This window comes from Affinirhizobium helianthi (genome assembly GCF_042680945.1).
Taxonomy (GTDB): Bacteria; Pseudomonadota; Alphaproteobacteria; order Rhizobiales; family Rhizobiaceae; genus Neorhizobium; species Neorhizobium helianthi.
The window spans coordinates 115,344-171,286 of sequence record NZ_JBHUEQ010000027.1 but is presented as its reverse complement, the minus strand read 5'-3'; the positions used below and the strand labels follow the sequence as shown (position 1 = coordinate 171,286).

At 57.5% G+C, this 55,943-nt stretch carries 54 protein-coding genes, 1 tRNA gene and 1 pseudogene (2 of these 56 cut by a window edge); 26 read left to right on the top strand and 30 right to left on the bottom strand.

Annotated elements, in window-relative coordinates; translation table 11 throughout:
• From ACFSE1_RS16585 to lgt, 6 genes are all read right to left on the bottom strand, one after another.
• Positions 1-159 carry the beginning of a ribose-phosphate pyrophosphokinase gene (locus ACFSE1_RS16585; protein WP_377403710.1) on the bottom strand. It extends 774 nt beyond the left edge of the window, so only the first 159 of its 933 coding nucleotides appear in the window; its start codon is at positions 157-159; its stop codon lies off the left edge, out of view.
• Positions 160-292: 133 nt separating this feature from the next.
• A complete protein-coding gene (locus ACFSE1_RS16580; protein ID WP_377403707.1) occupies positions 293-1,030 on the bottom strand; it encodes a hypothetical protein in 738 nt (245 codons plus the stop codon).
• Positions 1,031-1,106: 76 nt separating this feature from the next.
• The gene (locus ACFSE1_RS16575; protein ID WP_377403704.1) at positions 1,107-2,258 is read right to left on the bottom strand and encodes a M24 family metallopeptidase; all 1,152 of its coding nucleotides are present in this window, start codon (positions 2,256-2,258) and stop codon (positions 1,107-1,109) included.
• Position 2,259: 1 nt separating this feature from the next.
• Positions 2,260-3,051 carry a peptidoglycan editing factor PgeF gene (gene pgeF, locus ACFSE1_RS16570; protein ID WP_377403701.1) on the bottom strand — a complete coding sequence of 264 codons (792 nt, stop codon included), beginning with the start codon at positions 3,049-3,051 and terminating at the stop codon, positions 2,260-2,262.
• Between the two features lie 154 nt (positions 3,052-3,205).
• A complete protein-coding gene (locus tag ACFSE1_RS16565; protein ID WP_377403698.1) occupies positions 3,206-4,306 on the bottom strand; it encodes a class I SAM-dependent methyltransferase in 1,101 nt (366 codons plus the stop codon).
• 20 nt (positions 4,307-4,326) lie between these two features.
• Complete coding sequence (gene lgt, locus ACFSE1_RS16560) at positions 4,327-5,169, bottom strand: prolipoprotein diacylglyceryl transferase (RefSeq protein WP_377403695.1); 843 nt, start codon at positions 5,167-5,169, stop codon at positions 4,327-4,329.
• A gap of 229 nt (positions 5,170-5,398) precedes the next feature.
• Between lgt and ACFSE1_RS16555 the strand changes: the two genes are divergently transcribed.
• From ACFSE1_RS16555 to ACFSE1_RS16540, 4 genes are all read left to right on the top strand, one after another.
• Positions 5,399-5,659, top strand: a complete 261-nt coding sequence (locus tag ACFSE1_RS16555; RefSeq protein ID WP_377403692.1) for an accessory factor UbiK family protein — start codon at positions 5,399-5,401, stop codon at positions 5,657-5,659.
• A 421-nt stretch (positions 5,660-6,080) separates the two neighbouring features.
• Positions 6,081-6,581 (top strand): type III secretion system chaperone family protein, encoded by a 501-nt coding sequence (locus ACFSE1_RS16550; protein WP_377403689.1) that lies wholly within the window; start codon positions 6,081-6,083, stop codon positions 6,579-6,581.
• Positions 6,581-7,399 (top strand): pyrroline-5-carboxylate reductase, encoded by an 819-nt coding sequence (proC, locus tag ACFSE1_RS16545; RefSeq protein ID WP_377403687.1) that lies wholly within the window; start codon positions 6,581-6,583, stop codon positions 7,397-7,399. The genes ACFSE1_RS16550 and proC overlap by 1 nt, the downstream gene beginning before the upstream one ends.
• 2 nt (positions 7,400-7,401) lie before the next feature.
• Positions 7,402-7,743 carry a tRNA-binding protein gene (locus ACFSE1_RS16540; protein WP_377403759.1) on the top strand — a complete coding sequence of 114 codons (342 nt, stop codon included), beginning with the start codon at positions 7,402-7,404 and terminating at the stop codon, positions 7,741-7,743.
• A 26-nt stretch (positions 7,744-7,769) separates the two neighbouring features.
• On the opposite strand, the gene ACFSE1_RS16535 is transcribed toward ACFSE1_RS16540, so the two are convergent.
• The 3 genes from ACFSE1_RS16535 to ACFSE1_RS16525 form a co-directional block, all read right to left on the bottom strand.
• On the bottom strand, positions 7,770-9,071 hold the full coding sequence (locus tag ACFSE1_RS16535; RefSeq protein WP_377403684.1) for an ATP-binding protein: 1,302 nt from the start codon (positions 9,069-9,071) through the stop codon (positions 7,770-7,772).
• A 157-nt stretch (positions 9,072-9,228) separates the two neighbouring features.
• On the bottom strand, positions 9,229-9,933 hold the full coding sequence (locus tag ACFSE1_RS16530; RefSeq protein WP_377403681.1) for a response regulator: 705 nt from the start codon (positions 9,931-9,933) through the stop codon (positions 9,229-9,231).
• A gap of 1 nt (position 9,934) precedes the next feature.
• Positions 9,935-10,468 carry a MarR family winged helix-turn-helix transcriptional regulator gene (locus ACFSE1_RS16525; RefSeq protein WP_377403678.1) on the bottom strand — a complete coding sequence of 178 codons (534 nt, stop codon included), beginning with the start codon at positions 10,466-10,468 and terminating at the stop codon, positions 9,935-9,937.
• Positions 10,469-10,741: 273 nt separating this feature from the next.
• Between ACFSE1_RS16525 and ACFSE1_RS16520 the strand changes: the two genes are divergently transcribed.
• Positions 10,742-10,933: a hypothetical protein gene (locus ACFSE1_RS16520; RefSeq protein ID WP_377403675.1), complete on the top strand. Its 192-nt coding sequence runs from the start codon at positions 10,742-10,744 to the stop codon at positions 10,931-10,933.
• Positions 10,934-11,004: 71 nt separating this feature from the next.
• Positions 11,005-11,652 (top strand): MBL fold metallo-hydrolase, encoded by a 648-nt coding sequence (locus ACFSE1_RS16515; protein ID WP_377403672.1) that lies wholly within the window; start codon positions 11,005-11,007, stop codon positions 11,650-11,652.
• Positions 11,653-11,890: 238 nt separating this feature from the next.
• On the opposite strand, the gene ACFSE1_RS16510 is transcribed toward ACFSE1_RS16515, so the two are convergent.
• The 3 genes from ACFSE1_RS16510 to ACFSE1_RS16500 all read right to left on the bottom strand — a co-directional run bounded on the left by ACFSE1_RS16510 (position 11,891) and on the right by ACFSE1_RS16500 (position 13,911).
• Positions 11,891-12,106, bottom strand: a complete 216-nt coding sequence (locus tag ACFSE1_RS16510) for a cold-shock protein (RefSeq protein WP_046633016.1) — start codon at positions 12,104-12,106, stop codon at positions 11,891-11,893.
• Positions 12,107-12,523: 417 nt separating this feature from the next.
• On the bottom strand, positions 12,524-13,423 hold the full coding sequence (locus ACFSE1_RS16505) for a DMT family transporter (protein ID WP_377403667.1): 900 nt from the start codon (positions 13,421-13,423) through the stop codon (positions 12,524-12,526).
• A 161-nt stretch (positions 13,424-13,584) separates the two neighbouring features.
• Complete coding sequence (locus ACFSE1_RS16500; protein ID WP_377403665.1) at positions 13,585-13,911, bottom strand: hypothetical protein; 327 nt, start codon at positions 13,909-13,911, stop codon at positions 13,585-13,587.
• Between the two features lie 312 nt (positions 13,912-14,223).
• On the opposite strand from ACFSE1_RS16500, the gene ACFSE1_RS16495 reads away from it, so the two are divergent.
• Complete coding sequence (locus tag ACFSE1_RS16495) at positions 14,224-15,426, top strand: pyridoxal phosphate-dependent aminotransferase (RefSeq protein WP_377403664.1); 1,203 nt, start codon at positions 14,224-14,226, stop codon at positions 15,424-15,426.
• Between the two features lie 64 nt (positions 15,427-15,490).
• On the opposite strand, the gene ACFSE1_RS16490 is transcribed toward ACFSE1_RS16495, so the two are convergent.
• Together ACFSE1_RS16490 and ACFSE1_RS16485 are read right to left on the bottom strand one after the other, a co-directional pair.
• Entirely contained in the window at positions 15,491-16,717 is a 1,227-nt protein-coding gene (locus tag ACFSE1_RS16490; protein ID WP_377403662.1) for a PQQ-dependent sugar dehydrogenase, read from the bottom strand.
• 208 nt (positions 16,718-16,925) lie between these two features.
• The gene (locus ACFSE1_RS16485) at positions 16,926-18,047 is read right to left on the bottom strand and encodes a calcium:cation antiporter (RefSeq protein ID WP_377403660.1); all 1,122 of its coding nucleotides are present in this window, start codon (positions 18,045-18,047) and stop codon (positions 16,926-16,928) included.
• Between the two features lie 159 nt (positions 18,048-18,206).
• Here ACFSE1_RS16485 and ACFSE1_RS16480 point away from each other — a divergent pair, with 159 nt between their 5' ends.
• A complete protein-coding gene (locus ACFSE1_RS16480; protein ID WP_377403658.1) occupies positions 18,207-18,455 on the top strand; it encodes a DUF2188 domain-containing protein in 249 nt (82 codons plus the stop codon).
• Positions 18,456-18,514: 59 nt separating this feature from the next.
• Here ACFSE1_RS16480 and ACFSE1_RS16475 read toward each other — a convergent pair whose 3' ends face one another.
• The 4 genes from ACFSE1_RS16475 to trxB form a co-directional block, all read right to left on the bottom strand.
• Positions 18,515-19,636, bottom strand: coding sequence for an alkene reductase (locus tag ACFSE1_RS16475; RefSeq protein ID WP_377403655.1), 1,122 nt, complete (start codon positions 19,634-19,636; stop codon positions 18,515-18,517).
• A gap of 38 nt (positions 19,637-19,674) precedes the next feature.
• Complete coding sequence (locus tag ACFSE1_RS16470) at positions 19,675-19,971, bottom strand: ArsR/SmtB family transcription factor (RefSeq protein ID WP_377403652.1); 297 nt, start codon at positions 19,969-19,971, stop codon at positions 19,675-19,677.
• A gap of 564 nt (positions 19,972-20,535) precedes the next feature.
• Complete coding sequence (locus ACFSE1_RS16465) at positions 20,536-21,438, bottom strand: LysR family transcriptional regulator VtlR (protein WP_377403649.1); 903 nt, start codon at positions 21,436-21,438, stop codon at positions 20,536-20,538.
• Positions 21,439-21,440: 2 nt separating this feature from the next.
• Entirely contained in the window at positions 21,441-22,415 is a 975-nt protein-coding gene (trxB, locus tag ACFSE1_RS16460) for a thioredoxin-disulfide reductase (protein WP_377403646.1), read from the bottom strand.
• 249 nt (positions 22,416-22,664) lie between these two features.
• On the opposite strand from trxB, the gene ACFSE1_RS16455 reads away from it, so the two are divergent.
• Complete coding sequence (locus tag ACFSE1_RS16455) at positions 22,665-23,132, top strand: Lrp/AsnC family transcriptional regulator (RefSeq protein WP_377403643.1); 468 nt, start codon at positions 22,665-22,667, stop codon at positions 23,130-23,132.
• A 21-nt stretch (positions 23,133-23,153) separates the two neighbouring features.
• On the opposite strand, the gene ACFSE1_RS16450 is transcribed toward ACFSE1_RS16455, so the two are convergent.
• Both ACFSE1_RS16450 and greA read right to left on the bottom strand, forming a co-directional pair.
• Positions 23,154-24,212 carry a glycosyltransferase family 4 protein gene (locus tag ACFSE1_RS16450; RefSeq protein ID WP_377403640.1) on the bottom strand — a complete coding sequence of 353 codons (1,059 nt, stop codon included), beginning with the start codon at positions 24,210-24,212 and terminating at the stop codon, positions 23,154-23,156.
• Positions 24,213-24,235: 23 nt separating this feature from the next.
• Positions 24,236-24,712 carry a transcription elongation factor GreA gene (gene greA / locus ACFSE1_RS16445; RefSeq protein ID WP_377403637.1) on the bottom strand — a complete coding sequence of 159 codons (477 nt, stop codon included), beginning with the start codon at positions 24,710-24,712 and terminating at the stop codon, positions 24,236-24,238.
• 240 nt (positions 24,713-24,952) lie between these two features.
• Here greA and ACFSE1_RS16440 point away from each other — a divergent pair, with 240 nt between their 5' ends.
• Both ACFSE1_RS16440 and ACFSE1_RS16435 read left to right on the top strand, forming a co-directional pair.
• On the top strand, positions 24,953-26,185 hold the full coding sequence (locus ACFSE1_RS16440) for a putative DNA modification/repair radical SAM protein (protein WP_377403634.1): 1,233 nt from the start codon (positions 24,953-24,955) through the stop codon (positions 26,183-26,185).
• Complete coding sequence (locus ACFSE1_RS16435) at positions 26,185-27,663, top strand: UdgX family uracil-DNA binding protein (protein ID WP_377403631.1); 1,479 nt, start codon at positions 26,185-26,187, stop codon at positions 27,661-27,663. The genes ACFSE1_RS16440 and ACFSE1_RS16435 overlap by 1 nt, the downstream gene beginning before the upstream one ends.
• A 12-nt stretch (positions 27,664-27,675) precedes the next feature.
• Here the strand turns inward: ACFSE1_RS16435 and ACFSE1_RS16430 are convergent, their stop codons facing one another.
• Together ACFSE1_RS16430 and carB are read right to left on the bottom strand one after the other, a co-directional pair.
• Positions 27,676-28,884, bottom strand: coding sequence for a T6SS phospholipase effector Tle1-like catalytic domain-containing protein (locus tag ACFSE1_RS16430; protein ID WP_377403628.1), 1,209 nt, complete (start codon positions 28,882-28,884; stop codon positions 27,676-27,678).
• A gap of 169 nt (positions 28,885-29,053) precedes the next feature.
• Entirely contained in the window at positions 29,054-32,536 is a 3,483-nt protein-coding gene (carB, locus tag ACFSE1_RS16425) for a carbamoyl-phosphate synthase large subunit (RefSeq protein ID WP_377403625.1), read from the bottom strand.
• Positions 32,537-32,808: 272 nt separating this feature from the next.
• Here carB and ypfJ point away from each other — a divergent pair, with 272 nt between their 5' ends.
• Complete coding sequence (gene ypfJ / locus ACFSE1_RS16420) at positions 32,809-33,711, top strand: KPN_02809 family neutral zinc metallopeptidase (protein WP_377403622.1); 903 nt, start codon at positions 32,809-32,811, stop codon at positions 33,709-33,711.
• Here the strand turns inward: ypfJ and ACFSE1_RS16415 are convergent.
• Entirely contained in the window at positions 33,699-34,550 is an 852-nt protein-coding gene (locus ACFSE1_RS16415; RefSeq protein WP_377403619.1) for a LytTR family DNA-binding domain-containing protein, read from the bottom strand. The genes ypfJ and ACFSE1_RS16415 overlap by 13 nt on opposite strands.
• Before the next feature lie 87 nt (positions 34,551-34,637).
• On the opposite strand from ACFSE1_RS16415, the gene ACFSE1_RS16410 reads away from it, so the two are divergent.
• Together ACFSE1_RS16410 and ACFSE1_RS16405 are read left to right on the top strand one after the other, a co-directional pair.
• The gene (locus ACFSE1_RS16410) at positions 34,638-35,165 is read left to right on the top strand and encodes a DUF2306 domain-containing protein (protein ID WP_377403616.1); all 528 of its coding nucleotides are present in this window, start codon (positions 34,638-34,640) and stop codon (positions 35,163-35,165) included.
• 112 nt (positions 35,166-35,277) lie between these two features.
• A complete protein-coding gene (locus ACFSE1_RS16405; RefSeq protein WP_377403613.1) occupies positions 35,278-36,666 on the top strand; it encodes an MATE family efflux transporter in 1,389 nt (462 codons plus the stop codon).
• 49 nt (positions 36,667-36,715) lie between these two features.
• Here ACFSE1_RS16405 and carA read toward each other — a convergent pair whose 3' ends face one another.
• The gene (carA, locus tag ACFSE1_RS16400) at positions 36,716-37,921 is read right to left on the bottom strand and encodes a glutamine-hydrolyzing carbamoyl-phosphate synthase small subunit (protein ID WP_377403610.1); all 1,206 of its coding nucleotides are present in this window, start codon (positions 37,919-37,921) and stop codon (positions 36,716-36,718) included.
• Positions 37,922-38,242: 321 nt separating this feature from the next.
• Between carA and ACFSE1_RS16395 the strand changes: the two genes are divergently transcribed.
• The 6 genes from ACFSE1_RS16395 to ACFSE1_RS16365 all read left to right on the top strand — a co-directional run bounded on the left by ACFSE1_RS16395 (position 38,243) and on the right by ACFSE1_RS16365 (position 45,938).
• Positions 38,243-38,695: a GatB/YqeY domain-containing protein gene (locus ACFSE1_RS16395; RefSeq protein ID WP_377403607.1), complete on the top strand. Its 453-nt coding sequence runs from the start codon at positions 38,243-38,245 to the stop codon at positions 38,693-38,695.
• Positions 38,696-39,170: 475 nt separating this feature from the next.
• Complete coding sequence (gene dnaG / locus ACFSE1_RS16390; protein ID WP_377403604.1) at positions 39,171-41,189, top strand: DNA primase; 2,019 nt, start codon at positions 39,171-39,173, stop codon at positions 41,187-41,189.
• Positions 41,190-41,591: 402 nt separating this feature from the next.
• Positions 41,592-43,640 (top strand): RNA polymerase sigma factor RpoD, encoded by a 2,049-nt coding sequence (gene rpoD / locus ACFSE1_RS16385; RefSeq protein ID WP_377403601.1) that lies wholly within the window; start codon positions 41,592-41,594, stop codon positions 43,638-43,640.
• Positions 43,641-43,960: 320 nt separating this feature from the next.
• A complete protein-coding gene (locus tag ACFSE1_RS16375) occupies positions 43,961-44,959 on the top strand; it encodes a DUF930 domain-containing protein (RefSeq protein ID WP_377403595.1) in 999 nt (332 codons plus the stop codon).
• Between the two features lie 114 nt (positions 44,960-45,073).
• Positions 45,074-45,496, top strand: coding sequence for a secondary thiamine-phosphate synthase enzyme YjbQ (locus ACFSE1_RS16370; RefSeq protein WP_377403592.1), 423 nt, complete (start codon positions 45,074-45,076; stop codon positions 45,494-45,496).
• Between the two features lie 112 nt (positions 45,497-45,608).
• A complete protein-coding gene (locus tag ACFSE1_RS16365) occupies positions 45,609-45,938 on the top strand; it encodes a hypothetical protein (protein WP_377403589.1) in 330 nt (109 codons plus the stop codon).
• 117 nt (positions 45,939-46,055) lie between these two features.
• Here ACFSE1_RS16365 and ACFSE1_RS16360 read toward each other — a convergent pair whose 3' ends face one another.
• Entirely contained in the window at positions 46,056-46,814 is a 759-nt protein-coding gene (locus ACFSE1_RS16360) for an SIMPL domain-containing protein (RefSeq protein WP_377403586.1), read from the bottom strand.
• A 191-nt stretch (positions 46,815-47,005) separates the two neighbouring features.
• Between ACFSE1_RS16360 and ACFSE1_RS16355 the strand changes: the two genes are divergently transcribed.
• A tRNA-Ile gene (locus tag ACFSE1_RS16355) sits at positions 47,006-47,081 on the top strand.
• A 189-nt stretch (positions 47,082-47,270) separates the two neighbouring features.
• Here ACFSE1_RS16355 and ACFSE1_RS16350 read toward each other — a convergent pair.
• A pseudogene (locus ACFSE1_RS16350) lies at positions 47,271-47,612 on the bottom strand (tyrosine-type recombinase/integrase); the annotation flags it as partial.
• 103 nt (positions 47,613-47,715) lie between these two features.
• On the opposite strand from ACFSE1_RS16350, the gene ACFSE1_RS16345 reads away from it, so the two are divergent.
• Positions 47,716-47,901, top strand: a complete 186-nt coding sequence (locus tag ACFSE1_RS16345) for a hypothetical protein (RefSeq protein WP_377403583.1) — start codon at positions 47,716-47,718, stop codon at positions 47,899-47,901.
• Positions 47,902-48,213: 312 nt separating this feature from the next.
• Here the strand turns inward: ACFSE1_RS16345 and ACFSE1_RS16340 are convergent, their stop codons facing one another.
• Positions 48,214-48,480 (bottom strand): helix-turn-helix transcriptional regulator, encoded by a 267-nt coding sequence (locus tag ACFSE1_RS16340; protein WP_044458832.1) that lies wholly within the window; start codon positions 48,478-48,480, stop codon positions 48,214-48,216.
• Positions 48,481-48,490: 10 nt separating this feature from the next.
• Positions 48,491-48,709, bottom strand: a complete 219-nt coding sequence (locus ACFSE1_RS16335) for a helix-turn-helix domain-containing protein (protein ID WP_237853731.1) — start codon at positions 48,707-48,709, stop codon at positions 48,491-48,493.
• A gap of 95 nt (positions 48,710-48,804) precedes the next feature.
• Here ACFSE1_RS16335 and ACFSE1_RS16330 point away from each other — a divergent pair, with 95 nt between their 5' ends.
• The 4 genes from ACFSE1_RS16330 (at position 48,805) to ACFSE1_RS16315 (ending at position 51,271) form a co-directional block, all read left to right on the top strand.
• A complete protein-coding gene (locus tag ACFSE1_RS16330; protein WP_036585387.1) occupies positions 48,805-49,215 on the top strand; it encodes a helix-turn-helix domain-containing protein in 411 nt (136 codons plus the stop codon).
• Positions 49,212-49,565 (top strand): hypothetical protein, encoded by a 354-nt coding sequence (locus ACFSE1_RS16325; RefSeq protein WP_377403578.1) that lies wholly within the window; start codon positions 49,212-49,214, stop codon positions 49,563-49,565. The genes ACFSE1_RS16330 and ACFSE1_RS16325 overlap by 4 nt, the downstream gene beginning before the upstream one ends.
• A gap of 78 nt (positions 49,566-49,643) precedes the next feature.
• Positions 49,644-50,966, top strand: a complete 1,323-nt coding sequence (locus ACFSE1_RS16320) for a type II toxin-antitoxin system HipA family toxin (protein ID WP_377403575.1) — start codon at positions 49,644-49,646, stop codon at positions 50,964-50,966.
• A gap of 17 nt (positions 50,967-50,983) precedes the next feature.
• Positions 50,984-51,271 carry a helix-turn-helix transcriptional regulator gene (locus ACFSE1_RS16315; protein ID WP_377403572.1) on the top strand — a complete coding sequence of 96 codons (288 nt, stop codon included), beginning with the start codon at positions 50,984-50,986 and terminating at the stop codon, positions 51,269-51,271.
• A gap of 58 nt (positions 51,272-51,329) precedes the next feature.
• On the opposite strand, the gene brxL is transcribed toward ACFSE1_RS16315, so the two are convergent.
• Positions 51,330-53,447 carry a BREX system Lon protease-like protein BrxL gene (brxL, locus tag ACFSE1_RS16310; protein ID WP_377403569.1) on the bottom strand — a complete coding sequence of 706 codons (2,118 nt, stop codon included), beginning with the start codon at positions 53,445-53,447 and terminating at the stop codon, positions 51,330-51,332.
• Positions 53,444-55,943 carry the 3' portion of a PglZ domain-containing protein gene (locus tag ACFSE1_RS16305; protein ID WP_377403566.1) on the bottom strand. Its footprint extends 29 nt past the window's final position, so 2,500 of the gene's 2,529 nt are visible here — the last part of the coding sequence; the start codon falls outside the window, past its right edge; it ends in the stop codon at positions 53,444-53,446. The genes brxL and ACFSE1_RS16305 overlap by 4 nt, the downstream gene beginning before the upstream one ends.

Sequence of the window (55,943 nt, the reverse complement as noted above, 5' to 3'; positions counted from 1 at the left end):
AACCACAAAGACATCTTCGCCGCGAACATTTTCCTGGATCTCTACAAAGATTTCCTGGTCCGCAAAGCGTCTTACGCTGGCTCTTCCGAGGGGTACATTAAGGTAGGAACAGATCGCGTCGGCCAGATGCCGGTTCGAATTGCCTGCGAAAACCTTCATTTGGGTCCGCCTATTTTGACGCTGGATGCGGGCCTTTTACCGACGCTAGTCTCGAATGCAATAGAGTTCCGCCCTGAGGGCCTGATTTTTCTGAAAGCTGTCTTCGTGGTGGTAAATATGCCTCAACTGAAGGTCATCCTGTTTTTCGGTTTCGCCACTCAAGATAGTCGGAAATCGTCTTCTGGCCAATGGTCTGCATCAATTCGGCCGGAACGGAGGCCCATGGGTCGCCACCGCGCGCAGGTGTGGATAACTGTCCCTGAATCCGGTTGAGGCGGCTTCCGGCCGGATCGAGCACATCCCAGACATAGACCACAGTGACCTTGGAGCCGTCTTCAAAGGCAGAAAGATAGCCCTTCAGAATGTGCGAGGCAGACACGTCGGTGGAGGATCTGATCGTCAGGCCGCCAGCCCGCGCGGAATTTCCGAGTTGGCGCGAAAGCGGCGTGACGGCTTCCACAGGTGCGCCGATGATGGGAAGAAAACGTATCGTATCGTTTCCGGAAACCGTTGCGGTCTCCACCGGCTGTTGTGCCGGGGTTGGCTGAGCGGCTGGCTGGCTTGCGGGTGGTGGTGAAAGGGGAGCGCTTGCGATGGGCGCATCGCGACCGGAGAGGGCTCTGTTTTGCGCCTCCATCCGGTTTTGTGCGCCGGTTCTGGCTGGCTGCGGTGGCGGAGGATAATAGGCGCGTCGGTTGAAGCTGCCGCCATCACTGCGGGCCAATTGCTGTGCTTCCTGCTGGGAGACGGGTGAGGAGGGGAAAAGCCCGCCACCCACATCCACCTTCGGCGTCAGTGCATCCGATGTATTGCAGGCAGAGAGACACAGGGCGGCCAGAGGTGCCCACAGCTGCATCTGGCATCTGTTCATGCTTTTCCCTCCGCCACTTCCACGCGAAGAGTAGGAGGCTGGCACTGCCTGTGTCAATGCGGAACAGCTTGCTCCACTACCTGACGATCAGATCCAGCGGATGACGCGAAAGGTTGCGCGGTGCAGCTTCGGTGGTCAGATAGGTCTGTCCCAGCGTCATCGCCGCACCGGAATCGCTGTCCATGATGATCATGTGGACGAAGAGCGACATATCGGGGAGGATTTCCTGCTCATTGCCCGCGTGGAACATCTGATGCTCCATCCAGGAGGGGGAGAACCGGGCACCCAGGGAATAGCCGCAGGCATTCAGACGGTGGCGCGTCAGCCCGCGTTCATCGATAATGCGGGCATGGGTGTCGAAGACGGTGCCAAAACGACTGCCCGGCTTCAGAACTTCCTCAATGGCGAGAAGTGTTTCGCGGCAGGCATTGTAAAGTTCCTGATGACGGGCCGAGACTTCGCCGATCAGCACCGTGCGCATCATGGCCGCATGATAATGCGCTGAGACACCGGCCCATTCCAGCGTCAGCTGATCCTGGGCGGCCAGCTTGCGCCGCCCCGCCTTGTAGCGACAAAGCAGGGCATCGGCGCCGGATCCGATGATGAATTCATTGGCGGGATAATCGCCGCCGCCGGCAAGGACAGCGCCCTGCATGGCGGCCAGTATGTCCGCTTCATCGGCTCCAGCGCGCGTCAGGTCCAGGGCGGCATCCAGCGCATCATCCGCCAATTCTGCGGCACGAACCACATGGGCGATTTCTGCCGGGCTTTTGCGAAGGCGCAAACGGCTGACGATGTAGGACGCATCGACCAGCGAGCCGAAGGAGGAGAGCTGGCTATCGAGAAGCCTTGCCACGTGCCCTGTCATGCCGTGGGTGTCATATTCGACGCCAATCGTCGCGCCGAGCAGATCCATATCGCTGAGCAGGTTTTTCAGATCCAGGGTCGGGTCCGCTTTCACTCTATCGACCCAGATGACGATGTTGTCGACGGTGGACGTATGCCGTGCCTGACGCAGGTCGGCAGACCGTGTCAGCAGCGCCAGAGTGCCATCGGCCTTCACCACCATGCACTGAAAGAAGCAATAGCCGAAGGTATCGTATCCGGTCAGCCAGTACATGCTTTCCTGCGCAAACAGCAGCATGGCGTCCAGCTTCTCCGCTTTCATGGCGTCCATCAGCCGTGCAAGACGATCAGCATACTCGCTTCGTTCGAAATGAAGGGCCATGTCATGTCTCCCGAATTGCGATGGCTGATATCTGTCGTCCGTAATCTGGCTCACCTGCATGCGTAGTGCGACGGTAGGAGAAAAACCTTGCGGCATCGGGATAGGTGTCGATGGCCAGGTTTTCCGCACGAATGCCGGCATCGATGAGGCGTCTGGTGGTCAGCGAGGGCAGATCGAACATGAAATGCTGCGGCTTTTCGGAGGGGGTGAAATAGCGCGCATAATCGCTGGATTCGCTGAGGAAGCGTGCCTGGAATTCCGGCCCGACCTCATAGCTTGCCGGTCCGATGGAGGGGCCAAGTGCCGCAACAATGTGATCTACCCGGGCGCCCAGGGAAACCATGGCCGCAATGGTATTTTCTGCGACACCATAGAGTGCACCCTTCCAGCCCGCATGGGCCGCGCCGATCACGCCGGCTTGCGGATCTGCAAACAGGATCGGCCCGCAATCGGCCGCCAGGACGCCAAGCACGAGCCCTGGCGTGGCTGTGACCATGGCATCTGCCTGCGGTCTTTCGCCAGCAAAGGTCTCATCCATGACAACAACCGTGGGGGAGTGGATCTGGTGAACCGTCGCCAGTCTTTCCAGCGGCTGATCGAACCAGGCTGCAACGCGTCTGCGATTTTCGCTCACATGGTCCCGGTCGTCATTTGAGCCAAGCCCGACATTCAGTCCGGCGTAAATGCCCTGCGAAACGCCGCCTTGCCGCGTGAAGAAACCGTGCTTGATGCGTTGGCCGCCCGCAGTGGCCAGCAGGGGGCTTTCGATTGGCGTCGGCAAAACGTTCTGCATGGAAATCCGCTATCTGAATCGGGAGGATCTGCGCCGCAACCCTCCGGTGCCGCGTGTTTCAGCCATCAGGCAGGAATGGACATCCATCTTCCGCCAAGGCCCTGTTGACCACGAATGTGGACCGGCCAATGGCGGCCTGTCAACCGTTCTGCGGTCAGGGTATTGGCCTAAACGGAGCAAGTGTCACTTTTGGCGAGGATACCGCCATGACCTTGAACAGCTCGCCCATCTTGCCTTCGCCAGCGCCTGCCAGACGGTCAGCCGCCAATGCTATGGCCCGCTGTTCCGCCTCCGCCTTGCCATTGGCAAGCGCCTGGGCACGTTGGGACAGACCGAGCCCATAAAGGAAATCGCCCTGATGCAGGCAGCCATTGATCTGCACACCGGATGCACGTGCCACGCGGGCGAGATCTTCAAAATCCACGTGGCTTGTCAGGTCGGCCTCGCCGGGATGGGCCAGCGGCGGATCATATTCATGGTGCAGAACGGCCTGTAGGGTGTCGCCAAAGCCGGTGACCATGTGGCCATAATCGATGATCAGCGCGGTGCCGCCAGATTGGCGAAGGCGCTCGCACAGTGCCTGCATCACGGCCTGCCGTGCTGGTGCGATCTCGTAGACCGTACCCTCCGGTTCGCCGCCGCTGTTGATTGGCAAAAGCGTGGGGTCAATGGTTGCCACGCCGATCCCGAAGGCGAGTTCGTCATTGGCGTCCAGTCCGACGAGGCGTTCGCGGAAACCCTTCGGGGTCTTGACGAACTGGCGGATGGGAATGGCGTCGAACAGCTCGTTGGCGGCAATAAGGGTGAAGCCGTGCGGGACTTCGTCGAAGCCGCGATGCCAGCTCACCTTTGCGGAAAAGGCCTCCAGCGTTACTCTTTGAACGCCGCGCAGTCGATCGCTGGTTTCCACCAGATGCACGCTCAGTGCTTCGAACAGTTCAGGCGCGATGCGGCGGATGACGCGGATCATATCCAGCATCATCGTGCCACGGCCGGGACCGATTTCCACCAGATGGACGGGCGTGGGGCTGCCATGCTGCTGCCAGGCGTGCACAAGAAACACGCCAACCATTTCGCCAAACAACTGGCTGATTTCGGGCGCGGTGACAAAATCTCCGGCCTGGCCGAAGGGCTCGCGGGTCCGGTAATAGCCATGCTCCGGATCCGCGAGGCACAGGGCAAAATAGTCCGTCACACTCAGCGGACCGTTCATTCGGATGAGGTTCTTGATCTTATCTGCAAGCGGCGTGGTCACGGATTTACCTCGTCCTCGCGTCAGGGTTTCGCTGCGGCTGCGCGAGCTCTTGCAATGGCCCACACGCCAATCAGGAACATCGGGATGGAAAGCAGCATGCCCATGGTGAGCCAGCCGAAGGCCAGGTAGCCCAGTTGAGCATCCGGCTCGCGGAAGAATTCCACGAAGATGCGGGAAAGCGCATAGCCGCAGACGAATGCGCCGGAAACAACGCCCGGCTGTCTCAGGGCCTTCATGTAATGCGTCATGATGCGCAGCACCAGAAACAGCACGAGTCCTTCGAGAGCTGCCTCATAGAGCTGGCTGGGGTGGCGGGCAAAGGGGCCGCCGGTGGGGAAGACCATGGCCCAGGGCACGTCTGTTACCCGGCCCCACAACTCGCCGTTCACGAAGTTGGCGATACGGCCGAAGAACAGGCCGAAGGGTGCGACGGCTGCCACCGTATCGAACAGGCTCCACACCGGAATGCCGTTGCGGCGCGCGAAAATGATCATCGCAAGGGTTGTGCCGATCAAGCCGCCATGGAAGGACATGCCGCCATTCCAGATCTGGATGGCGCGGATGGGGTTTTCGACGATCGCGCCGAAATCGTAGAAGAGGATGTAGCCGATACGACCGCCGAGAACTATGCCGGCCGCGACCCAGACGAGGAAATCGTCCAGCTTCATTGGCGACATTGGCGATTGCCCGCCCGGCCAAAGCTGCGCCTGCGCCACCATGCGCTTGGCATAGAACCAGCCCAGCATGATGCCGGCGACATAGGCGATGCCATACCAGTGCACCGACAGGGGCCCGATTGAAAAGGCAATCGGATCGATTGCCGGATATGGCAGGATGGCGAGGAGACCAGGTGCTGAATACAAAGTTGAATTTACCTCGGCCGGGAGTCCTATTTCTGGGGCGGAAGATGACTTTCCGTCTCTGCACGGTCAAGGCGAATCTCGTCAAACCTATGGTCATCCTCAGGGAAATGCAGGAATCTCTGATTTGCCAAGGCAAAATTCTTGCAAGCGGCGCGGCCAGCGCCTACCTCCTTTTGAGGAATGCAACGGATCGCCATCTTGTCCGGCGAACGAATTTGGAGAGCAAGCCATGACCACCGGCACGAACCGCATACTGGATGAATTCGCTCGCCTGATGACCGATGCGGCGGGTGCGGCGCAAAATGTGCGCAAGGAAGCCGAAACCGCTGTTCATGCGCAAATGGAACGCTTCCTCAATTCACTGGATGTGGTGAAGCGGGAGGAATTCGAGGCCGTGCGCGAAATGGCCATCAAGGCCCGCGACGAGAACGATGCGCTGAAGGCGCGTCTCGACGCACTGGAAGCAAAGCTGGCATCCCAGCAGGGCTGATCGCTCAAAATCATCGGAATCCCGAAAAGGCGCACCTCAATCAACCGGGGATGCGCCTTTTTAGTGGTTGACGCAGGGTTTGAACCTTAACCGCCGTTAACTTATTTCGTGCCTGTGGACACATCGGAAAAATGCAGGCGCCAGAGTCGGTTAATGCGAGTCGCTTAAGCCCTGCGGGAGATCGAAATCTGAGTCGTCCCCGCAAAATTGAGGGGAGGGGCTGGTGCTGTGAATCTGTGCCTATACACTGATTTTAAATGATGATTCGAAACGGCGCTCGCAAGGTTCAGACAGGGCAGCGAGCCTACCTTCAGAGCGCTGCGGGGATCATCGAGAGAGTGTGTTTCCGGTTTATTGTTTGCGTCGGTTGGTGCGTAACCCTGCACAGATCTCGCTTTCATTCCGGTTAAGAAGGTGCCGCATGAGCCTAGTAGAATTGCAGACGGAACGTCATTCAAACCCGGTCGACATGATCGAGTTCGTTGCCGCCTCGAATGACTGGACTTTCGAGCGGTCTGGCGAGGATGAAATCGCCATGACGGTGGAAGGTCATTGGACCGATTACCACGTCTCCTTTTCCTGGATGGAGGAGTTCGAAGCTCTGCATCTGGCCTGCGCCTTCGATCTGAAGGTGCCGGAGGTGAGGGCGAACGAAGTGATCCGGCTCCTGTCGCAAATCAATGGTCAGGTTCTCATGGGCCATTTCGACCTGTGGCGTCAGGAGGATGTGGTTATCTTCCGGCAGTCTCTTCTTCTGTCAGGCGGAGCCGAGCCGACGAACCAGCAGGTGGAAGTGCTGTTGTCCAACGCCCTGGAAACCTGCGAGACTTATTATCAGGCTTTCCAGTTCGTGGTGTGGTCCGGCCTTGATGCCAAATCCGCCATGGAAGCCGTGCTGTTCGAAACTGTTGGAGAGTGCTGATGGCTGTGGGTGCCGATCGTCCCGTCGTTCTGGTTGGTGCGGGCAATATGGGCGGCGCCATGCTGTTGGGCTGGCTGAAGAGTGGCCTTGCGGCCCAATCCATTCTGGTCATCGATCCGCAGCCCTCCGATGCAACGAAGGCGAGATTGGCTGAGGCGGGCGTGCGGCATGTGTCCGAAGCACCGGCCGGCTTGCGTGCGGGTATCCTGTTTCTGGCGGTCAAGCCGCAGGTGATGGATAAGGTTCTGTCACCGCTTCGATCCCTGATCGATGAGGAAAGTGTCGTGGTTTCGGTCGCGGCGGGCAAAACCCTGCGTTTCATGGAAAGCCATCTCGGTGAGGCTGGCATGGTTCGGGCCATGCCCAACACTCCTGCAATGGTGGGACGTGGTGTGACCGGCGCTTTTGCCAATGCGCGAGTTTCCGAAGCGCAGCGCCAGATCGTGACAGATCTCCTGAAAGTCAGCGGCCCGGTAGAGTGGGTGGCGACGGAGGCGGATATCGATTCCGTCACGGCTGTTTCCGGCAGTGGTCCGGCCTATGTGTTCTATCTGGTGGAGTGCATGGCGGAAGCGGGGCGCAAGCTTGGCCTGCCTGCCGATCTTGCCATGCGGCTTGCGCGGGAAACGGTTGCCGGTGCGGGCGAATTGTTGCACCAGTCCAGTGAAGATGCGGCGAAGCTTCGCCAGAATGTCACCTCTCCGGGGGGCACCACTGCGGCGGCTTTGTCCGTGCTTATGGCCGAAGATGCCATGCAGCCGCTCTTTGACAGGGCAATTGCTGCCGCGCGCCAACGCGCAGAGGAACTGGGAAGCTGAACCTGATGGCAGAGATCAGCTGGGACGATTTCGAAAAGGTCGATATCCGCGTCGGTACGATTGTCGAGGTGGAAGAATTTCCGGAAGCGCGCAAGCCTGCCTACAAGCTGCGGATTGATTTTGGTCCCGAGATCGGGATCAAGCGGTCCTCGGCGCAAATCACCGTCCATTATACGCCTGAAACGCTGCTCGGCAGGCAGGTTCTGGGCGTGGTGAATTTCCCGCCGCGTCAGATCGGGCCAGTGCGTTCCGAAGTGCTGACACTGGGATTTGCCGATGAGAACGGAGCCATTGTGCTGGCCAGCGTTGAGCGCGGCGTGCCAAACGGGCAAAAGATGATGTAAACCTCGTGACCGCGTGCCCTGTTTATTCAGGCAGGCACGCGCACGACGGCACGCAATCCTCCCATAGGACTATCGGTCAGCGTGACATTCCCGCCGTGGCCTCTTGCGATGTCACGGGCGATGGCAAGGCCGAGGCCGGTGCCGGAGGCATTGAGATTGCGCGCCTCATCCAGCCGATAGAAGGGCTTGAACACATCCTCTCTGGATTTTTCGGGAATTCCCGGTCCATCGTCGTCGAAGGTCAGCGTCAACCAGCGGGCACTGTGGCGTGCATCAATGGTCAATGTGTTGGCATAGCGCTGGGCGTTTGAAGCAAGATTGCCGACAAGGCGCATGAAGGCATTGGGCCTGACCGAGAGAAGATCTTCGCCTTCGATCCGGTAGCTCATCTGCTTTCCGTGAAGACTGAAATCGGCTTTGATTTTTTCCAGAAGCTCGCTGAGGCGCAGTTCGCCGAAATCCTCTTCGGCCTCACCGCGTGCGAAGGTTAGGTAGCCTTCCAGCATGCTCTGCATGTCCTCAACGTCTTCGCTCATCCCCTGAAGGTCAGGGTTATTGCCAGCCAGGGCCAGTTGCAGCTTGAAGCGGGTGAGGATGGTGCGAAGATCGTGACTGATGCCTGCCAGCATCGCTGTGCGTTGTTCGATCTGCCGTTCGATACGTTCTCGCATCTGGATGAATGCAATGCCTGCACGGCGAATTTCATCCGCTCCGCGAGGGGTGAAATCCGCATCGCCGCCGCGTTGGCCCTTGCCGAAACTCTCTGCCGCATCGGCAAGCGCCAGGATCGGGCGGATCTGCCCGCGCAGGAAGAGGACGGAAATGGCGATCAGAAGCAGCGAAGTGCCGAACATCCACACGAGGAAGATGTGGGTGTTGGAGGCATAGGTCTGGTTGCGGATGGCGAAAACGCGCAGCACCTTGTTGTCCAATAGAATGCGGATCTCCACCAATCGGCTGTCACCGACCGTATCGATCCAATAGGGCAGGCGGATTTGCCGGTTGATCTGATCCGCCAATATATCGTCCAGAATAGAGAAGAAGGGCTTCGATCTCGGCGGCGGCAATTGCGCATCCGGCAGCACCGAAATGTTCAGCGAAAGCTGGTCGCGTGCAATGCGGGTGATCTGGCTGTAATCCCCGTCGGCAGGAGGATAGGTGCGGATAACCTCGATGATGGCGGCTATGTCACGGGTGACGGCTTCCGAAAGCCGCTCGGTGACATTGCGCCAGTGACGCTCCATGAAGACGGCGGATACGACAGTCTGCAACAGCAGCATCGGAATGATGACGATCAGGACCGAGCGGGTGTAGAGGCCGGTTGGCATACGCCGTTTCAGCCATCGCGCCAGGATTGCCCAGCCGGGAGGCCGGGACTTGTGAATGTTCTTGGGTATTCTACCGCGCAGGCGTTGCGCTGTTTGTGCAGCCTTTGCCGCAGCGTCTCTGATGCTATCCCAATGGCGGGTGAGAGGTGAGCGCGCCTTAGTCAATGCTCAACCGATAGCCAATGCCGCGCACGGTCTGAAGATAAACGGGATTGGCTGGATCCTCCTCGATCTTGCGGCGCAGGCGATTGATCTGCACGTCGATTGTCCGTTCGCCCACTTCTGCATCATCTCCAATCAGCTCATGCCGCGGAATTGTATCGCCAGCGCGCAAGGCGAAGAGAAGCATGATCTCCTGCTCGCGGTCCGTCAGGCGGATCGTTTCCGCAGCCTTGCGCAATTCCTTGCGCGCAATGGAGAATGTGAAGGGGCCGAACATCACCTGATCGATCTTCGGCGTATCGGCATTGGCATTGCGCCGCAGGATGTTGTTGATGCGCAGAACCAGTTCGCGTGGATCGAAGGGCTTTGGCAGATAGTCGTCTGCGCCAGCCTCCAGGCCCTCGATCCGGGATTCGGCTTCGGCACGCGCTGTCAGCAAAATGATGGGGATCGACCGTTTTTCGCGCAGGGCCTGCGTGAGAGAAAGGCCGGTTTCACCGGGCATCATCACATCCAGAATGATCAGATCGAAATCCAGACCCTCCAACTTGCGCCGTGCCTCGGCTGCATCGCCTGCCACGGTTACGCGAAAGCCCTGTTCCATCAGGTAGCGGTGCAGGAGCGCGCGAATGCGCGTGTCATCATCCACCACAAGCAGGTGGGCAGCATCATCGGAAAGGGACACAGTACCATTACCCATTTCAATCGACCTCGGTTTCGACCGCTTCCAATCCTTCTTCGCGTCCGCGCATGGCCTTCAGGAAGGAAACTACCCCCTCTCTCTGGTCCGGGGTCAGTTCTTCCATTGCCTTCGATATGCGGCGGGACTGCGGCTGCGAGAGTGCCAGAGCAAGTTCGCGCCCGGCGAGCGTGGGGTAAAGCCTGCGCTGGCGACGATCCTTGGCCCCTGCCATCTGGCGAATATAGCCGCTATCGATCAATTGCTTGAGAACGCGTGCAAGGCTCTGCTTGGTAATCTGTAGTGTTTCGAGAAGATCCGTCACCATCATGCCGGGCTGGCGGCAGACGAAATAGACGACACGGTGATGCGCGCGGCCCATGCCGATCTTCGACAATATTGCATCCGGGTCGGATACGAAATCGCGATACGCAAAGAAGAAGAGTTCAATGGTGGCGAAATCGATCTCCGCTTCATCCACCGCAGGCATGGGTGGGTGCGCCTTGGGGGCTGTTTTGCCAGACGAGACCGGTGGCACCTGTCGTGATCCTCTCATGCAATCATCTGCGAGGCGCGCCTTCAACATGTGGCGCGGCGCAAAGCAACCGCTTCGCTCACCTTCTGATAAAGCGCGAAGCTTCAGAACAATCAACCGGATTGTGTGCCGCAAGCAGGGTCCATCCCCATTCAAGAGCAATGCTGTGTCGAAATAATACAACCACTTGGCGCGCTGTGGGCAAATTGCAACACCCGGGTGGCGGGCTGCTGTGACAACAGGAACCTTTGCTGGCAAGGCATCGTTACGGGGATCAAGAAAAGGAGAAAAATCATGACCATCATCACAAGCGATTTCGGTCACGAGACCGAGGGCAATCGGCGCATAGGTTCAACCGCTCATCCTTTGCGAGCCGTCATGATTACGGTGTTTGCAGCCAAGCTTGCCGTGGCCGCCGTACTGATTGGCTTTGCGGCCTTCGCTCCAACCGTATCGGCTGAAACCAGCTATTTTGTAAGCCGCTGATCTTTTTGATGCAGCCCTGTCGCATCCCCGCTATATCCTGAACCAGCCTATTTGCTAACAAGGATATTTTCATGGGGCAGTTGCAGGCCGGGATTGTTCCCGTTACTCCATTTCAACAAAATTGCACGATCCTGTTTGATGCAGATACGAAGGATGCGGTCGTTGTCGATCCGGGTGGCGATGTTGCGCGCATTGCCGAGGTTGTAGCGGAACAGGGCCTTACGGTTCGCGAAATCTGGATTACTCACGGGCATATCGATCATGCTGGTGGTGCCGACGAATTGCGCGAAAAGCTCGGTGTGCCGGTCATTGGTCCGCACAAGGATGATGCCTTCCTGCTCGATCAGCTGGAAAGCCGCGGTGCTGCATTCGGCTACCAGATTCCGGCGCGTCGGCTTGTGCCGGATCGCTGGTTGGAAGAGGGAGATGTGGTGACGCTGGGCGAGCATACGTTCGAGATTTTCCACTGCCCCGGCCATGCACCTGGCCATGTCATCTACGTCAATCGTGCGATGAATTTCGCGATCCTGGGCGACGTGCTGTTCAACGGATCCATAGGACGCACCGATCTGCCCGGCGGCAATCATGAGCAATTGCTTGCCTCAATCCGGGACAAGGTGCTGCCGCTGGGGGATGACGTCGGTTTTCTGTGCGGGCATGGTCCGGGAAGCCGGGTCGGCGACGAGCGGCGCACAAATCCGTTTCTTCAAGGCATTTGATGAACGCATGTCCGGTAAAACGGCGCCTGCTGTTTTGCGTCCGGACTGCGTAAGCGCGAAAACCCGTACTGTGTGAACGCGAAAGCAAAGAGCATGTCTGGCAATCTCATATTGACCGGGCATGCACCGGAGCCTCGGAAGATGCTGGGTCTCGTTTCGCCAAGCGGGCTTTGGTCCAGGCAAAAAAAACCCGGCAGTGATGCCGGGCTTCAACTCGAAAAGAAAACCGAAGCGGTTCTCAGCCCGAAATCTGCAGGTTTACTGCCTTCGGGCCCTTGCCGCGACGATCCGGTTCCGTGTCGAAGCTGACTTTCTGGTTTTCAGAGAGACCGGACAGGCCGGAAGCCTGTACAGCGGAGATGTGGACGAAGATATCGGCGCCGCCGTTATCCGGCTTGATAAAACCAAAGCCTTTGTCCGTATTGAAGAATTTTACAGTGCCAGTCTCGGCCATGCATCAGGTCCTTTTTCCTCTGTCCGTGTTCAGCGGCGGACAGCATTACGATAGTGCCCACAAGGGGCTTTGGCGGCAGGCATTTCGAAGTTGGAGGAAAGTGGCCTGTATTACCGCGTGAGAAGAGGAATAGGTGTTGAACAACCTGTCCCACATCTCCCGCCCGGAAGTTTTGGCGCTTCCGAAACGCTTCATTATAGCTCTTCCCATGCTCGTAACTGCCCGAACGGCGACAGAGTGCTGTGTTTATCGTCCGTTGGCAAGAAAAACTTTTCCGCAACCTATTCACTGTGGTTGAACTAATGTGTCTCAACCCGGAAATGCGGGGTTTTTGGCCTCAACCTGAGGGAGAATTATGTTGTTGTTTACTCTTTCTGCGGAAGGAGTCGTGCCAATTTGGAGCATGCGGCGGCAGAATCAGGCCTGCTGAAGCGCCAGTTGCCGGCGCTTGAGGATCTCCGGGACAATCTCCACGACAAGCATCGCGATGAATATCAGGCCACAACCAAGATAACCCATGGGCGGCAGTTTCTCGCCGAGGAACATTGCGCCGAAGAAGGAGCCGAACAGAGCTTCCGACGAAAGGAAGATCGCCGCCTGCGGAGCCGTGGTGTAGCGCTGCCCGATGACTTGAAGGACGAATGCCAATCCGGATGAAACCAGCCCGACATAGAGGATTTCCACCAAGGACTGGTGAATGGCTGTTATCGAAATCGGCTCGACGAATATGCCGCATGCCATTGCAAGAACGGCGCAGGTGGCAAATTGCGTGGCTGAAAGGGCGAGAGGGCGGGCGGACCGGCTGACGAAATGGCCAGCAAGCACGATCTGCATGGCCCAGAACACGGCACAGAAAATGCTCCACGCGTCTCCGGTCGAGATCTGGGTTACATTGCCGCCAGCAAGAAGGAAGATGCCCGCGAGCGCGAGAAGGGCAACCGGCCAGACAATCCAGTGCGGCGAGCGGCGGAAGAGCAGGATGGAGATGACCGGAACGAAGATGACGTAGAGGCCGGTCAGAAAGCTTGAATTGGTCACCGTCGTTGTCTGCAGGCCGATTTGCTGCGTGATGGCGCCGCCAAAAAGGGCGAGACCGACCAGGAAGAAAGAGGCGAACTCGGCCTTGACCGCAGGCTTGCCCATTCTCTTGTGCTCGATCAGCGCGAAAGGCAGAACGGCTATGGCGGCAATGGCAAAACGAATGCCGACGAACCAGAAGGGGCCGATCGTATCCATCGCCGTTGCCTGCGCGACAAAGCCGCCGCCCCAGATGGCGGCTGCAAGAAGAAGAACGAGATTGGCTTGTACGCGGGTCATGGGCGGCCTGAAGATTTGGCCCGGCACTATCACACAAACCCGATCACCCCGCCGATAAGGCGAGGAGAGTTCAGTGGAGCAATGTGATGCCGGAATTTAAGCAATGCTTGGGCTTTAGCAGTGGCTTAAATCCCGTTCAAGTGGCATTATTGTACGGCTGTTTAACAAGCTCTGCTTTTTGCAGGCTTTACGGCGGCGTCCTGCGGCGGCATGCGGAAGCTCACGCGCCAGAAGCCTGCGGCGGCCACCGAGCAGAGGGCGATGAAGCCGCCATAGATCAATCGGGTGTGGCTATCGGCCGGTTCCGCCAGAAGAAGTTGCGGCGTCACCATCTGCGAAATACCCGGAAGCTCGGAGGCGGATGCTGTTCCCACGATTGCAAAAGTCGTCAGGATCACAGCGAAGAAAACGGTGCCGGCCACCAGGAAGCTGGCGCTTCTCTGCCGGTTCCGGATTTTGACGGTGCTCTGTTCGTCATCCAGAAACATCTTCCACAACTCCTTCCAAGCCCTTTCGATGCTTGCAGAAAAGCCTTTGAAAGCGACGCCATGGAGACGGGATTACGGCAGTCGCCAGCATTTATTGTGGCAAAATCAAGGCAAGGGTTAACAGGCGGGAAACCATGATCGGGTGGCGGGGTCCCGTCTGCGGATTGCCCGGCAAGGGGCGTGTTCTGGCGATACCTGTTTTGTCGCGTTTTTTGCCGTTTGTGCTTGAAACAGCCAGCCAGTTTCTTCATAGAAAGTCCTGGCAAAACCGCTCTGGCTTGCCGTTCTCAACAGCCTTAGGATCTACTCATCATGGCCTTCCTTGCCGATGCACTTTCCCGCGTGAAGCCGTCCGCCACCATTGCCGTTTCGCAAAAGGCCCGCGAACTTAAAGCCAAAGGCCGCGATGTGATTGGTCTTGGTGCTGGTGAGCCTGATTTCGATACGCCGGACAATGTGAAGCAAGCTGCCATCGACGCGATCAATCGCGGCGAGACCAAGTACACGCCGGTTGCCGGCATTCCGCAGCTGCGCGAAGCCATCGCTGCCAAGTTCAAGCGCGAGAATGGCCTGGATTACACCGCCGCCCAGACGATCGTGGGCACGGGTGGAAAGCAGATTCTTTTCAATGCCTTCATGGCGACGCTCAATCCGGGCGATGAAGTGATCATTCCGGCACCTTACTGGGTTTCCTATCCGGAAATGGTCTCGCTTTGCGGCGGTACTCCGGTATTCGTTTCCGCCTCGCAGGAAAATAACTTCAAGCTGCAGGCCGCCGATCTGGAGAAGGCCATCACGCCGAAGACGAAGTGGTTCATTTTCAACTCTCCGTCCAACCCATCCGGCGCTGCCTATAGCCATGACGAGTTGAAGGCCCTGACCGATGTGCTGGTCAAGCATCCGCATGTCTGGGTACTGACGGACGACATGTATGAGCACCTGACCTTCGGTGACTTCAAGTTTGTCACGCCGGTTCAGGTCGAGCCGAAGCTCTACGACCGTACCCTGACGATGAACGGTGTTTCCAAGGCCTATGCCATGACTGGCTGGCGCATTGGCTATGCTGCAGGTCCACTGGAACTGATCAAGGCCATGGACATGATTCAGGGTCAGCAGACATCCGGCGCTTCCTCCATCGCGCAATGGGCGGCTGTTGAGGCATTGAACGGTCCGCAGGATTTCGTTGCCAAGAACAAGAAGATCTTCGAAGGCCGTCGTGACCTCGTTGTATCCATGTTGAACCAGGCCAAGGGCATTTCCTGCCCGAACCCGGAGGGCGCATTCTATGTTTACCCCTCCTGCGCCGGTTTGATTGGCAAGACCGCGCCGTCCGGCAAGGTCATCGAAACGGATGAGGATTTCGTCACGGAGCTTCTGGAAACGGAAGGCGTGGCTGTGGTTCACGGTTCGGCCTTCGGCCTCGGACCTAACTTCCGCATTTCCTATGCGACATCGGAAGACCAGCTGGAAGAGGCATGCCGCCGCATCCAGCGCTTCTGCAATAACTGCAAGTAAGCGGCTGGCTTTTGTGATTGTGAGGGGCTCGCCAGCAATGGCGGGCCCTTTTCCTTTAGGGTCTTTATGCCTTTGTCAGCTTGATAATACTGGATTGGCCGCCGCCGCGCTGTTCTGTCACCGCGTAGACAGCGCCATCCGGACCCACCTTCACATCACGAATTCGCGCCTCCAGAGGCACGCGTTCTTCGTATTTCACCTTGTCGCCATCCATGTGCAGCACAACGACGCCTTGGCTCACGAGGCCGCCGACAAGGAAAGCTCCTTTCCACTCGGGGATGGCATCTGCATTGTAGAATGCCATGCCGGAGGGGGCGATAACGGGATCCCAGTAGTAAAGGGGCTGCTCTGTATTGGCCATTTGGGTGATGCCCTTGCCGACAGGATTGCCGCTATACTCCACGCCGTAGGTGACTTCCGGCCAGCCATAGTTCTTGCCAGCCTCTGGACGGTTCAATTCGTCGCCGCCACGTGGACCATGTTCGACGGTCCACAAGCGGCCTTTATCGTCTACGGTTGCCGATTGCAGGTTTCTGTGGCCGAGCGACCAGATTTCCGGCAGTGCATCCTTCTGCTTGGCGAAGGGGTTTCCGTCGAAGGGCTTGCCCGCCTGCGTGATGCGGAAAATCTTGCCAAGGCCGCTGGATAGTTCCTGGGCTTGAACGCGCGGTTCCGCATCGGAACGCTCGCCAACCGTGACATAAAGCTCACCCTTTGCGCCGAAGGCCAGTCGTGAGCCGAAATGCTTGTTGCCGTCATAGCTCGGTGTCTGCCGGAAGATGACCTTGACGTTTTCCAGCTTGCCGCCGCCCTTGTCATCCGGCACCAGTTTTGCAGAAGCCACCGACGTGCCATTCCCGTCTTCCCTTTGTTCAGAGAAGGAGAAGAAGATCATGCCGGATGTGCCGTAATCCGGTGCGAGTGCCACATCCAGCAAGCCGCCCTGACCAACAGCCAGAACCTTCGGCACGCCATCGAGAGCCGGTCCGGGCTTTCCCTCGGCGGAAAGAATATGCATCTTGCCCTGCTTGGCGGTTACCAGCATGCGACCATCAGGCAGGAATTCCATCGCCCATAGATGGGGTAGGCCGTCCGCAATCACTTGCTTCTTCACGCTGACCGGCTGAGCTGGCTGCGGTGCTCGGGTTTGCCCGGCAAAGGCGGGCTTCTGATCGGGAGCATTGGCGGGTCTTGTTTCTGCCGGTTTGCCTTGCGCCATGGCGGCAAAGGGCAGGGCTGCCGCACTGGCAGAAAGAAGGGTACCGGCAATCAGTCGTCTGACAGTCTTCATCAGGATCTCCCATAGGTGTCCGCAACGCACGAAAGCAAAGCCTCATAATCCATCGTGCGCTGCGCCAGCATTAACCTAGGCATGCTTGCCGCCCTTGGCTTCACACGCATTGTTCAAGTTTGCTTTACCGGCGCGTGTGCCGTTCATGTTCTGGTTCACCGCCTTGGCAAAGTGAATCCGCTCTTCCGGTCAACCATCGGTTATGGCTCTACAATCCCAGAATGGTCAGCATGATGAAGGTGGAGAAAAGCACGAAATGCGTCATGCCCTCGATGGCGTTTGTTTCCCCATCATTCAGGTTGATGGCGGCGGCAATGAGCGTGATGATAACCATCACCGTTTGCACCGGTGTCATCGCCATGATGAAGGGCTGGCCACTGTAGAGGGCAATGCCTTCCATAACGGGCACCGTGAGGATGACAGTGGAAAGCGAGGCGCCCATGGCAATGTTGACGGTGGCCTGCATCCGGTTTCGCAGCGCGGCGCGCAAGGCGGTCAGGATTTCCGGAGCAGCGGAAATTGCCGCTACGATGACGGCCATCAGCGCCGGTGGAGCCCCGCTGCCCTGCAGGCCGAGGTTCAGGAAGGCGGACATGAATTCTGCCAGAACCCCGATGATGACCACACCGGCCAGAATGATGCCAATTGCCAGAGCCGCAGAAGCCTGCGGCTCTTCCTGTGCCGATTGGCCGGAACCCGTTGCTGGTGGTGCGCCAGCGGCAGAGGCTGGCTTGTTGCGCGGATAGCTGTAGCTGAAGAAATAGCTGTGTGCGCCCACCTGCATGCGCAGGAACAGGGCATAGAGTGCAATCATCGCGCAGATGGTGAAGGCCGAATAATAGTGCCACCGGTCGGCGGGAACGAATTCCGGCACGATCATGGAAATGCCCATGGCGGTCAGGATCATGACGCCATAGGTCTTGCCGGAATTGTCGTTATATTCCTGCTCGCCGTGGCGCAGGCCGCCCAGCAGCGCCGCCAGGCCAAGTATGCCGTTGATGTCCAGCATCACCGCCGCATAGATCGTGTCTCGCACCAGAGTGGGCGATTCCGAATTGTTCATCAGGATTGCCAGGATCAGCACTTCCACCGCCACGGCCGAGAGCGTGAGGATCATTGTGCCGTAGGGATCGCCAACTTTCTGCGCGAGGATTTCTGCCGCATGGGCGACGCGGGTGGAGACGAGAACGATGACCGCAATCAGGGCGATTGCGGCCAGGATGGCCGCGAGCTTTCCCATTTCCAGAACGGAATGTTCGAGGAAGAAGCCAGCGATTGTAATAATGGCAGCAAGGACCAGAAACTTTTCTCGCTTCAAAAGTGATGGCATCCTGAACAGGGCTCCTGTTGAAGAGAGCTATCTATCGCGCTCTGTTTGCGCATCAAGCGGTGCCCGTCATCCTCGTTTCGGTTGCGTGGGAACCGAGTGCTGCTTTCTGCAATTTCCATGGGTGAACAAGCCAAACCGGCAAAACGCAGGAGGAAATCTATGGCCAAGGTTGTTTATCAGGTTGTTGAGCACGATGGCGGCTGGGCCTATCGGCTGGGCGATGTCTACTCCGAAACCTTCGCTTCGCATGCCGATGCCTTGCAGGCAGCCCGCATTGTTGCGGCGGAGCAGCAGGTTGGGGGAGATCCCGAGGAGATCAGCTGGCAGGACGAGAACGGCGTCTGGCACGTCGAATATAGCGATGGTGGCGATCGGCCTGAAGCGGAAGTGGAAGATACCGCGCGTTGATATCCGGACGCACAGCAAGAAGGCCCGCCTTGGGGGCGGGCCTTCCAGGCTTATGCTGATTACTCAGCCGCTGCCAGCGTGGGATAGTCCGTATAGCCTTCCGCGCCGCCGCCATAGAGCGTGCTGGGGTTCACCTCGTTCCAGGCTGCGCCATCCTTGATGCGGCGTACCAGATCCGGGTTTGCAATGAACGGCTTGCCGAAGGACACAAGATCCGCCTGGCCGGTTTCCACGGCCTTGGCTGCGCTTTCAGCCGTATAGCCGTTATTGACCATCCAGGCACCCTTGCCGCCAGCATTCACATAGGCCGCCTTGAAGGCAGCGTAATCGAAATGCGCGCCCTCATACTGGTGGTCACGCGGGCCGCCTGTTGCGCCTTCGATCACATGAATGAAGGCAAGATTGCGCTTTGCCAGCTCTGTCACAACGTAGTTGAATACGGCCTGAGGATCGGAATCGCTCACGTCATTGGCAGGCGTGGTGGGCGACAGGCGAATGCCGGTCTTGCCCGCTCCGATTTCCTTCGCCACGGCATCCACCACTTCGAGCGTCAGACGGGCACGGTTCTCAATGGAGCCGCCATAGGCATCGCTGCGCTTGTTGGCGCCATCCTTCATGAACTGGTCGAGCAGATACCCGTTGGCCGCATGGATTTCCACACCATCGAAGCCAGCATCTACGGCATTGCGCGCCGCCTTGCGGAAATCTTCGACAATGCCCGGAAGCTCTGCCAGTTCGAGTGCACGCGGCTCCGAGGTGTCGGCAAAAGCGCCGGTGCCGTCTTCGTTCAGAATGTAGGTCTTCGATTTTGCCACCAGTGCAGAAGGGGCAACGGGGGCTGCGCCATTCGGCTGCAGGGAGACATGCGAAACGCGGCCCACATGCCAGAGCTGGGCGACAATCTTGCCGCCACGCTGGTGCACGGCGTCGGTCACCTTCTTCCAGCCTGCCAGCGCTTCTGGCGTATAAAGACCGGGTACGTCCGCATAGCCCTGGCCCTGATGGGTGATGGCCGTGCCTTCCGATACGATCAGGCCAGCGCTTGCGCGCTGCTCATAATAGACCACGTTCAGATCGTTCGGCACTGCCTTGGGAGAGCGGTTGCGTGTCAATGGTGCCATGACGATGCGATTGCTGAGTGTGAGATCGCCAAAGGTAACGCTATCGAATAGATTAGGCATTGTTTCCTCATGTTTGCACGAGTTAGGGGGAGGGGAACTCACAGAGAGTTCTTGAGATGATCGATGAAGCGGCCAATTGCCTCCTCATCGCGATGGTAAAATGTCCACTGACCAACCTTGCGGGTTTTCACCAGTCCCGCCTTTTCAAGGGTGGAAAGATGCGCAGAGACGGTCGACTGCGAAAGGCCGCAGCGCTTCTCGAACTGGTTTGCGCAGATGCCCATTTCCAGCGGATGGGCTTGTGAGGAGAAATTCTCCTCCGGGTGGCGCATCCATTCCAGAAACTCGACGCGCACCGGATGGGAAAGCGCCTTCAAGATCTCATGTCTATCCATTGTGCCTCCTTCCGGGTCTATCGATACATCGCTCTGTACCGATATATAAATCGCCATAACGCGATTTTAAGGGGCAGGTGTAAAAAAAAAGGGCCCGCGAAACGGGCCCGGAAAACGAAGGTTTCAAAACCTCCAGAGGGGAACAGCTGACAGGCAGAGGAATTGTCCAGTGCCAGCCGTGTCTCAATATGGGAGGCTGTGCCAAAATAGGCAAGTGAAGTCGGGACCTGCTTGTATGAGTTTTTCTGAACATCAAAAACAGCTGGTAAAAAAAGAGGGCCGCCGGATCGCTCCAGGGCCCTATAAAGTGTGAAGGTCAAATAACCTCCAGAGGGGAACAGCTGCTGCGGTGGAACTGGGAGGAAAGCCACCATGTGCATCAGCTGAGTGCGATATGGTGCTTTATTGTGCAGCGAACAATGCTTTTTTGTGCAGGGCAGCCATGTTTTTTCGCATTGGTGGGTTTGAAAGCGCATGAAAAATGGCGCTGCCTGAGGGGCAACGCCATGTAATTGTTCAACAAAAAGCCGTTCTTTGGACTTTCGCATTGCGCCGGCAGAGGCGTCAGAAATTCCAGTTTCTTGCCTTGGCCACAATAAAATCTCTGAAGACTTTCAATTTGGCTGCGTTCTTCATCTCGTCCGGATAGCAGAAATAGGTGTCGAAGGACGGGATGTCGGCGTTGATGGCGAGCTGAATCAGCCCCGGATCGCGGCCGACGATATAATCCGGCAGAACTGCAATGCCGATGCCCAGAAGGCAGGCGCGCTTGATCGATGTCTGGCTGTTGATCTGCAAGTGCGGAAGCCGCGGATTGTCGGAAGAACGACCTGCATATTCCAGCCAGTTGACATCCAGCAGGTAATTGGGTGCAGGTTCACCGAAGGTGATGATGCGGTGACTGTCCAGATCCTCGATCGTCTGCGGCTCGCCGAAGCGATTGATGTAGGACGGTGCCGCATAGACGTGCATATGCACGGTGAAGAGCTTGCGCTGGATGAGATCCGACTGCTGCGGCTGCCGCAGGCGAATGGCGCAATCGGCGTGGCGCATGTTCACATCCAGCTCCTCGTTGTCGAGGATGAGCTGAATCGACATTTCCGGATACAGTTGCAGGAACTCTTGCACCTTGTCCGTCAGCCAACCCTGGCCAAGGCCAACGGTGGTGGTGACGCGCAATTTGCCGCTCGGTTTTTCCGTGGTTTCCGTCAGCTGAACCTTCACGGTTTCCAGCTTCAGAAGCACATCATGCGCTGTGCGATACAGCAACTCACCCTGCTCGGTGAGGATCAGGCCGCGTGCATGGCGATGGAACAGCTTGACGCCGACATCCTGCTCCAGCGCGCTGACCTGACGGCTGATCGCGGACTGGGAGAGGTGAAGCTTATCTGCCGCATGCGTGAAAGATCCTGCCTCTGCCGCTGCGTGGAAGATGCGCAGTTTGTCCCAGTCCAGTGGTACGCCCATGATTACTCCGCGGCCTGCGCCATTGGTTGAATGCCTGCGAGAAAACGCTCAGCCTCAAGAGCCGCCATGCAGCCCATGCCTGCGGCCGTAATGGCCTGCCGGAAGGTATCGTCCGTCACGTCTCCGGCGGCAAAAACGCCAGGGACATCTGTTGCGGTCGAATCTGGCGCGGTCCAGAGATAGCCGTTCGGTTTCAGCTTCAGCTGATCCTTGAACAATTCAACAGCAGGCGCATGGCCAATTGCGACAAAGACACCGTCAATGGCCTGCTCACTGATCTCGCCCGTTTTCGTGTTGCGCAGGCGCACGCCGGAAACGGAAGGGGGCATTGGCGGCTTTGCCGCTTCGCCGGTGATCTCGGCGATTTCCGTATTCCACATCACATTGACATTGGGGCGCTGGAACAGGCGTTCCTGGAGTATTTTCTCGGAACGGAAGCTGTCGCGCCGGTGCACGACCGTGACCGATTTGGCGATGTTGGAGAGATAGAGCGCTTCCTCGACGGCAGAATTGCCGCCGCCGACAACGATGACATCCTTGTTGCGATAGAAGAAACCATCGCAGGTGGCGCAGGCTGAAACGCCGAAGCCCTGGAAGTGCTGTTCGCTTTCGATGCCGAGCCATTTCGCCTTGGCGCCCGTGGCAATCACCAGCGTATCCGCCGTCCAGACCTGGCCGGAATCGGTGTGTATCGTGAAGGGGCGGCTGCCCAGTTTCACTTCCGTGACGAGGTCGTTGACGATTTCCGTGCCGACATGCTGCGCCTGTTTCAGCATCTGCTCCATGAGCCACGGCCCTTGAATGGGATCTGCAAAGCCGGGGTAATTCTCGACATCGGTGGTGATCATCAACTGCCCACCTTGCTCCATGCCAGCAATCAGCACTGGCTTCAGCATGGCGCGGGCGGCGTAGATGGCGGCTGTGTAGCCAGCGGGGCCTGAGCCGATTATAAGGACCTGCGTGTGACGGGCAGACATGATAGTGATCCTTCAGGAATTTCAGCTGTGATGGCCGCGTCGGGCCATCGGCAATGCATATGTTGCCAAATCTTGCCTTCATTTATGATTGAACCATGCATCAATTCAAGGGCAGCCTTGCGTCAGCGTCACGTCTTGCGCCTTTACGCACAATATAAGTAAAGGGTGAGGCCGGTTTTCCGGTGAATTCCTTGCGTTCGCTGGCGCATTGTCTAAAAGGCAAACCAAACGACAGAACGGGAGTTTCGCGTGCTGCGAGTCGAACTCGATGCTACCGACATCAAGATCCTGCGCGAATTGCAGCGGGATGGCCGTATGACCAATGTGGAACTGGCCGAGCGGGTCGGTATTTCCGCACCGCCGTGCCTGCGCCGTGTGCGCAAGCTGGAAGAGCTTGGCGTGATCGAGGGTTACGCCGCCATCCTCAATGGCCCCAAGCTGGGCTATGATCTTGTGGCCTTTTGTCTGGTTGGATTGAAGCACCAGTCGGAAGCCAATCTCAAGGCATTTGCCTCCCTGGCTGAAAGCTGGCCGATCGTGCGTGAGGCCTGGATGGTCTCCGGCGATAGCGATTTCCTGCTTCGATGCACGGCCGAAAACCTCACCAAGTTTCAGGACTTTGTGATCGAAGTTCTGGCGGCCAATGAGCATGTGGATACGGTCCGAACCATGCTGACAATCCGTCAGGTGAAAAAGCTCGGTCTCGTTGAGATTTGAGGAGAAGGGGATGTTTCCCCTTCAATCGGCTTTTAAAAGTCTGGCGTAAACCTGGCCGATCGCCGTTGCCTCTCGTTCAATAGAGAAGTTTTGGCGGGCGTGGGTGAGGGCGGATGTAGCCGAAGCGCTCAAAAGCCCATCATCCTGGAGATAGGGTTCAGCCGCTTCGACAAACCGATCCACGGAATCGCGACCGACAATTCGGCCTGTCTGACCATCGACGATAAGCTCCGGAAACGCGCCGACATCGGACGCGATGACCGGCACGCCGGTTGCCATGGCTTCCAGCGGGGTGAGGCCGAAGCCCTCCCAGCGTTGCGGCGCGATGAAAAGATCAAGCGCACGATACCATTCTGGAATGTTCGTATGTTCGCCGACAAACAGGATGCGCTCGGAAAGACCGGCGGCCTTTACCTTGGCCTTCAATTCCTCTTCGAAAGCGGCATGTTTTGCCGTAGCCCGGCCTGCAATCACGGCCTTCCAAAGCGGATGGGCGGGCAGGAGCCGCAGCATCGTATCGACAAAAATATCAGTACCTTTTTGATGGCGCACGCGGCCAAAGCAGCCAATATAGTTGAAGGCGGGATCAAGCCCCACTTTCTGTTTCGCTTCCTGCCTGTTCAAGGGTGGAGAAAAACGCTCAAGGTCAATCCCGTGCAGAATGACCGTGCTCTCGCGCTCAAGATAGCTTGCGGTTTTTGCAGAGACGGCAATCACGTGATCCATTCGGGAGATCAGCCACTTCGTCCAACCCGTGTGCTGCCGTTGCGAGGCGGATGTGAACAGAAGTTTCAGCGGCATGCGCAGCACGTCGCGAAGAATGATGCCGGGCAACATCTCAATGTTGCGTCGAGCATGCCAGACCCGATGGCTTTGGCCCTCCGGCGCTTTCCACAGCTGAGGCACATCAAGCCATCCCATGAAGGGCAGGGATGCAGGGAGCCCAGGCCCGAGGGTTGTAACCCTCTGGCCCAGGCGGTTTTGAACAGGGACAAGCTGAATGACGGTAGAGGTCACGCCGGAAAGGCGACGCTTGAAATGCGGCGCGATTACCGAGACCTGAGAGAGACGCGAAGGCACAGTGACCCCTCAACCAATCGTGGTTAGCCCCAGGTGATGGACAGGATTTCGTAGGCCTTCGAGCCGCCAGGTGCGTTGACTTCAATCGAGTCACCAGCTTCCTTGCCAATCAGGGCGCGGGCGATGGGGGAGGAAATGGAGATCTTTCCACCCTTCACATCGGCTTCCTGATCGCCAACGATCTGGTACACCTTTTCTTCTTCGGTATCTTCATCCACCAGTTTGACGGTGGCGCCGAACTTGATTTTCGAGCCCGACATTTTCGACAGGTCGATCACTTCTGCACGTGCCGTGAGATCTTCCAGCTCGGTAATGCGGCCCTCATTGTGGCTCTGCGCTTCCTTGGCAGCATGGTACTCGGCATTTTCCGAAAGGTCGCCATGGGCGCGCGCTTCCGCAATGGCCTCGATGATGCGGGGACGTTCCTCCTGCTGACGCCAGCGCAGTTCCTCCTGCAATTGGGCGAAACCGGATTGCGTCATCGGTACCTTTTCAACCATTTTTCCTTTTCCTCAGTATCATGCCTGCTTGCTGCGGACACAAAAAGAAACAGGTCCCGGAGCGAAACTCCGGAACCATGTGAAAATTCTCGCTTCGGCGATCATAGCAGAGTCGTCGAGCGGATTTCCAGAAAATTCGAGATAGGGCTTCGGGCGGTTTTGCACAGCGTAGCGATAAAAGCTTTCTCTTATTTCCGCCGTTCTTGACAATCAGGCTGAGAACATATAGTGAACAATGCAATGAAAAAGTCGATGAAAGAACGTCTGGCCATTCTCTCAGATGCTGCAAAATATGATGCATCCTGCGCATCGAGCGGCACAACGAGGCGGGATTCGACGTCGAGCGGAGGGCTCGGTTCCACGGAAGGTTCTGGCATCTGCCATGCTTACGCGCCGGATGGCCGCTGCATTTCGCTGCTGAAAATACTGCTGACGAATTTCTGCATTTACGACTGCGCCTATTGCATCAACCGTTCCTCCTCCAATGTGGAGAGGGCACGGTTTACGCCGGAGGAGGTGATTTGGCTGACAATGGAGTTCTACCGCCGGAACTACATTGAAGGTCTTTTCCTCTCCTCCGGCATCATTCGCTCATCCGATCACACCATGGAGGAGATGGTGAAAATTGCGCGTGATTTGCGCACGGTTCACGGGTTTCGCGGTTACATTCATTTGAAAACCATCCCGGAAGCTTCGCCAGCGTTGATCGAGCAGGCAGGTCTTTATGCTGATCGTCTGTCTATCAATATTGAGCTTCCGACTGATTTGGGTATCAGCCAGTTCGCGCCTGAAAAGCGGCCCGACGGCATTCGCCGCGCTATGGGCGATCTGCGACTGAAAATTGAAGATGCCTCCGAACCCACCCTGAAGACAAAACGCAGAAAACGCTTCGTGCCAGCGGGTCAGAGCACGCAGATGATTGTGGGTGCTGATGGTGCCAATGACGCGACTATTCTTGGCACGAGTGCGCGTCTTTACGGCAGCTATGGTTTGAAGCGCGTCTATTATTCGGCCTTTAGCCCCATTCCGGATTCGTCTTCAAAACTGCCTCTAATCAAGCCGCCACTGATCCGCGAGCATCGTCTTTATCAGGCGGATTGGCTCTATCGATTTTATGGATTCGATATCGGGGAAATCACCTCTGTGGCGTCTGACGGTAATCTCGATCTTGAGCTTGATCCGAAGCTTGCCTGGGCGCTGGCGAACCGAGACGGTTTTCCCGTCAATATCAACCGGGCTTCCAAGGAGATGTTGTTGCGGGTGCCGGGACTGGGTACGAAAACGGTTAAATCCATCCTGTCATCGCGTCGTTTCCGCCGTCTGCGATTGGAAGATTTAGGACGGCTTGGCGTTTCTCTCCGCAAGGTCCAGCCATTTATCGAAGCCGAAGGCTGGACGCCGAAACGCATACTGGAGCGTTCTGATCTGCGGCAAATGTTTTCTCCGCAACCTGAACAATTGACACTTTTCTGATGCTGACGATCAAGCTTCAGGGGCGCGGCGAATTGGAAGAGTGGCGCAGTGCGGCCCGCTCGCTTCTTATGGCCGACATTGCCCCCTCGGAGATCAGTTGGAATGTCGAGACTGATAGCAATCCTGTGCTTGGATTTGGCGAGGATGCTCTTCCCGCGCCCAAGCCTGGTATTCAGCCCATTCACGTTCCGCAAGCCTTTGTCGATTTGGCACAAACCGTTCTTTGCCATAGTGATCCAATGCGGTTCGCGCTCCTGTATCGGCTGTTATGGCGTATCCGCAGCGAGCGTCAGTTGCTGGGCGTGATTTCCGATCCCGACGTGATTGAAGCGCGTCAATTGGAAAAATCCGTGCGGCGAGACAGCCATAAAATGAAGGCCTTCGTTCGCTTCAAGGAAGTGCCTTCCCGCGATCCTCTGGGTCAGCGCCGCGCCTTCATCTCATGGTTTGAGCCAGATCATTTCATCGTGGCTCGGATGGCGCCTTTCTTCAAGCGGCGCTTCTTCGACATGGATTGGGTGATTGCTACACCGAAGGGCTCTGCCGCCTGGGATGGAGAGGAGCTGACCCTTTCCGATGAGCCAGCCGAAAAGCCTGATATTCGGGATGATGCCGATGATCTGTGGCGTATCTATTATGCCAATATTTTCAATCCGGCACGCCTGAAGATCAAGGCAATGACGGCGGAAATGCCGAAGAAGTATTGGAAGAACTTACCCGAGGCAGAACTCATCCCGGATTTGATCGCCAATGCCGAAGCCAAGGTGCGGGAGATGGCGGCGCGTGCAGCATCGCAGCCGCCAGCGTTTCACCAGCGATTGCAGGAAAGAATGGCGCTGGGGCAGGAGCCGGATTCTATCTTCGAAGCGGGCAGCCTTGCTGCCCTTCGCCATGAAGCGCGAAACTGCACGCGATGCGATTTGCATTGCAAGGCAACGCAGACCGTATTCGGCGAAGGGCCAGCCGATGCTTCCGTTATGTTCGTTGGTGAGCAGCCGGGGGATCATGAGGATCTGGCCGGGCGACCCTTTATCGGGCCTGCAGGCAGAGTCTTCAATCAGGTATTGGGCGAGGTTGGGCTTGATCGTGAGGCATTCTATCTCACCAACGCGGTCAAGCACTTCAAATACGAGCCACGCGGCAAGAAGCGCATCCACCAGAAGCCGAACCAGGCGGAGATCCAGCAATGCCGCTGGTGGCTGACCCGCGAGATTGAGCTTGTGAAGCCGAAACTGGTGGTCGCCATGGGTGCGACGGCCTATTATGCACTCACTGATGGACGCGAAAAGCTGGAGCATGTTCGGGGCCGGTTGCTGCCCATGAGCAGCGGATGCATGCTGTTCGTCACTGTCCATCCCTCTTACCTCTTGCGGCTTCCGGATGATGCCACCAAGAGCCGGGAGTTGGCGCGGTTTATCGATGATATGAGCAAGGTTAGGCTCTGGATGGAGTCCTTCTGTCGGTCACCGCAGCGATAGATTTGTCGGTTGTTAAGACGTGAAATTGGGGTCTGGCGGAAGGTTTGCCGGTGAATAGGCATCGGCCTGCAATCGAACCTTCACGGATTCGTGGATCAAAGCATCCGATGCGATCAGTCTCCGGTCGTAGCGGGGAATGTACCAACCGCCAGTCTTGCCGCCGGATCGCCATGAGGTTTTCGGGATGGCGCGGGGAAGCCATTCGGCGATTGGCCAGAACGTGTTCATGGAATCATGCAGCGGTGCGAGCTGGTTTGGCGAGACATATTTGCCGCCTTTTTCGCCCATGACGAGATTGGCAATTGCCCTCTCCGAATAAATCAGTCCGGTGGGGCGTGTTTCGTTGACCATCCAGCACAGCGGAATCTTGATCTGGCCGCTTTCGACTTCGGGGTACCCGCCGCCCACATCACCGTGAACGCCTGCAAACCACACTTCTTTGACATTTTGCTTGTGAACTTCCTTGGGACGGAATGGCCCACCCCAGTAGGGCTGGTCGATTGCCCAGAGTTCCGGCTGAAACATGGTGCGCTGCTCATCAATGGCGACGGCATGGCGAACCACTTCGACACTGGGATTGCGATGCGTGAAGGGATGCGTTTTGAACTGTGGGCCGAACTTTCCCGGTTCGATAACGGAGGCCACTGTGTCAAACAGGCCGAGAAGCTTGATGGGCGGCCGGTCGTTGCGAAGTGTCCGCTCGTAAAGTCTCATGCTGCGAAATGCGGACGGTGCTTCGCCATGCACATCATCCGATTGCAGCATCTGCTCTTTGTCTGGAATACCTTTGTAGGTGCGATAGGCGTAGTCGAGAAGGTTCAGATGGATTTTCTTCGTCAGCCCGAAAGCGTGGATGAAGCCTGCGAGAACGCGGGCTGTGTAGGCACCGCGGCTGAAGCCGAATATGTAGATTCGATCACGGTCATGGTGTTTGCCATCCGCTGCCTTGGGGCCGGCATCATAGGTTTCCACCAGCATGCGATAGGCTTCCTTGACATTCTGATCCAGCCCCCATCCGGTGGCGAGCCCCCAGACCTCTGCCGCCTGCCGTTGCAGTTTCGACCATGCGTTAGGTGAGCCGAACGTGCCGACACCAGGATCGTAATAGACCACTTGATGTTCCGATCGCTCAAGGCAGCCGAAGAGGCGCAAGATATTGGTGCGGTCGGCCGAAATCTCGTTGGACGTACCATCGAACAGAATGACGATATTCTTAGCCATGGCCGCGCTCCAGTCAGAAGGTTGCGGGCAGGCTGACTGTTTCGCCCCAGTGTTTCAAGCTGCAAGATTTAGGGATGCCACGCAGCATGATGTTGATGTGCGGGAGACCATAAAAAAATGGCGGCACCTCGGGCGCCGCCATTTGCTTTTTGTCCGTTAAACTTCGGAATTAGAAGTAGCTTTGCAGCGGCTGAACTTCCAGCTGGCCCTTCTTCAGAGCTTCGATGGCCTGAGCAGCGGCCATGGCACCGGCCATGGTGGTGTAGTAGGGCAGCTTCTGCATCAGCGCGGCCCGACGCAGCGACTTGGAGTCCGAGATCGCCTTGTTGCCATCGGTCGTATTGATGACCAGCTGAACCTGACGGTTGCGGATGGCATCTTCAATATGCGGACGACCTTCCAGAACCTTGTTCACCTTGATGGCATTAATGCCGTTCTCAGCCAGGTAGCGCTGCGTGCCACCGGTTGCGAGCACCTTGAAGCCGATTTCGACCAGCAGCTTGATGGCGGGCAGAACGCGCGTCTTGTCCTCGTCACGGACGGACACGAAGACAGCGCCATCACGCGGCAATTCGACACCGGCGCCGAGCTGGCTCTTTGCGAAGGCAACCGCAAAGTTGCGGTCAAGGCCGATGACTTCGCCGGTCGAGCGCATTTCCGGGCCAAGCAGCGTATCGACGCCGGGGAAACGAGCGAACGGGAAGACGGCTTCCTTCACTGCAATATGCTTGAGGTTCCGCGGATCAGGCTTGCTGCCATAGGCGGAAATGGCCGCATCCAGCTTTTCGCCAGCCATGATGCGGGCTGCAATCTTGGCAATCGGCGCGCCGATGGTCTTGGCAACGAAGGGCACGGTGCGCGAGGCGCGCGGGTTTACTTCGAGAACGTAGATGGTGCCATCCTTGATGGCGTACTGAACGTTCATCAAGCCGCCGACATTCAGGGCCTTGGCCAGCGCCGTTGTCTGGCGCTCCAGCTCGTCCACGATTTCCTTCGAGAGTGAGCGGACTGGCAGCGAGCAGGCGCTATCACCGGAATGGATGCCGGCTTCTTCGATGTGTTCCATGATGCCGGAGACGAAGACGCTTTCGCCGTCGCACAGTGCATCGACATCCACCTCGATCGCGTTGGTCAGGTAGCTATCGAACAGAAGCGGGTTCTTGCCGAGCAGCGTGTTGATCTGGCCGGTCTTGTCGTTCGGGTAACGCTGCTTGATATCTTCCGGAACCAGTTCCGGCACGGTATCGAGCAGGTAGCTCTGCAGCATTCCCTCGTTGTGGATGATCTGCATGGCACGGCCACCCAGGACGTAGGATGGGCGCACGACCAGCGGGAAGCCGATTTCGGATGCAACCAGCCGAGCCTGTTCGACAGAGTAGGCGATGCCATTGTTCGGCTGCGCCAGATCGAGCTTCATCAGAAGCTTCTGGAAACGATCACGGTCTTCCGCAAGGTCGATAGCGTCAGGTGCCGTGCCAAGGATCGGAATTCCGTTCTTTTCCAGCGCTTCCGCCAGCTTCAGCGGGGTCTGGCCGCCGAACTGGACGATGACGCCGACGACCTCACCCTTCTCCTGCTCAGCGCGGAGAATTTCGATCACGTCTTCAGCCGTCAGCGGCTCGAAGTAGAGGCGGTCGGAAGTGTCGTAATCCGTTGAAACCGTTTCCGGGTTGCAGTTGATCATGATCGCTTCGAACCCAGCATCCTTCAGAGCGAAAGCGGCATGGCAGCAGCAATAATCGAACTCAATGCCCTGGCCGATACGGTTCGGGCCACCGCCGAGGATGACGACCTTTTTGCGGTCTGACACTTCCGCTTCGGAACGCGCAGCGCCAACGAAGGGCGTCTCATAGGTCGAGTACATATAGGCTGTTGGCGAGGCGAACTCGGCCGCGCAGGTATCGATGCGCTTGAAGACCGGGCGCACATTCAGGCTGTTGCGCAGCATGGCAACATCCTTCGGCTTGCCGTTGGTCAGCGAAGCCAGACGGGCATCGGAGAAGCCCATGGATTTCAGCATGCGCAGGTTTTCGGCATCGGTGGGCAGGCCGTGCTCGCGCACGCGGGCTTCCATATCCACAATCGCCTTGAACTGAGCGATGAACCACGGATCGATCTTGCAGGCTTCGTGAACTTCCGCTTCGCTGAGGCCAAGACGCAGTGCCTGGACCACCATGCGCAGACGGTCTGGCGTCGGCGTGCCGATGGCCGCGCGGATGGCATTCTTGTCGTCACCCTGGCCGAGGCCCGGGATTTCGATCTCGTCGAGACCCGTCAGGCCGGTTTCCAGGCCGCGAAGGGCTTTTTGCAGCGATTCGGCAAAGGTGCGGCCAATTGCCATGACTTCACCGACAGACTTCATGGCTGTGGTGAGTGTCGGTTCCGCGCCGGGGAACTTTTCGAAGGCGAAACGCGGGATCTTCGTGACGACGTAATCGATGGAAGGCTCAAAGGAGGCCGGGGTTGCGCCGCCGGTGATGTCGTTTTCCAGTTCATCCAGCGTGTAGCCGATGGCGAGCTTTGCCGCGACTTTTGCAATCGGGAAGCCGGTTGCCTTGGAGGCCAGCGCCGAGGAGCGCGAAACGCGCGGGTTCATTTCGATGACGACGAGGCGGCCATCCTTGGGATTGACCGCGAACTGCACGTTGGAGCCGCCGGTTTCCACACCGATCTCGCGCAGAACCGCCAGCGAGGCGTTGCGCATGATCTGGTATTCCTTGTCCGTCAGCGTCAGGGCAGGGGCAACGGTGATGGAATCGCCCGTATGAACGCCCATAGGATCGATGTTTTCGATGGAGCAGATGATGATGCAGTTATCCGCGCGGTCGCGGATCACTTCCATCTCATATTCCTTCCACCCCAGAACCGATTCTTCGATCAGCACTTCGGTGGTTGGCGAGGCATCGAGGCCGCCATTGACGATGTCGAAGAATTCCGAGCGGTTATAGGCAATGCCGCCGCCGGTGCCGCCCAGCGTGAAGGACGGGCGGATGATGGCCGGAAGGCCCACATGGTCGAGCGCCTGGGCGGCAATCGCCATGGCATGCGCCATGTAGCGCTGCTTGCGATCGGTCTCGCCCAGGTTCCATTTGTTTTCCAGCGCGTCGAGGGCCTTGTCCAACGCGTCGCCGGACAGCGTCTCGCGCAGCTTCGCACGCTCTGCTTCGTGTGCCTTGCGGTCCTGTTCCTTGATCTCGGTCGCATTGGCCAGCATGGAGCGTGGCGTTTCAAGTCCGATCTTCGCCATGGCTTCACGGAAGAGCGCACGGTCTTCCGCCTTGTCGATGGCTTCCGGTTTCGCGCCGATCATTTCCACGTTGTAGCGGTCAAGCACGCCCATGCGCTTCAAGGAAAGCGCCGTGTTCAAGGCCGTCTGGCCGCCCATGGTGGGCAACAACGCATCCGGGCGCTCCTTGGCGATGATCTTTGCCACAACTTCGGGCGTGATCGGCTCTACATAGGTTGCATCTGCCAGGCCCGGATCGGTCATGATCGTTGCCGGATTGGAATTCACCAGAATGACGCGGTAGCCTTCTTCCTTGAGCGCCTTGCAGGCCTGCGTGCCGGAATAGTCGAATTCGCAGGCCTGACCGATGACGATCGGTCCTGCTCCAATGATCAGAATGGACTTAATATCTTGGCGCTTCGGCATCGGCTCAATTCCATAAACAGCTTGCGCGAAAAACCGGCCACGGTGAGGCATCACCGGCCGGGCGCAATGGATGGGTCTTTTCAGGCTAGAAGCGGCTTATAGGGAATAGTTGCCGCGGAAGGAACCCCAAATCTTGTGAAATTTTGACTGCGGGGATGTGATCCCCAGATGCGTATGGCAACATCATGGACAGAGCTTGTCGCCGCCGTCTAAAGGAACCGTGAGGCAAGGTCCGGCGTTGCGGGCAATATCACTACAGGGAGGGGACGGCCATGAGATGGCGCGGTCGCGAACAGTCGGACAATATTGAAGATCGTCGCGGCAGCAGGGGCGGCTTCAGGTCGGGTCCCGGCTTTCGTATTCCTGTCGGCCGCCGGGGCGGGGGCGGCATCGGCATAGGCGGGCTCATCGTCATCGGGATCATCTGCTTCATGCTTGGCATCAATCCGCTGACCTTGCTATCCGGCGGCGATATTGGTTTCGAAGATGGGGCCGGAACCCGGCAACAGGGACAGGTTTCCGGGCGGGACGACGAGATGAGGGCCTTCGTCGCCACCGTGCTTCGCGAGACAGAGACAACCTGGACCCGGATATTTCAACAGAATGGCGGCCAATATCAGGAGCCAAGGCTCGTGCTGTTTTCCGGTCGTGTCGATTCGGCCTGTGGTTTGGCCTCGGCTGCGACAGGCCCCTTCTATTGTCCCGGTGACCGCAAGGTGTATCTCGACACGAATTTCTTCCAGCAGCTTTCCGGGCAGTTGGGAGCCTCCGGCGATTTTGCCGAAGCCTATGTGATCGCGCACGAGGTGGGCCATCATGTGCAGAACCTGATCGGGGTTCTGCCGCGCTTCAACCAGATGCGGCAGAGCATGAGCGAGGCGGATGCCAACCGCATGTCCGTTCGCGTGGAACTGCAGGCGGATTGTTTCGCCGGTGTCTGGGGCAAGTACACGGACCAGAAGGGCATTCTGGAACACGGCGATCTGGAGGAAGCGCTGAACGCCGCCCAGCAGATCGGTGACGATACCTTGCAAAAGCGCTCGCAAGGCTATGTCGTGCCGGACAGTTTCAACCACGGCACATCCGCACAACGTGTCAAATGGTTCCGCACCGGCTTCACCACCGGCAATATGCAGGCCTGCGACACTTTCTCGCCGAGCTATCAGCAGCTTTGAGGATTTCGACGGTTCGATACAAATTGCCGTACCTGAGCCTCGTTCGCGCGGCTCACCGGAAGCTCCGAACCGCCTTTCGTCAGCAGAAATAGTCTTCCGCGCTGTCTTTCAAGCCGTTCTATATGCAGTGCTGCCACCCAGTGGGAGCGGTGAATCTGAATGCCGTCCGTGCCGCCAATCTCTTTGAGAGCATCGGAAAGGCGCAGCAGAATGAGTTCGCGCCCGCGCGCGGTGATGACCTCGATATAGTGATCCTGTGCGGATATCCGCAGGAGCGCTCCGCGGTTTTGTGGATTGAGGCGTGAGAGCAGCGCAGGCGGCGGCGCTGTTTGATGCGTTTCTGGAGAAGGAGCGCTTGCTGTTGATGGCGGCACGGCCGGATCGGAGAAGGGGGATTGCGGTTCTGACTGATCCGCTTGCGTCAGATAGGTCAGGGTGCAGAGAAGCAGGCAAAGCGGCAGAGACATCGCAGCCTGCTGGCCCACTTCCGAAAGTGTGACGGGCCCTCCCATAAAGCCCGCTTCCAGCAGGGTCACACCAAAACCAATCGGAGCAGCAGCCGCGGCTGAGCCCAGGAGCATGCGTGTGAGCCGGGAAGCGACGATCTCGCCCAGCAGCCAATCCGCGCAGGCGGCGAAAACCACCGCCGTCGAAAATGCCATTGTATGAAGCGCCAGCCAGAAGGAGAGGCGTTGCAAAACCGGCATGGTAGCTCCGGTTCCCATGGCGCCGGTGATCGTAAACAGCAATGCTACGACGGCAATCAAAAGCCAGAAGCGATAGGAGCGGAAAAAGCCCTGCATTTCACGAAGCGTGTTCTGCAAATGAGCGCCACTCACGAAAACATCCTTCCGCTCACGTCTATCCCGTTGGCCCTTCAACCCTTGTGCCGCACAAGCTGGGAAAACTCAATTGGGGCCTTATTCATGACACTTGAACCGTTGATCCAGGCATCCGCCGCTGTCCAGTTTCACGTCCTTACGGTTGTGCCCGCGGCGGTGTTGGGTGCCTACCTTCTGCTCTCACCGAAAAAGGGCAAACCCGCGCACCGCTTGCTTGGGAAAATCTGGCTCACCCTGATGGTTCTGACATCCTTCTCATCCTTCTTCATTCACGCACTGGATCTCTGGAATGGCTTTAGTCCCATCCATCTGCTTTCCATTCTCACACTTGCAGGCTGCTTCGGTGCTTACCGTGCAGCAAGGCTTGGAAACATCCGGTTGCATCGATGGATCGTCGGCTACCTTTATATCGGCGGTATTGTCATAGCAGGCGGCTTTACGCTCATGCCCCATCGCATCATGAACCGGGTTCTGCTGTCGGAACCGGGGGACGCCATAGTGTTGGTGAGCCTTTTGTCAGGAATTGTGCTTGTCGCACTTGCATGCCTTACCCTCCGAAAGAGGAAGGCACGTGCCGGATACATCACCAAAGCTGATGGGATGTCGCAATAAAGCTTCTGATTGCGTTCGCACGCTTGCTCAAGCCCTGGGTATCCATTAGTGATTTGCAAGGCCGTCTGCCCCTTCTCAGAGCAGCGGCCTTTTGTATTTTCGGAGCATTGCCATGGCTACAGTTTCATCGTCGTCGTATTCCGCGCCGGACAGGGGAAACTCGTGGCCAGTTCACCTTAAGGCGACCATTGGCCTTGGCATTCCGCTGGTCGGAGCGCAGCTGGCACAGATGGCCATCAACACCACAGATGTGGTCATGGTCGGTTGGCTCGGCACGACGGAACTGGCAGCCGTCGTTCTTTCCAGCCAGATGTTTTTCATCGTCTATATTTTCGGCTCGGGCTTCTCCAATGCGGTAATGCCGATGGTGGCTCAGGCCGTCGGGCGAGGAGACCAGGTGCAGGGCCGGCGCTGTGTGCGCATGGGAATGTGGCTGGTGCTTGCTTACGGAGTTTGTACCGCACCCATTCTCTGGTTCTCGGAGAGCATTTTGCTGCGGCTGGGGCAGGAGCCGGAGGTTGCGGCGCTGGCGCAGTCCTATCTTCGTATCCTGCAATGGGGCATGTTTCCGGCACTGCTGCTGATGGTGCTTCGGGCCTTTGTCAGCGCGCTGCAACGCGGAAGCATTGTTCTCTATGTCACGCTTGGAATGTTCTGCCTGAATGCAGTGCTGGATTATTGCCTGATCTTCGGCAATTTCGGTTTTCCGCAATTGGGGCTGAATGGTGCGGCCATCGCGTCCACTTTCGCCAATCTCCTCGGGTTTTGCTGCATTACCCTCTACATTCAACGGCAACCGCAAACGAGAACCTACGAACTTTTCGTTCGCTTCTGGCGGCCTGACTGGGCAGCTTTTCGGGAGATCTTTGTCATTGGCTTGCCAATCGGCTTCACAATTCTGGCGGAAACCGGATTGTTTGCTGCGGCAGCACTGTTGATGGGGACGCTTGGTACGCGCGAACTGGCGGCGCATGGCATTGCCATGCAGCTGGCATCCATCGCCTTCATGATTCCGGTTGGTCTTTCGCAGGTGGCAACGGTGCGGGTGGGGATCGCCTATGGGCGAGATGACCATCTGGGTGTGCGGCGTGCGGCAATCACTGTGCTTCTGGTCGGCCTTTGCTTTTCCGCTATCGGTACCGCACTTTTCGCGCTGTTTCCGGCACAACTGGGCGGACTGTTTCTCGATACGCGCCGCCCGGACGCACTGGCCGTTATCCAGCTCGCGGTGCCGCTGATTATTGCGGGTGGTGCGTTTCAGCTGGTGGATGGTATCCAGGCCGTTGCTTCGGGTCTGTTGCGCGGGCTGAAGGACACAAAGATCCCGATGATCCTGGCGCTGATTGCCTATTGGCCTATCGGCTTTGTCTGCGCCTGGGTATTCGCGTTTCATTTCGACATGCGCGGTCCTGGGGTGTGGATCGGCTTTGTCACGGGTTTGACCGCTGCCGCGATCTTCCTCTGCCTGCGTTTCTACATTCTCACGAAACGCTGGCGTTAAAATGCAAACGGCCCGCCGAGGCGGGCCGTCGATAGATCGAAGTTTGAAATTAACGTTCAGCAAGCGCCGGTTCGCCCTTGCGCTCGCGCACCATGTTGATGAACCGGCGGAAGAGGTAGTGGCTATCCTGCGGGCCGGGTGATGCTTCCGGGTGATGCTGCACAGAGAAGACCGGCTTGCCGCTGAGACGCAGGCCGCAATTGCTGCCATCGAACAGGGATACATGCGTTTCTTCCACACCGGCTGGCAGCGACTTGGAGTCAATCGCGAAGCCGTGATTCATGGAAACGATTTCCACCTTGCCAGTGGTGTGATCCTTGACCGGGTGGTTTGCACCGTGGTGACCCTGGTGCATCTTCTCGGTGGTTGCACCGAGTGCCAGTCCCAGCATCTGGTGGCCGAGGCAGATGCCGAAAGTGGGGGTTTCGGTCTTGATGATCTGCTGGATCACCGGAACCGCGTATTTGCCTGTCGCTGCCGGATCGCCCGGGCCGTTGGAGAGGAATACGCCATCGGGCTGCAGAGCCATGATGTCTTCGGCGGAAGTATTGGCCGGGACGACCGTGACCTTGCAATCCAGACCGGCAAAGAGGCGCAGAATGTTGCGCTTTACACCGTAATCCACGCAAACAATGTGGTATTTGGCGTCTTCGGGCTTCAGATCTTCATAGCCTTCGTTCCATACCCAAGGCTTCTGGCCCCAATGGGAGGACTGGCCGGACGTTGCTTCCTTGGCAAGATCGAGGCCAAGCAGGCCGCTCCAGCCGCGTGCTTCAGCCTTCAGCGCCTCGATATCGAAAACGCCGTTCGGATCATGGGCAATCACGGCATTCGGTGCGCCATGCTCACGGATCCAGGCGGTCAGCGCGCGGGTATCGACGCCAGCAAGGCCGATGATGCCGCGAGAGGCGAGCCAGTCGTTGAGGTGCTTGGCGGCACGGTAATTGGACGGTTCGGTGATGTCGGCCTTGAAGATGGTGCCGACCGCGCCGCGTCGTGCCGCAGGCGTCAGGTCTTCGATATCTTCGTCATTGGTGCCGATATTGCCGATGTGGGGAAAGGTAAAGGTAACGATCTGGCCGAGATAGGAGGGATCGGTCAGGATTTCCTGGTAGCCGGTCAGTGCTGTGTTGAAGCAGACTTCCGCGGTCACCTTGCCTGTCGCGCCGATCCCGACGCCTTCGATAACCGTCCCATCGGCGAGAACGAGCAGAGCCGTGGGCTTACGGGTCGTCCAGGGTGCAGTTTGAGTCATATCAGTTTGTCTCCGCCCGTTGCCCGGTCGCGTTTCGCAACAGAGCCATGGGGCCATCTATGGTCGCAGAAAAGGGCGCGCGGAAGGTCGCGCCTCGCTTTAAAGTGCAATTGTCGTGCGAGTGCCGGAAAATAAAGGAAGGTATTGCCAAGGTCAATGACGACCTACCCATTCCGTGGTGATTTGAACAGGTGAGGCCAAACTATTTCTGCTGCGAATTGATTGCCTTTTGGCGCTGGTCTATCAGAGACCCATGAGGATGCGGGTTCAGCGATGCCTGTCGGTTCAGCTGGTCGATTGATCCGCCCAAGGAGAAAGACAATGATGCGCGATACATTAGCCACTGCCATGAAAGAGGCCATGAAGGCCAAGGATAGCCGCCGCCTCTCGACGATCCGCATGGTGCAGAGCGAAATCAAATCCCGCGATATTGCCAATCGCGGCGTCGGCAAGGATGAGGCAAGCGATGACGATATTCTGCAAATCCTGCAGAAGCTGATCAAGCAGCGCGAAGAATCCGCCAAGATGTACGATGAAGGTGGCCGAGCCGAGCTTGCTCAGCAGGAGCGTGAGGAAATCGAAGTCATTCGCTCCTTCATGCCGGCGCAAATGTCCGACGACGAAATTCTCGCCGCCGCAAAAGCCGTGATTGCAGAAATCAATGCCGAAGGCATGCGCGACATGGGCAAGGTCATTGCCGCCCTTCGCGAGCGTTATGCGGGCCAGATGGATTTTGGCAAGGCATCGGGCTTCGTGAAGGATCTGTTGAAGTAAGCTTCGCCCGAAGAAAAAGAAGGGGCTGGTGCCGAGGGTGCGGCGCCAGCCCCTTTGACGTGGAGGTCTTGAAATCTAGGGCAAGCGAGGCAGGGTCTTTGGGGGCTACCCTGCCTCTTTGTGCCTGGACATGCGCGATCGGCTTAGGGATGAGCCGTCGCTGGGAAGGCGAGGAGCGGGGGGCTGCTATCGCCTTCGATTGTCGCGTCTTCCCGATGGAGAGTGGGACGTCGAGAAGACAGGCTCAGAAGACCGCGACCGGGCCCAATAATCAAATTACAAAAACATAATTTTTCACGCGTCCGGCGTGCCTTAAATTCGTCACAAGCCGGGCCAGACATCATGGGTTTTGCGAAATCCCGGTTGGCCGTGCTTGTGGATTGCGGGGGTGGGGGTGGCGGCTGCGCTATCCTTGCTGGTGTTGCGCAGGCGCGCGCCCTATAGTGCGCATCAATAAAGAGGTTTCCGGCTCCCCATGCGATTTTCTCCCACCTTTCTCGACGAGATACGCGATCGCGTGCCGATTTCGGCTGTCGTGGCGCGGCGCGTCACGTGGGATCGCAAGAAAACGAATGTTTCGCGCGGCGATTATTGGGCCTGCTGCCCTTTTCATGGCGAAAAGAGCCCGAGCTTTCACTGCGAAGACCGGAAGGGCCGTTATCATTGCTTCGGCTGCGGGGTTTCTGGCGATCATTTCCGCTTCCTGCAAGAACTGGAGGGGATGAGTTTCCCAGAATCGGTCCAGACAATTGCGGATATGGCCGGTATTCCCATGCCGCAGCCGGATGTGCAGGCGGAAAAGCGCGAAAAGGAGCGTGCCACTCTCATTGATGTGATGGAGATGGCAACGCGGTTCTTTCAGGACCAATTGCAAAGTGCCTCGGGCGCAAAGGCACGCGCCTATCTGCGGGACCGGGGATTGACGGCGCGAACCATCGAGACTTTCCGTCTGGGTTACGCGCCAGAGAGCCGCAATGCGCTGAAGGAGCATCTTGCCTCCAAGGGCATTCCGAAAGAGCAGATCGAAGCCTGCGGCCTGGTCGTGCATGGTGAAGGTATTGCGGTGTCCTATGACCGGTTCCGCGACCGGATCATGTTTCCTATCCTCTCGTCACGCGAGAAGGTCATTGCTTTCGGCGGCCGGGCCATGTCGCCCGATGCGCCTGCCAAGTATCTCAACTCCAACGAGACCGAGCTGTTTCACAAGGGCAATGTTCTTTACAATTTCACCCGCGCGCGTCGTGCTGCGCAGGTGGGTGCGCGAGGCCAGGGTGAGCAGGGCACCATCATTGCCGTTGAAGGTTATATGGATGTGATTGCGCTGCATCAGGCGGGCGTTGAAAATGCCGTTGCGCCGCTTGGCACGGCGCTGACGGAAAATCAGCTTGAGCTGTTGTGGCGCATGACGCCGGTGCCGGTTCTGTGTTTCGATGGCGATGGTGCGGGCATTCGCGCCGCCCATCGTGCGGCGGATCTGGCGCTGCCGCACCTGAAGCCGGGCAAGTCCGTGAATTTTGCGCTTTTGCCCGATGGCAAGGATCCGGATGATCTCGTCCGCCAGGAGGGGCGCGAACCCTTTGACCGCGTGCTTGCCCAGGCAAAGCCTCTCTCCGATCTTCTCTGGATGCGGGAAGCGGGTTCGGGCAATTTCGACACGCCGGAAAAGAAGGCCGAGCTTGAGGCGCGCCTCAAGCAGATCACCAATGTGATTGCCGATGAAAGCGTGCGCCGTCTCTATCAGCAGGAAATGCGCGAGAGGTTGAACGCGCTGTTTCGCCCGCAATATGGCGGCGGCAATGGATTTGCTCCGCGGGGAGGCAAGCCGCAGGGACGGCGGCAGGATTCCGGTAGTGGCCGGTTTGGCCAGCCTGCGGGCCCCAATGCCTCGGCACGGGGCATGAATATATCCGATCGTCTGGCACGCTCCGGCCTCGTGCGCGGTAATCAGGAGCTGCCGACGCTGCGGGAGGTGGTGCTGGCCATCACCATCGTCAATCATCCGCAGCTGCTGCTCGATGAATATGATGAAATTGCCGCGATTGATTTCGAGAACAAGGATTTGCATCGGTTCTGGTCTGCCATGCTGCCGGTTGCGGCAACGGCTGGGCCGCATCTCTCTCGTGAATACTTGATGGAGAAACTGGAGGCGCAGGGCTTTGGGCCGCTTGTGACCATGCTGGACCAGCAGGTGCGCAATGCAAGACTTTGGATCGCGACGGATAAGGCGGCACCGGAGGACGCGCGAGAGGGGTATCGGCAGGCGCTATCGCTTCACAAGCGCACCAAGGCCCTTCGTTTCGAGAAGATGGAACTGGAACGCGAAATCGCGGCCGCGACGGAGGCCGGGGATGAGACGAGCATCGAGCCATTGCTGCGGGCACTCTCCGAAGTTCAGCTGGAAATTGTGCGAATGGAGAATCAGGAAGCAATTATTGATGGATTTGGTGTCATGTCGGGCCGTGTGAAGGGTGCAGCCGTCGGTCACGGAAAGTGAAACGCCTTGATTTCGGGGCATTTTGCCGAAAGCTGGGGCCTTGTCATATCGAAATTCATCACCACTTAAGCGTCAGCTGAGGTTATAGAGGAAACACAGCTACCCGACGCTTTTTCCACTTTTAACGCTGCGGAGCCCTGATAAAGGCTTGACGGGGAGGAAAATTGTGGGAATCACCGTCCTAGGCATTGATAGGCGGAACGATGCTCATCAACAATGGGATAATGTGCGCTCTAAACGCAACGGCATCCCAGCGTATGAAGCGGAAGTCCGCGTTGGTTAATCGGGAATTAATTGGCCACCCGGTACGTGTTCTGGTGCGATTCGCAGCGCGGCCCAGCTGGCGTTGCGGGCGGCGATAGGGCGAAGCGCCGCGAATGACGTCCAAGGAAAGACGAATACATGGCAACAAAAGTCAAAGAAAACGAAGAAGCTGAAAACGAACGCGACGGCGCGAGCGACGGTCCGCTTCTCGATCTTTCCGATGACGCGGTCAAAAAAATGATCAAGCTCGCGAAGAAGCGCGGCTATGTGACCATGGATGAGCTGAACGCGGTTCTGCCGTCTGAGGAAGTGACCTCTGAGCAGATCGAAGACACCATGGCCATGCTCTCGGATATGGGCATCAATGTTGTCGAGGAAGACGAAGCTGAAGAGCAGTCCTCCGACGAAGACGGCGATGATGACAACGAAAGCGAAAGCGGCGAGCTGACCACGACGACCGGTACGGCAGTCGCGACCGCCAAGAAAAAAGAGCCGACAGACCGTACGGACGATCCCGTGCGCATGTATCTGCGCGAAATGGGCTCGGTTGAGCTTCTGTCGCGCGAGGGCGAGATCGCGATCGCCAAGCGCATCGAGGCTGGCCGCGAGACGATGATCGCGGGTCTCTGTGAGAGCCCGCTGACCTTCCAGGCGCTCATCATCTGGCGCGACGAACTGAACGAAGGCACGACCCTGCTTCGCGAGATCATTGATCTCGAAACGACCTATTCCGGTCCGGAAGCCAAGGCTGCGCCTCAGTTCCAGAGCCCGGAAAAGATTGAGGCTGATCGCAAGGCGGCGGAAGAGAAGGAAAAATCCCGCAAGTCGCGTTCGGCAGCCAATGACGACGACATCACCAATGTTGGCGGCGATCTGCCTCCCATGGAGGAGGAAGAGGAAGACGACGATGAGTCGAGCCTTTCTCTTGCTGCCATGGAAGCGGAACTGCGCCCGCAGGTCATGGAAACGCTGGATCTGATTGCCGATACCTACAAGAAGCTGCGCAAGCTTCAGGATCAGCAGGTGGAAGCACGCCTTTCCTGCACGGGTACGCTGTCTTCCGGCCAGGAGCGTCGCTACAAGGAATTGAAGGATCAGTTGATCACGGCGGTCAAGTCGCTGTCGCTGAACCAGAACCGCATCGACAGCCTTGTCGAGCAGCTTTACGACATCAATAAGCGCCTCGTTCAGAACGAAGGCCGTCTGTTGCGTTTGGCAGAATCCTATGGCGTGAAGCGCGAAAGCTTCCTTGAGCAGTATCAGGGTGCCGAGCTTGATCCGCACTGGATGAAATCCATCTCCAACCTCGCAGCGCGTGGCTGGAAGGAATTCGCCAAGTCGGAAAACAACACGATCCGGGAGATCCGTCAGGAAATCCAGAACCTGGCAACGGAAACGGGGATTTCGATTTCCGAATTCCGCCGTATCGTCCACATGGTGCAGAAGGGTGAGCGCGAAGCGCGCATCGCCAAGAAGGAGATGGTCGAGGCAAACCTGCGCCTCGTGATCTCGATTGCCAAGAAATATACGAACCGCGGCCTTCAGTTCCTGGATCTCATTCAGGAAGGCAATATCGGCCTGATGAAGGCCGTTGATAAGTTCGAATATCGCCGCGGCTACAAGTTCTCGACCTATGCGACGTGGTGGATCAGGCAGGCAATTACCCGCTCCATCGCCGACCAGGCGCGCACGATCCGTATTCCGGTGCACATGATCGAAACGATCAACAAGATCGTTCGTACATCGCGCCAGATGCTGCATGAAATCGGTCGCGAGCCGACACCGGAAGAACTGGCTGAAAAGCTGGCCATGCCGCTGGAAAAGGTGCGCAAGGTTCTGAAAATTGCCAAGGAGCCGATCTCCCTCGAAACCCCGGTGGGCGACGAAGAAGATTCACACCTGGGCGATTTCATTGAAGACAAGAATGCGCTGCTGCCAATCGATGCAGCCATTCAGGCCAATCTTCGCGAAACGACCACCCGCGTTCTGGCGTCGCTCACGCCGCGCGAGGAACGCGTTTTGCGTATGCGCTTCGGCATCGGCATGAACACGGATCACACTTTGGAAGAAGTCGGTCAGCAGTTCTCGGTTACCCGTGAGCGTATTCGTCAGATCGAGGCAAAGGCGCTTCGCAAGCTCAAGCATCCAAGCCGCAGCCGCAAGCTGCGCAGCTTCCTGGATAGCTGAGGCTGTGGTAGGGCTGTGATTTGTGAAAGGCCGGAGCAGGAATGCTCCGGCCTTTTTCATGTAAGAGTGTTGCACCAGCAGGCGGATGCGTGCTGCATGTCAGTCGCAGGGCCATGAACAATGTCGAAAGGCAATGAGCCAGCACATGCCCCAGACTGCTGGCCACTTCGTCAAGAAGCGTTCGTCGAAGCCGGGGTTCTTCAGCGTTGCCACCCCGGCTGGCTTTATTAAGCTGTAAACGGGCGTCTCCATGGAAATTGAACGTTTTCCTCTCGATTGCGTCACAGGTTCCACCTACATGTTGAACTATGCAGGATGAGTTGGACGAACAGAGGCCGGATGCCGAGCCAAAGCCCAGGATGCGTGTGGCGACCGGTGCTGCTGCTTCGGTTGTCATCCACGCCGTGCTTCTGGCCGCGATTCTGATCGGCCTTCCTCTTTCGGATCCGCCGCAGCCGCCAAAGGAAGAAACGGTTTCCGTCGATATCGTCCCGCCACCGGAAAAGCCGCCTGAGCCGAAGCCGGAAGAGCCACCACCGCCACCACCGCCACCACCAGCCGAGCAAAAGCCAGAGCCCGAGAAGGCGGAAGCTCCGCAGATGGAGACGCCCGTGTTGCGCCCCGCCTTTCAGTTTGGCGAAAAGGAAAGTGGCCAGACGAAGACGCCCGATGGGGATGGTGCGGAGACCGGCGAGCCAAAGCAAGACGTGGTTGAGCAGCCGCCTTTGGAGGCACAGCAGCAAGCGCAAGCCGATACGCCGCCGCATACAGAGACAGAGGATAAGGCTCGGGAAGAGATAAAGCCGCCGGAGCCAGAGATGGCCTTACCGGACAGGACGGAGGAGGGCACCGCCGCTCAGGTCGCGATGGAGGCTATTCCCGTTCCGCAGCCTTCACCGCCGAAGCCAGACGAGGTGCAGGAGGCGCAGAGCAAGGAGGAGGGTGCTCCCAAGCCCGCACTGCGAGAGGCAAGGAAGATCTATTCGACCGCCGCATCTGGAGACATGGTGGCGATGATGGCAATGGCTGGTGTTCCGCGGGAGCAGCGTGCATCGCAACTCTGTGCCACCGAGTTGCGCGAACAATTGAAGCACAACAGTCCGCGCTATGTGGCGGAGTATCTGCCGAATATCCGTCTCAGGCAGGGGAATGTCATGGAGGTGGGGCTAGCTGCCTTTCGCGCTTCCGGCGCCTGGTACGATATCAGCTTCCGATGTGAAGTGGATGCGAAGGCAACCAAGGTTACCAGGTTCAGCTATACCGTGGGCAAGCAGGTGCCGAGGAGCGAATGGGCGGAACGACGGTTTCCGCTGCACTAGAGCAGTTCCAGGAAGAGTTGGGAGCAGTTTTTCCTCCGGAAATGCGTCAGAACAACACGTTAGAGCGGCATCTTATTTCCATAAATCATAGAACCGCTCTCGAAAGGATCTCATATGCCGCAGCAAATGCTGACCATGACAACGCGGGGGCAGGGGCTCTACGAGTTCACCGATAAAGCGGACGCCTTCGTAGAGCAGTCAGGCATCGAAACCGGCTTGCTGACCGTTTTTGTGCGGCACACCTCCTGCTCGCTCATAATCCAGGAAAATGCTGACCCGGATGTGCAGACAGACCTGAAGAACTTCTTTTCAAGGCTGGTGCCGCCAAGCAATGACCCGTCCATGCGCTGGATGATCCACACTACCGAGGGGCCGGATGATATGCCCGCGCATGTGAAGTCGGCCTTGACGCAGGTATCCCTCGGCATTCCCGTGGTGGGCGGACGGCTTGCGCTTGGCACCTGGCAGGGCCTCTATCTTTTCGAGCATCGTGAGAGAGGGCATCAACGCCAGATCGTGCTTCATCTGTCGAGCTGACATATGTGAATATGAATCTATTCTGAATAATATATTTTGTGGTCGTTCAGCAAAACTCCCCTAAATCGTGTCATCGCCATATCGGCAAAGCTACGAATTTGAGGGACTACCCATGACGACGTTTCTTGCAAAAGCTGGTCTTGCTCTGGCCGTCGCTGCAACAGCAGCCATTGCGCCGCTTGCCAGCGCATCAGCCTTTGATGATGTACGTGTTCAAGTTCAATACCGTGAAGATCATCGCTGGGGCGGTCCCAACCGTGGCCGCGATCGCGATCGTTGTGCGCCTTGGCTGGCTGAAGAAAAAGCGTCACGAATGGGCCTTCGTCGCGCACGCGTGATTGACGTCAACCGTCGTGTGGTCGTCGTTGGCGGTTTCGACCGTGGTGGACGCGACCGCATCGTGTTCGCCAATGTGCGCGGCTGCCCGGTTGTGCGTCGCTAAAATTTCGATCCGCCGCCTCCTTCGCCCGAGGTCGGATGAGGGCCGCCGCCAAACCGGAGAAATCCGGATCAGGCGGCGGCTTTTTTTAAGCTGCCGGGAAGTTTCTGCAAGCCGGAGTCAGGGCTTGATGTCGAAGCGCATGTTGACGACAACGGTATAGTTGTTCTCGCCACCGGCCAAAGGCACGCTATCGGCTTCCTTGGCCATTGCCATCCGCATCATCGGCACGGGCTGGGGCCGAAGATTGTTTTCCTCGATCGTCAGCACCGGTCCGAGCGCCACGCCGGCTGCTTCCGCCAGCGTTTTCGCCTTTTCCATTGCATCCGCCACGGCCTTGCGGCGGGCATCCTGCAATGCGGCCTTCGGATCATGGTTCGTGAAGGTAATCTGTCCGCCCTGGTTTACCCCGAGCTTTACCGACTTGTCGATCAACCCGCCAAGTTTGGTTAGATCACGCACACGCACGGTGATTGAGTTCGTAACCTGATAGCCATCTATTTGCGGCTGCGGATTGCCGTCCTTCTGGCTTGTCTGCGGGTCGCTATAGCGCGGAAAGATCGAAAACTCTCCGGTTTGTACATCGCGTTCGGCAACGCCATCTGCCTTGAGTGCATCGAGAACGCCGCGCATGGCCTCGTTGTTCTGGGTCAGCGCCTCTGCTGCGGTATCTGCGACACGCGTAACAGAGAGGCTAACCACCGCCATATCGGGAGCGACTGTTGCGATACCTTCACCACTGACATCGATTGAACGCAGCTGTGCATGTGGTGGGGGCGGAGGAGCTTGCGCATAGCTCGCGGCAGGGCTGAGAAGACTGGTGGACAGAAGGAGGACGCAGAGTGAGACCTTGGGTGACCGGATAACAGATGTGAGCATTCAGCTTCCTCCGCCGATTGGCATTTGCATGTGACTGGGCCTTCGGCCCGCGGACATTGCAGTCCACCAGAGATAGCTGCCTGTAGATTGTGAAGCCAATGCGGCGGTGCTTGAAGCGAGCAACAATTTACGTTACAGCCCTTCGCGAAGACAGGTGAACCATTGCACCTGCTTCGCCTCCTTCGGAGGTCGGGCCTGTAGCTCAATGGTTAGAGCCGGCGGCTCATAACCGCTTGGTTGGGGGTTCGAGTCCCTCCGGGCCCACCACCTCACTCTTCTGACGTTGTTTTTTCCTTGATTTGCCTCACCGGAATCTCGGACCGGAGAAAGTGGGACATTTTTGTGGGCCACGTAGGTTTTGCGACGCTCGAAACCGGCATCGATGATGCGCTTGGATTGAGCGGCTTTGGTGTAGTGCTGCGCCATCTTGGAATCAGACCAGCCAAAGATCGCCATCAACTGATGTTCGGTAGCACCTGCCTCGGCGAGGATCGTTGCGGACGCTTTTCTGAGGCCGTGCGACGGGCATTCGGGCAAATCGGCGTCGTTGCACCACTGGCGCATCTTGTTGCCGAAGCCATTGCCAGTGAACGCCTTGCCGTATTCGGTGGTAAGGAAAGTCGGCTGATCATGGGTGATCGCGTCCAGCACCTCGCGAAGCTCGTCGGTGACCGGTAAGCTCAGGGACTGCGTGTACTTGCCAGCCCCCTTCTCTGGCGAGAACTCGATGCGATTGCCGGTCAGGTTTCGCCAACCGAGCTTAACAAGATCGGAGCGCCTGACGCCCAAATTCAGCATCAACTCCATTGCAAGCCGAGCCATGGAGCCGACTGGATAGGCAGCGCGGAAGCAAGCCAATTCCGCTTCGCTCCAAGTGTGGAAACCCGAAGACTTATGGATTTTGGTCACGCCGTTCGCGGGATTGAAGGTCGCCAGCTCGGCGCTGATGGCCCAATTGAAGAGCGCCTTGAGATACTTCACCAACTTGTCAGCAGCGCCGGGCGTGCCGCTGCGCTTCATCTGGCTGGCTTCGATGTCGGATTTGCGAATCTTCTTGAACGGCAGTTCGCCCACATTGCTGCAATAGCGATTGAGAACGCTCTTCTTGTCTTTCTGCGTGGCCGGAGACTGGCTTTGAAACGCCTTAGACCGATAATAGGTCTCGACAAGCCAGCGAACCGAGCCGGGTTCCAGCCTTGAAATCGGGACCGCTTTTTCACCACGATCGCCAGACAGCACGCGGTGATATTCCTCGGTAAACGCCTGGGTGATGCTGCCGGCCTCGTCCAGATAGGCGGACGTCATCCGGTACTTCGGCATACCTGGAAGGCGGAGATAAAAACGCTCGTTGCCGTGCCGATCGACATCCCGCGAGCAATATTTGAAGGGGACGCGCTGATTACCCGACCGCATGATCAAACGGGTTTTCGCCATCGTCTTCGTCTCCGCTCAAGCCCTGTTCTTTGATGTCGTACCAAGACGCCCGGATTTCCTCGGCATCCCAACGGCGCAACGCGCCGATCTTCACACCTTTAGGCATCAGGCCACGGCGAACCCAGTCGTCAAAGGTGCCCGTCGAGACGTCGAGAAGTTCCGCCGCACGGACGCGGCTAACCGCAACCTTGTAAATGGGCCGTGGGGCCAGCGCTTCAGCTTGCTGCTTCATGTGCCGCTCCTCACGCTCTGGAGGCGTTGTCAGCAAGTGCCAAAGCCTTCTGCTTGGGCTCGACCATATTCGCCGCAAGATACTCATCCACGGCGTTTTCCGGCAGAAATAGGCTACCGCCGATCCGGACATGACGGATCTCCTGCTTGGCGATCAGGTTCCGGATGCGAGCAACCGGCCATCCGGAACGATCTGCGAGTTGTTTGGGTGATAAAAGCTGAGAATGCATAACTGCCCAACTCCATAGAGATAATTCGACACAAGACAGAACGAATCATATAATCGCACTAGCCGCAACATTTTTATCGCATTCGAGATATTTTGATGCAAGACGGATTTATGGAAGCAATGGGGCAAAGGCTTGGGAAAATTCGAAAGGATTCCGGGCTGAAGCAAGTGCCCTTTGCCGAAGCGCTTGAGGTCTCGCAAAGCGCGTACAACACTTACGAGCGCGGAAATCGCGAGATGCCCGCGAAGCTTCTCCGCCTTTTGCATTTAAAATTCAATGTGAATCCCGCCTGGATGCTTACGGGAGAAGGAAGCCCCTACAATCGGGACAAGGTCGACTTGTATCACCAGGTGACAGGGGCGGTTAACGCTTTCATCGCAAGGGAAAACTGTCAGGTGGAACCGGACAAGCGCTTGAAGCTCATCCGGTTCCTGATCGACTACGCCGAACAGCACGGCGAATTCACAGAGGAAATCGCAGAAAAATATTTGAGGTCAGCGATATGAGTAAATCGAGCTTCGAAGAGCAGATAATGCAGGGCGCCTACGCCCTTGGTCGTCAATGCGATCAACTTGCATCCGAAAAGCGAAAGTTTGCGAGGCAGTTACGCTACGCCCAGCATGCTGCTCGGCTCGGAAGCCTTTCAAAGCAATATGATTTTGGTATGGTCTTCTTCGCCACGGTAGGAGCGGTCTCTCTTATCTCTTTTGATGCCAAAAGCGATCCCAACGCGTGGGTGGTCACAGTTTTTGGTTTTTCAATGATGTTGTTAGCAGGCGGAATTGCCCTTCAGAGTCGAAAGATGGTCAGCCGGATCAGAAGTTTCAATGACCGTTTCGGTAGCTGGCAGTCCTGAGGGTAACTATTCAACCCACTTCGATGGGTTGATTAGTTTCGGAAAATGCATTATTTGGACCATTGAAAGGGTCAATTAATGCATTTAACGCTCCAAACCCATTTTGACGGTAAGTGGCATCACGCCGCGACATTGGAACTCAAGGACGACGCGGCCGGCTTCCAGGGCGCGTCGATCGTCGATTACGATCTCGACTATTTCGTAACAGTGGCGTCGGCGGAATTCGCGTCCGGAAAAACGGTCCGCGACCATCGCGCCTTATCCGTCCGTTATCCCGTCGATCTCGAAAACCGATACAGCCGCAGCTGGCCGCCATTCCTGTTGGATCTCATGCCGCAGGGACATGCGAGGCGAAAGCTTGCCGAGCACCTCGGCCTTACTGAAGGCTCGCGCGCTTCTGATCTTCCGCTGCTTCTCCGATCGGCGACTGGTGGCATAGGCAATATCCGCATCAAAGAAGCGGCGGACGCCGAAGCGGAACGCCTGCGCGGTGTTGAGCGCCAAGGGGTGACAGAAGCGGAAATCCTTGAGCGGTCGGATCGCTTCATGGAAGTCGCCGACCGCTTTGGAATGCTCGCCTGCGGCTCCAGCGGTCTGCAGGGCGAATGGCCGAAGGTCTCTATGACACAGGCGAATGATGGGCTCTATTATCCCGACAGCTTCGTGACCGATGACGAGGCCATGCGCCACGTCATCGTCAAGCTGGTACGCAGCAACGAGCCTGTGGATCGCCTCATCCTCGAAGGCGAAGCCCTCTATTCGCGGATCGCTCAAGAGATCGGCCTGAATGTCAGCGAACCATCAAGCTATGCCGAAGGCGTCCTGATTATTCCCCGCTTCGACCGGAAGAAGAGAGAAGGCGGCGGAACCGTCCGGCTGGGGCAGGAAAGCCTCGTGTCAGCGATCGGCGTTGCCGATTTCGGCCATGTCGGCACACATGAGGCCTATATCGACATTCTGCGCCAATATTCGGCCGATCCCTTCGCGGACGTTGTGGAATACCTGAAGCGCGACATTGCCAACCTGGCACTTGGCAATCCCGACAATCACGGCCGGAATTCGGCACTCAGCAAGCATCAGGACGGCACGATCCGTCTATCTCCCCTCTTTGATTTCGCGCCCATGCGGCTCGCCAAAGAGGGAATTGTTCGTTCCACCCGATGGGCGATGATGCGTGACGGAGGTCGCGACCATCTTCCCGATTGGAAGCACATTTGCGGCGAACTGATGCCCGATCCTGCTGAGCACAGTGCGCTCGAAGCTACGCTTACTACGTTTGCCCAACGCCTGCGCCAGGTTCCGGCCATGGCGAAAGAAATGGGAGCGTCTGCGGATATTCTGGATCGTGCAATGGGGCGCTGTATCACGATAGCGGACAGCGTTCTGGCCGCGTGTCAATGATGGCAAAGGACCGCTAAATGGCTCGATGGAAGAAGCCGACGAAAGAGGAGATACTTGAAAACCGCAGAACGCTGGCAGAGCGTGCTCGAACTGGGCACCTGAGGCTGCCCGGTGCGGTAGCGGAGATCCGTAAAGGGTTCGGCATGACGCAGGAGGAGTTTGCAAAGACGCTTGGGCTGACTCGACGACAAGTCGCAGAGATGGAGGCCGGCACAGCAAACCCCACGCTCGAAACATTGGAAAAAATAGGGCGATTATTCGGGTTTGGCGTTGGGTTCATTCCAAAGCAATCGAGCCCAACTTGATAATCATGCAATCAACAGTCGACAATTCCTCAAGATCCAGAGGAGAGCTAAGATTCATTTAGCTAGAACTTAAGGTGTTCAGGCCAACACTGTTTGAGACGCGGTATATATCGACCTTAGTTTCCAGGCACTTGCGCAAGCTCAAGTCATGATATCCTATCTCGAACCACCCGCCTGGTTTCTGATAGAAGTCGAGGCCACGGCCAATCTTGATGATCCAGCCGTTGTCCAGCCTGATTTCCCGATCGTGTAGGTTGGGATTGAGGATTATCTCGAGGGTAACATCGAGTTCTAAAAGGCTTTGCTTGAGCTCCTCGAGCTTTTCTGAGATGTCAGCGAGCTGGGTCTTGTCATCGTAGCCCGTAACGAGCGTGATCTTTTTGGCCGCGCTGTGTCGAAGAACTGTCTCGCAAAACCTGACGAAATTTTGGATTTGGTGCGGCATCCGAATGTAGGGGTCCTCAATGATCACAGATCTCGCGCCGCGCAAATATGGGCCAATGATTGTCTCGTAGCTGTGGCCGGTGTCGCCGTACAGGATGCTAAAGTGCTGCTCCTTCAATTCTGGCTCAGTCTTTTCAGAGATGGGTGAAGCTGCACCGTCCATTTTGTGCAACGGATGAAGGGCTGTCGGCGAAGCCGTCGTCAGGTCATCAACTACAGAGCCTTCCGCGCTCTGTCTCAAGCGGCGTCGTGCCGGCTGCTGCGTCGCTTCGGCATTCTTCGACTCAGGGCAATAGACGACCACCTCTGTGCCCGTCGCATCAAAAAAGGAGAGACCAATCTTGGCAAACTCGTCATCGGGCTTGCGTTTGTTCATCTGCTCCTTCACGCGACGTCGGCATTCGACGGCGTAGGCAACGTACTCGTCAAACTCTTCATCCGTAGGAGGCCCGTTTGGATGGAGAATCTTTAAGAATGCGCAGATGGTTTTTTTGATGCCCTTCTCGTCACGGCCTTCAACTGCCTTCCCCAGGCGGACGCGGCGGCTGACCTCCTCATACCGATTTGTATGTTTGAACTGATAATGGAAGGCCTCCGCCAAATAGTCGGTAATGAAGCCATATCGGTTCGTGAGGAATGAGCTGCTGTTCTTGGGCATTTCCCAGCCGGGAATATATGCCGCAAACCGATCCATCACCGCCAGATCCAGCTCAGGCGGCAAGGGCTGGAATAGGTCATATTCCGTTGAATTTACAACCTGCTGCACCGAAAGATCGATGTTTCCAACGAAGCTCAAGCTCGCATCCGCGATGATTTCCGCGCCCCGCGAGAACCTGCCATTCGCCATGAAGTCTTTCATGATCTGGATGGTATCCGGATCACGCACTTTGATGCCGCCAACCTCGTCGAAAGCCACCGTGTCCCAATAACCAACCAGACCAACTTTGCGTCGGGCATTGTTGTAAAAGAGTGTTGCCTTGGTGGCCTGCCCCCCTGAAATAAGGGTGGCGTATGGCGAGAACTCGCTGAAGAAGTAGGATTTTCCCGTGCCTCGCGGACCGAGTTCAATATAGTTGAAGTTCGGCTCCACCAGCGCAGCAAGCCGGGCGATGAAATGCATCTTCACACGCTGGTCGAGTTTTGACGGTTCCAAACCGACCGAGCGCATAATTGCGTCGATCCACTCGTCGCGGCTGAATTCATTCCGCCCTTCGGCATAGCGCGCAAAATCGAACCGCGACAATTGTATGGGCCGCAGATCTTCGATGTAGAAGGCGTACTTGTCTTCCTCGATATCGTTATGGGCGAGTGTGACCTCCGCCCAAATTCCACCTTCGAGCAGGCGGTCATTGTCGCGATAGAACTTCTCGCCGATCGCAATGCGTTGGGAATTGAAGTTCTCTAGAGACGCCCAGTGCCGTTTTTCCTTCTCGACATAGCGCACGTGCACCTTGTCGATGAAGCGGTGGGTTCCCTTTGTCGCGACCTTGGATTGAGCTGCATTCGCCTCATCAGGACGCACATAATTGTCCTGTAGCGTTGCAAGCACCGCCTCCATGCCCGCATCAATTTCCGCCTGGCTGTCGCTGGCGCAGAAACGAGCGAGCAAGAATTCAAGAACAAACGTCGGTACATTCGTTCCTTTTTTGATCCGATGCAGGAGGTCTTTTCGGACCACTTTTCCATCAAATGCCGAGAGGAGCTTCGTATCGAGTTGGTCGTGATCGCTCATACGGTGTAGTCCGTCTCAAGGGTGAGAGTGAAGAAGCTGGCCAAGGTTGTCGGATTCAAGGCTTTGACCATGAATTTACCCTCAAACTCGGGGCTCATACCTATGGTGATCTGCTTACGATCACCCGGATAAAGACTGATCGTGCGCGTGGCGGGATTAACATCGGCACTCGGCTTCGGCTCGCCCACAACATCCCCCTTGGCGTCCTGCGCCTCTAACAGGATTTCCACGCTGACATCGCGCGAGAACATGTCATCTGAGTGCAAGGCAACCTCGATCACTGGCACACGAGTCGTGATCCGCTTGGCACCGTTGCGATACCGCAGCTCAACGGAAGAATGCGAAACGGCAGCCTTCGCGCCAGAATCGAGGCGGGCGACTAGAACGGGAACGACGGCCTCGGCCAACGATGCGCCGCCATGGAAGTAGAGATGACCACTGCTGTAAGGAGCCATGCTTTTCGGCAGCGCTACTTGCGGAACATCGGAGCGGACGCCAATTCGCTCAGCCGAGACGACGAGATTGTTTCCATCCTCGTTGCCGGTCCCAAGAAGCATGCGGTCATGAGCATTCACGACCCAATTGCCTGCGGGCTTGGCGCACACGTCGCCATGATCCGCCTGGGCGTTTAGGAAGAACCCGTGGTCCGTAACAATCACGGCGTCGTTGAATTTCTCGTTCTTCAATTTGTGGAGCGCGTTGCGGATGAATTTCAGCGTTGACGGGATGAGGCCGAGCGTTGTTTCCGGATCGTTCTCAAGCTGGCTGTCGATTTCCGTCGATCGCAGCACCAACAGATCCACGGTGGGCGGGATCTTCGATTTTCCGCGAACGAAATCGGCAAGAGTCATTTCGCTGAAGCGATCGCCGAATTTTCGTCGGAGCACATCCATTCGCGCGTTCACATTCGCGAGCGCTATGCCGCCAAGTTTCGGCACAAGCGTCCCGGTTTCCGTGGTCAAGGTTAGCTGTGCTCTGGCATCTGGTAGGAGGCTGGCCATTCCAACGGGGGTGATTGTCGGCAATTGCGCAAAGGCAGCAGAAAGCTCGACCGGTCCGTCTTCAGCCAGCATCTTTTCCAGGGCGACGCCGAGCTCATAACGGAGCGCGTCAACCAGGATGTAGGCCACTCGGCGCCCCGACTCTTTCAGGCGCGAGGCAACGAACCGATCGAACGTTTCCGCATTTGCCAAACGCTCAGCAGGCGGCCAGCCAGACGTGGCGAGATGCTTCATGAAAATGGTCTGCACCTTCTCAGCCAGCCGCCGATAGCTCTGGCGAGATTGATGAATGACCGCATGCATCATGTCTTGAGGGTCAACAAATTCTCCGACGGCCTGCTCAAACTCTCGCTGGAGGCGATCGACTTCACGCAGCGTCGTCACATAGAAATCGATGAGGTCCGATTGCGTGCGGGCACGATCAAGAAGCTGACGCTCGTAGTCCTCGCAGGCTTCGAGGAGATTGAGACTCGAACGCACCAACTCCCATTGCGCCTGGCTTTCGGCTTTGCCCAGCCAAACCGAGTGTTTATGGCGTGCCAGAACCGTGCGCGCGGCGTCCAGATCGCCTGTGGTGATGCCTTTGATAGCGACGCTCAAATAGGTGCGTTCTTCGAATGGGAAGGTGTCGCGCTCGCCAAGATCCTCGATCGACGCACATTGCTTCGGTAGATCGAGTTCGGCCTCAATGGTCTCTGCACGTTCGATATAGGTCGATTTCCAGCGTGGATCGTTGCGCAGTCGCTCACACACGTCATCGATGACGGGACGCGCCTCGACCGGCGCATGGGGAACATCTTTGATGGCGCCTGGCAAAGCACCCGGCAGATCGAATGCAAATTCGCTAAACAGAACAAAGCGCCAGAGTTCGTCGGCCAAAGCACTCCAGGTCTTGCCGCGCGTTTTGACGCTCATCGACAGCGTCGCCCGCAGGAACTCCCGCGCCTCGTCGGACCAGCCCTCCTGCCGGTTCAGCTCAGCAGACTGCTTGTCGCTGGGCACCAGAAGCGCGGTCAGGATCTCTCGTCCGGATTCCACGCCCAACGCGGCGCGGAGATGCGGCCAACTGGCGCCACCGCCGATGGCGTCGATAACGGAGAATGCGGGGCCTGCGGGTGCGGCTGCAAAGGCCTTGCGGATCTCGGTGGTGTGGTCCGGGCGAGCGCGCAGACATAGGCTTAGATATTCATCGCCGTCATCCTGCGGGAAAATGGCCCCGCAGGTCGAGTAGATGGAAAACGGGTCCATTTGCATGGCCTCGTCCGTATCCGGTTTGCGCGCTGGTACATAGATCAGCAGACCGTCGACGGCTGGTTCCGGTTTGCCAAGTTCAAGCAGCGCCGAAAGGGCTGCTTCGCGCGCCTCAATGCCGCCCTCTGATACGTCGACGACGACGATGCGGTCACTTGCCAGGCTCAGGCATAGATCGCGGTATCGATGGTCGGGATCGTAAACGACCATGCACCCCGTTTTTACCAGGCGTTTCAGAAGGATT

Excerpts from the sequence above, each read along its gene's own strand:
- ACFSE1_RS16580 (WP_377403707.1), bottom strand. The coding sequence starts at position 1,030 with ATGAACAGATGCCAGATGCAGCTGTGGGCACCTCTGGCCGCCCTGTGT.
- ACFSE1_RS16575 (WP_377403704.1), bottom strand. The coding sequence starts at position 2,258 with ATGGCCCTTCATTTCGAACGAAGCGAGTATGCTGATCGTCTTGCACGG.
- pgeF (WP_377403701.1), bottom strand. The coding sequence starts at position 3,051 with ATGCAGAACGTTTTGCCGACGCCAATCGAAAGCCCCCTGCTGGCCACT.
- ACFSE1_RS16555 (WP_377403692.1), top strand. The coding sequence starts at position 5,399 with ATGACCACCGGCACGAACCGCATACTGGATGAATTCGCTCGCCTGATG.
- ACFSE1_RS16550 (WP_377403689.1), top strand. The coding sequence starts at position 6,081 with ATGAGCCTAGTAGAATTGCAGACGGAACGTCATTCAAACCCGGTCGAC.
- proC (WP_377403687.1), top strand. The coding sequence starts at position 6,581 with ATGGCTGTGGGTGCCGATCGTCCCGTCGTTCTGGTTGGTGCGGGCAAT.
- ACFSE1_RS16535 (WP_377403684.1), bottom strand. The coding sequence starts at position 9,071 with ATGCCAACCGGCCTCTACACCCGCTCGGTCCTGATCGTCATCATTCCG.
- ACFSE1_RS16530 (WP_377403681.1), bottom strand. The coding sequence starts at position 9,933 with ATGGGTAATGGTACTGTGTCCCTTTCCGATGATGCTGCCCACCTGCTT.
- ACFSE1_RS16525 (WP_377403678.1), bottom strand. The coding sequence starts at position 10,468 with ATGAGAGGATCACGACAGGTGCCACCGGTCTCGTCTGGCAAAACAGCC.
- ACFSE1_RS16520 (WP_377403675.1), top strand. The coding sequence starts at position 10,742 with ATGACCATCATCACAAGCGATTTCGGTCACGAGACCGAGGGCAATCGG.
- ACFSE1_RS16515 (WP_377403672.1), top strand. The coding sequence starts at position 11,005 with ATGGGGCAGTTGCAGGCCGGGATTGTTCCCGTTACTCCATTTCAACAA.
- ACFSE1_RS16510 (WP_046633016.1), bottom strand. The coding sequence starts at position 12,106 with ATGGCCGAGACTGGCACTGTAAAATTCTTCAATACGGACAAAGGCTTT.
- ACFSE1_RS16505 (WP_377403667.1), bottom strand. The coding sequence starts at position 13,423 with ATGACCCGCGTACAAGCCAATCTCGTTCTTCTTCTTGCAGCCGCCATC.
- ACFSE1_RS16500 (WP_377403665.1), bottom strand. The coding sequence starts at position 13,911 with ATGTTTCTGGATGACGAACAGAGCACCGTCAAAATCCGGAACCGGCAG.
- ACFSE1_RS16495 (WP_377403664.1), top strand. The coding sequence starts at position 14,224 with ATGGCCTTCCTTGCCGATGCACTTTCCCGCGTGAAGCCGTCCGCCACC.
- ACFSE1_RS16490 (WP_377403662.1), bottom strand. The coding sequence starts at position 16,717 with ATGAAGACTGTCAGACGACTGATTGCCGGTACCCTTCTTTCTGCCAGT.
- ACFSE1_RS16485 (WP_377403660.1), bottom strand. The coding sequence starts at position 18,047 with ATGCCATCACTTTTGAAGCGAGAAAAGTTTCTGGTCCTTGCTGCCATT.
- ACFSE1_RS16480 (WP_377403658.1), top strand. The coding sequence starts at position 18,207 with ATGGCCAAGGTTGTTTATCAGGTTGTTGAGCACGATGGCGGCTGGGCC.
- ACFSE1_RS16475 (WP_377403655.1), bottom strand. The coding sequence starts at position 19,636 with ATGCCTAATCTATTCGATAGCGTTACCTTTGGCGATCTCACACTCAGC.
- ACFSE1_RS16470 (WP_377403652.1), bottom strand. The coding sequence starts at position 19,971 with ATGGATAGACATGAGATCTTGAAGGCGCTTTCCCATCCGGTGCGCGTC.
- ACFSE1_RS16465 (WP_377403649.1), bottom strand. The coding sequence starts at position 21,438 with ATGGGCGTACCACTGGACTGGGACAAACTGCGCATCTTCCACGCAGCG.
- trxB (WP_377403646.1), bottom strand. The coding sequence starts at position 22,415 with ATGTCTGCCCGTCACACGCAGGTCCTTATAATCGGCTCAGGCCCCGCT.
- greA (WP_377403637.1), bottom strand. The coding sequence starts at position 24,712 with ATGGTTGAAAAGGTACCGATGACGCAATCCGGTTTCGCCCAATTGCAG.
- ACFSE1_RS16440 (WP_377403634.1), top strand. The coding sequence starts at position 24,953 with ATGAAAAAGTCGATGAAAGAACGTCTGGCCATTCTCTCAGATGCTGCA.
- ACFSE1_RS16435 (WP_377403631.1), top strand. The coding sequence starts at position 26,185 with ATGCTGACGATCAAGCTTCAGGGGCGCGGCGAATTGGAAGAGTGGCGC.
- ACFSE1_RS16430 (WP_377403628.1), bottom strand. The coding sequence starts at position 28,884 with ATGGCTAAGAATATCGTCATTCTGTTCGATGGTACGTCCAACGAGATT.
- carB (WP_377403625.1), bottom strand. The coding sequence starts at position 32,536 with ATGCCGAAGCGCCAAGATATTAAGTCCATTCTGATCATTGGAGCAGGA.
- ypfJ (WP_377403622.1), top strand. The coding sequence starts at position 32,809 with ATGAGATGGCGCGGTCGCGAACAGTCGGACAATATTGAAGATCGTCGC.
- ACFSE1_RS16410 (WP_377403616.1), top strand. The coding sequence starts at position 34,638 with ATGACACTTGAACCGTTGATCCAGGCATCCGCCGCTGTCCAGTTTCAC.
- ACFSE1_RS16405 (WP_377403613.1), top strand. The coding sequence starts at position 35,278 with ATGGCTACAGTTTCATCGTCGTCGTATTCCGCGCCGGACAGGGGAAAC.
- carA (WP_377403610.1), bottom strand. The coding sequence starts at position 37,921 with ATGACTCAAACTGCACCCTGGACGACCCGTAAGCCCACGGCTCTGCTC.
- ACFSE1_RS16395 (WP_377403607.1), top strand. The coding sequence starts at position 38,243 with ATGATGCGCGATACATTAGCCACTGCCATGAAAGAGGCCATGAAGGCC.
- dnaG (WP_377403604.1), top strand. The coding sequence starts at position 39,171 with ATGCGATTTTCTCCCACCTTTCTCGACGAGATACGCGATCGCGTGCCG.
- rpoD (WP_377403601.1), top strand. The coding sequence starts at position 41,592 with ATGGCAACAAAAGTCAAAGAAAACGAAGAAGCTGAAAACGAACGCGAC.
- ACFSE1_RS16370 (WP_377403592.1), top strand. The coding sequence starts at position 45,074 with ATGCCGCAGCAAATGCTGACCATGACAACGCGGGGGCAGGGGCTCTAC.
- ACFSE1_RS16365 (WP_377403589.1), top strand. The coding sequence starts at position 45,609 with ATGACGACGTTTCTTGCAAAAGCTGGTCTTGCTCTGGCCGTCGCTGCA.
- ACFSE1_RS16360 (WP_377403586.1), bottom strand. The coding sequence starts at position 46,814 with ATGCTCACATCTGTTATCCGGTCACCCAAGGTCTCACTCTGCGTCCTC.
- ACFSE1_RS16340 (WP_044458832.1), bottom strand. The coding sequence starts at position 48,480 with ATGAAGCAGCAAGCTGAAGCGCTGGCCCCACGGCCCATTTACAAGGTT.
- ACFSE1_RS16335 (WP_237853731.1), bottom strand. The coding sequence starts at position 48,709 with ATGCATTCTCAGCTTTTATCACCCAAACAACTCGCAGATCGTTCCGGA.
- ACFSE1_RS16330 (WP_036585387.1), top strand. The coding sequence starts at position 48,805 with ATGCAAGACGGATTTATGGAAGCAATGGGGCAAAGGCTTGGGAAAATT.
- ACFSE1_RS16325 (WP_377403578.1), top strand. The coding sequence starts at position 49,212 with ATGAGTAAATCGAGCTTCGAAGAGCAGATAATGCAGGGCGCCTACGCC.
- ACFSE1_RS16320 (WP_377403575.1), top strand. The coding sequence starts at position 49,644 with ATGCATTTAACGCTCCAAACCCATTTTGACGGTAAGTGGCATCACGCC.
- ACFSE1_RS16315 (WP_377403572.1), top strand. The coding sequence starts at position 50,984 with ATGGCTCGATGGAAGAAGCCGACGAAAGAGGAGATACTTGAAAACCGC.
- brxL (WP_377403569.1), bottom strand. The coding sequence starts at position 53,447 with ATGAGCGATCACGACCAACTCGATACGAAGCTCCTCTCGGCATTTGAT.